Here is a 57,671-nt window from a genome sequence, read left to right as displayed (position 1 = left end):
ATCAATTACATCAGTGGTCAAGATGTACGTCATTCAGACTACGCCATGGTCGAAAAAGCAGTACAAGAAGCCAATGATCGTCTGGCTGCTCGTCAAGTCAGTACCATGTCAGTCGACGACTATGAGTCGTTGGAAAGTAATGATGACTGATAACGCAGTCAGCACAGTCTACTCATAATAAGAAACGCGCTATAGTTAGCGCGTTTTTTTGTGGTTATTACCAATACATAGTAAGACAAGATTAGCTTTCTGGTGTCCAGCCTTGGGCGCGTTCGTAGTCTTCATTGTCCAAGAACTTATCACGTTGCTCGGTCAGAAATTTTTTGGCTTCAGGGTCCATCATGCTCAAATGATTTTCGTTAATGAGCATGGTTTGATGTTCAAGCCACTCTTTCCATGCTTTTTCAGATACCGTCTCTTGTAGCTCTTGACCTTTTTTGTTTGGAAAAGGCGGATGCGGCATTTTTGGCAGTTCTTGCTTGTATTTGCGACAAAAGACGGTATTGGCTTGAGGGTTAAAAGTCTCAGTCATAAGGTACTCCTTATTTATTATATTGGGTGAAATCACATAATCTTATGAGACCATGATAACGGTCTTGGTAGATTTAGCAAAGGATATCTGGTGTAACGTTTGCAATTGTCAGTTTAGTAGCATAAGTCTCAGTGTCTTAAATTTTAGTGTCATAAGTTTCAGGATCATAAATTTCAGCATCACAAACTTTAGTACGATAAATAAAAACACCCGCTACAGATGCGGGTGTTGGGTATCGATATCACGAATATTGATCGTCAGCCATAGCTTAGCCACTATTTTGGATCAGCTAGCTCAATCGACTGATTAGGCAAAGGCTTTTAAGCGAGCGCGGCCATTGACCACAGCCTTCTTAACTTGGTTTGGCGCAGTACCGCCCAGATGGTCACGGGCTGCTAGTGAGCCTTCTAGCGTGAGGTAATCAAAAACATCATCACCGATGGCATCGCTGAATTGCTGTAGTTGCGCCAATGACAAGTCACTGAGATCCACGCCTTCTTTAATACCTAGTGCGACAGCGTTGCCCACGACTTCATGAGCATCACGAAACGCAACGCCCTGGCGTACCAGATAATCTGCCAAATCAGTTGCCGTAGCATAGCCTTTCATTGTCGCCGCGCGCATACTTTCTTTATTCGGGACGATGTTTGGTAGCATATCAGCGAATGCCAAAAGCGACCCTGTCAGGGTGTCGACACAATCAAACAAAGGCTCTTTGTCTTCTTGATTGTCTTTATTGTAGGCAAGCGGTTGGCTTTTCATCAAGCTGAGCAATGTCATGAGCTGACCAAAAACACGTGCTGCCTTGCCGCGTACCAGCTCAGGCACGTCAGGGTTTTTCTTTTGTGGCATGATCGATGAGCCAGTACAGAAGCGATCTGGTATCTGTACAAAGTTGAACTGCGCTGACATCCAAAGAATAATCTCTTCGCTCATACGCGACATGTGCATCATCAGGATAGAGGCAGCTGAGGTAAACTCAATCGCAAAGTCACGATCTGAGACCGCATCTAATGAATTTTGACAAATACCTTCAAAACCTAGCAGCTCGGCGGTAATGGTGCGATCGATAGGGAAAGTCGTGCCAGCGAGGGCTGCGCTACCAAGTGGCATCTGGTTGATACGGCGGCGGGCATCAACCAAGCGTTCAGTATCACGATATAGCATCTCAAACCAGGCCATGACGTGATGACCAAAGCTGACAGGTTGGGCAGTTTGTAGATGCGTAAAACCAGGCATAATAGTATCGGTATGTTGATCTGCTAGATCAAGCAGTCCGCTTTGCAAACGCACGAGTAGAGCAATGATATTATCAGTCTCTTCACGTAACCATAAACGAATGTCGGTAGCGACCTGATCATTACGGCTACGACCAGTATGTAGTTTTTTGCCGACTGCGCCTATAATGTCAGTTAAGCGTGATTCGACATTCATGTGGACATCTTCAAGAGCGATTGACCAGTTAAACTCGCCTGCTTCGATCTCGCGTAATACCTGATGCAATCCATCAATAATCGTGGCCGTTTCGTCAGCGGTTAGAATATCGCATTCTTTGAGCATCGTTGCGTGGGCAATTGAGCCTTGAATATCGTGACGAGCAAAACGTTGATCAAAGCCGACAGAAGCAGTAAAAGCGGCAACGAAGCTGTCCGTCGCTTCGCTAAATCGTCCGCCCCACATTTGCTGGCCCTGACTGTTTTGTGTCGCATCAGTTGTTGTAGAGACATCTGTGCTAAAATCAGAGACAGATGAACTTTTACTTGATTCGGGATTACTAAGGTTTGAAGAATTGGCGTTCATATCGGTACAAGACAAGTCAAGAGAATAAGAACTCGAGTATAGCAAATGATGAGGTTACCTTACTAGCCGAACGCTTAGAGTTTTTTATTCCCAAACTCATGAAGCTCATGAGACCTTGGCAGTGGCTGACATATATCGTTTTTTGGTCACTGTTTCTGACAGTGATTGAGCGTCATGGTCTGTCTGGTTGGTCTGATTTTATTATTAAATTCTTTTCTCGAGTGATACAGAATTCACTAACTGTCATTCCAGCACTATATTTAGTCGATTATCTGCGTCCTGCCTTCAAAAACGCGAGCATTCCTAGCGTGAGCGTACGTATTATCATGCTCATGATGTTTTCTGCTACGGTATCTATGGCGTTAGTGGTTTTAGTCATGATCAATCTAGGGTTTATGGCGTATGACCGTCAAGCTTTTATGATTAATCTGCTGTTCAATACCGTGCTTACCGGTGGTTTTACCGCTGTATTTTTATTGTATTTTTTGCGTAGTCACCGTGAGCTCAACGCACTTAAAATATCTTTTGAATATAAGTTAACCGCACAAAATGATTTGATCAAAGCCCGTACTGCCCCGCATTTCTTCTTTAATACGATCAACACACTTGTATCACTTATTGAATCCAATCCGCCAAGAGCTGCTGCCTTACTACAGCATGTCTCTGCTTTATTCCGTGCCAGTTTTAGCGGTGCGCGTGAGATCAGTTTTGAAGAGGAAGTCGCGCTTTGTGAGCATTACTTAGCGATTGAGTCTAGTCGCTTAGCAGATAAGCTCGAGGTAAGCTGGCAGCTGCCTGATGAAGACATCATGTACGATATGGTCATCACGGCTTTAACCTTACAAAGTGTTTTAGAAAAGATGCTGCTCAATGTTGTAGAGATGACCACCGAAACGATTCATATTGATATCAAAGTCACTTGGCAGCAGCACCGTGTGGCAATTCAGATTGAGGTAGAACTGCCCAAAAAAACCTTAATCATCAATCATGATTTGCGTCAGCACATGAATTTTTATATTCAGACGGATCGTTTACGTGCCCATTTTGGTCAAAGTGCTGATATCCAAAGTCTCGTAACCAGTAACCAAGTTACCACCATTATTGACTATCCCTTACAAGATGTCAGTTTATAATATTTGCACCTTTTAGGTGCTTTTGAGTGCTACTGTTTACGTATCGTGAAGTGTGGCATATTTATTGCATCATCTTCTATATCTATATGGTTATTGCGATTTATATCTGGTGAATAATGGTTAATATAAAATAGGATGCGACGAAACGTCATCATATCGAACCGATCAATATATTCGTAATACCATCAAAAACATTAAGTATGTCTTTAGGTGGGAGTTTTCATGCGTATCGTAGTTTGTGATGATGAGCCTTTGGCACGTGAGCGCTTAGTCAGAATCGTACAGGAGTCAGGTCACGAGGTCGTCGCTCAAGCCACAACAGGTGGAGAGGCCATCGTCGCTGTAAAAATTCAGCAGCCTGATATTATATTATTAGACATTCGGATGCCTGAGATGGATGGGGTACGCTGTGCTCAAGAGCTTGCCAAACTTGAGCATCCACCTGCTATTATTTTTGTTACCGCTTATGATCATTACGCGATAGCGGCACTAAAAGCCAATGCAATCGGCTATCTGTTAAAGCCTGCAAACAAAGATGAGCTGTTAGAGGCACTGAACAAAGCAAAAAACCTAAACGCGGCGCAGCTCAATGAAATTCGTAAGCTGGAAGATCCAACCGCGCGTCCAGTACGCGAGCATATTGCTGCCCGTACTCACCGCGGTGTAGAACTGATTAAACTAAAAGACATTTATTACTTTGCAGCAGACCAAAAGTACGTCAAGGTACGTCACAAAGATGGCATGGTACTGATTGATGAAACGCTAAAAGAACTAGAGCAAGAGTTTGATGACCGTTTATTTCGCGTGCATCGCAATGCGATCATTAACCTTAATTTCTTGGATTATTTAGAAACCTTAGATGCGGGTCAATATCAGATACGATTTAAAGACATTGATGAGACGCTAGCCGTGAGTCGGCGGCACCTGCCAGCCTTACGTGACAAAATTCAAAGCATGTAATGAGGTGTTCCCATTTCGACATAATCCTGCCATATCATCCAACCCTTATTTATGCTTAAATAGGGGTATTTTTTTGCGTCAGCCTCTACTATTAATGATTTGATTCACCATTTTTCTGTGGCAAGATTGCCCTATTATTTGGCAATGACATCATGGTAGTGAGCTGATAGCATCGAGTTTATTGAGGCCTTTTATGAGCAACCAACAGCAACCTGCTTTGACTACACTAACTATCGCTACGCGGCAGAGTCCTTTGGCTCTATGGCAAGCGGAACATATTCGCGATCGTTTATTGGCGCTTTATCCTGAGCTGACAATCGAGTTACTAAAAATTGTCACTAAGGGTGACAAGATTTTGGACACCCCTTTAGCCAAAATCGGCGGTAAAGGTTTGTTCGTAAAAGAGCTGGAACAGGCACTGTATGACAAACAAGCAGATATTGCCGTACATTCACTAAAAGACGTACCGATGCAGCTTCCTGAAGGTTTGATGCTAGGCGTTTATTGCAAACGTGCTTCACCAACGGATGCTTTTGTCTCAAACACTTATAATAGTATTGACGAGTTGCCGCAAGGTGCCGTCGTTGGGACGTCGAGTCTGCGCCGTCAATGCCAGATCAAAGCGTACCGCCCAGACCTACAAATCAAAACCCTGCGCGGCAACGTAGGTACGCGTTTGGGTAAACTAGATGCTGGTGAGTATGATGCCATTATTTTAGCGACCAGCGGATTACAGCGTATTGAATTAGATGCGCGTATACGCGGAGAGTTAGATATTGCTGCTTGTTTACCTGCAGTTGGTCAAGGTGCTTTAGCTATCGAATGCCGTGAGGGTGACGATGAAGTACTACAGCTGCTGGCACCGCTAAACGATGACAAAGCTCGCATTCGTCTCATCGCTGAGCGTGCACTAAACCGTCATCTAGAAGGCGGCTGTCAGGTGCCGATTGCTGCTTATGCTGTGTTGCAAATGGCGGACGAGACCAGTGCCAACAATGATGACAATGGCGAAAATGGCAATAACGATGATGGTAATGTGCTGTGGTTACGAGGCCGAGTGGGTCAAGCTGATGGTAGCGAGCTGTTAAAGGCAGAAAAGCGAGCGACGTTGGTCGGTACGCAAGATGAGCAAGAAATGCAGGCAAATCAGCTGGGTATCGATGTCGCAGACATGCTACTCGCTGATGGAGCTGGAGATATATTATCAGCCATTTATGAGCCTGAGTAACCGATAGATTGCATTGTGATTTTGTTATAGACCAGCACTTCAAGTGGCTGGTCTATAGCGAAGTCGACTTTATAGGTCTTTTGCCGTGGTACAGCTATGTCATCAACGTCAACCCAAGTAACATTCAGTCGTGATAGTCACAATAGTCACCCGGAGGACTCATCATCAGTGCCGCAAATTGTTATCAATACGCGTCCAGTAGAACGTGCTGCGCCGCTGACACATCACTTGCAAGCAGCTGGGTTTACAGTGGTTGAGATACCTCTGTTGGCGCTACAATCGCGTCCAACAACTGGTGGTGATATGGCACTGATGCGTGCATGGCTAACTGGTCAATATAAGGCCCTTGTGGTTATCAGCCCAACTGCTGCTACGTTAGGATTGGATGTTTGGCGTGCACTTGCGCGCAATGAGTATGACGACTGTAATCCTGCGGGAGAAGAGCTCAAGCGGCTAGAGACTGAGCGTACACCGTCCACGCAAGCTGAAATACTCTCTGAACCTCTTATCGCACCGAATCAAATCATCGCAGTCGGTCAGGCCACTGCTACGGTGCTGAATCAGGCAAAAATAGAGCCGACAAGCTACCAAGTATTGCAGCCTGAGGTTGCCAATAACGAAGGTATGCTGGCAATGCCTGAAATCGAAAGTTTGCAGTCAGGTGATAAGCTGCTGATATGGCGTGGTCTTGGTGGGCGACGATTATTGGTCGACACATTACAGGCCCGCGGTGTACATATCGATAGTATTGCGTGGTACGAGCGTACAATGCCTATTGATGCACGGTCTCAATATCAGCAATATCAACAAGATTTTTTCGCACACAACAAAGAAAAGAACGCGCAATCCAATCAGTCAAAACCAATCGTAGTTGTGAGTAGTGGAGTGGCCTTTGAGCACTGGAAGCATATCGTTGAAGGTGCACAAGTAGAGACTTTGGTACCGAAGCCAGATACAGATGCGATTGAATATGCCGAGGAAAGTTTGCCGCTCGCACTATCAGATTTTGTTTATGTCGTACTGGGTGAGCGCTTAGTAAAGATGGTGGCAGCAGAACACTTGAGCTATTGGCGTGTAGAAGACTTAGCACCAGATACGATTCTCTCAGCCATCAACGCTACCAATTAGCTTTATAATTTTTTATTTGCTCTAAACATGGTCACACCTATCAATAGTGGTACAGCCTTATGTCAATGAATCCTGAGTCTTTACCCGAAGGTCCTTCTGCTGTACAGCAGCGCCGCCAAGCAAATATTTTGCTGTTACGGATGCAGTGGCTGGTTATTCTGCTACTTGTTGCAGCGCTGCTTTGGCTATATATCAGCCAGCAACGCTTTCAACATAGTGTCAACGAGCGCTTACAAAGTAACGAACAGGTCGTCAGCCGTTTAAATGAAATGGACGATCGTTTATTTGCAGTGAGCCAACAGACATTGCCTGAACCAAGAGTGGAAGCCAGCAGTCAAGCGCAGAACCAGCTGGATTTATTACGTATCCAAATAAAGGCTGCCGATAGACTACTAGCAGATAATAATGACAGTGCAGCGATAGAGCTACTGCGAGGGTTGCATTGGCAGTTGGCACAAAGCAGTAATGAGATTGCACCTGCGTTGACTGTGGTCATTAAGCAAAGCTTGCTCCAAGATATTGAACGCCTGCAAGCGCAAAGCTCACAACCGAGTCCATGGCAAATACAAAACCTTGCGATTCAAAACATCCAAGAGTTTTTGCACAGTCATGAGCGTCTTGGAAACTACGAGCGTACGGATATTCAGCGCCGAGAGCTTGTCGATGCTGCAACAAACAAGCCTGCTAACAGACCGGTGAACAATGAGGCAAATCTCTCTCGCAGACAGCTCGTCATTCACGAAGTCATCATGACCTTAAATCTTGCGAGCCAATCTAGCAATATGCGTGAGCAGGACCAATTGAGTAGTTATTTGACCCAAGCGCGCAAACAGCTAAAAACGTTAATCCCTAAGTCATCAGCGAGCAAAAAGTCCACTCAAGATAATGCGATTGGTATTGTGCCCGCGGACAAAAAACCGATAAGCGCACAAGCTAATTCGAACACGGCTTTAGACACCAATTTAAAAACCAACGTAGACACTAATTTAGAAATTATGAAAGCTCCTAGTGATATACCAGAAGTCATTGCTTGGTTGGATCAACTGATTGCTAATACTCCCAAACCAACCCCGTTATTGACCACACAAATCTTAGACAAACCTTAGAGCCAATAGAGGGTGTTTAGAAATGCGACATATATTGAATATAAAGAAAAAGGTAAGTTATGACTGATTTTAATGAAAAATCTGATTTTTTGGCTGAAGTGATTACCGAGCGTCCTGATGTATTGGCTAATTATCCAATTATTCACCATCAGCCAATCCATTGGGGTGAAATGGATGCATTTAATCACCTAAATAATGTGGTTTACTATCGTTACTCTGAGTCAGCGCGTATTGGTTATTTACATGCACTAGATATGTTTGATGGCAGCATGGTTACCGTACTGGCGCAATCAAGCTGCCAATACTTACGTCCAGTGACGTATCCTGACACCTTGCTACTAGGTGTTCGCTGCCAGCGTTTGGGTAATACCAGTATAACAATGGAATACAGCTATTATAGTACAGCGCAAAACATCATCGTGGCGACGGCCGAGGCAGTGGTGGTACGTCTCGATAGTGATGGTAAAGGTAAGTTGCCATGGACAGCGGAAGAGCGCGCGCGGCTGTTAGCATTAGAAGCGAAATTTGATCACACTCCCGAGCTTTAGAGTGATATTAACCTGACGCTTTTTTGAGAGGTCTCGCTGGTTAAAGGTGAACGGTATCGTCGGTTAAACGTTGGTTATTAAAAATAAAAAAAGGGCACGCTAACATGATATTAGCGTACCCTTTTCGCGATTTATGTTTCAGTCCACTTTCAAACAGTCTTTAGCTTTGTTGCGGTGCACTCACAAAATCAACCACATTTAAGTCAAAACCTGATAAGGCATAAAACTTCATCGGCGATGACAGTAAACGCATATCACGCACACCTAAGTGACGCAGTATTTGTGCACCAACGCCGATACTACGATAAGGCTGCTGGGCGATGGTTGATAGTGACTGATTGTCTGAAGCTTTATCTAGCGCATCTCCTAGATCGACTGGCTGATGGTTACCGACCCAAACCATGACGCCACGATCTGAAGCACTGATTTCTTCTAGTGCTGACTGCACGCTCCAGCCGCTACGACCCGTCGTATCATTTTTGGCCGCAAATAGGTCACGTAGTGGATGGAAGCCATGGACACGTACGGTACTCACGCCTTCGCTCACATCACCTTTTACCAATGCCAAATGCGTTTCTTCAGCACCAAACTCGCGGAAACGATGCAAGGTAAAAGTGCCGTGTTCAGTTTCAAAAGGACGCGACTCGATTTCTTCTACCGTTTGTTCATTGGCGATGCGGTAATTGATGAGGTCGGCGATTGTACCCATTTTGATGTCATGTTCTTTTGCAAATATCTCAAGATCATCTCGACGTGCCATTGTACCATCAGCATTGATGATCTCTACAATGACTGCTGCAGGCTCTAGTCCTGCTAATCTTGATAAGTCGCAACCGGCTTCTGTATGGCCTGCACGGTGTAGAACACCGCCGTTTTGCGCCATAATTGGGAAGATGTGCCCAGGTTGGACGATGTCTTCTGGTTTGGCAGCAGACGAGACCGCAGCTTGAATCGTGCGAGCGCGATCTGCTGCAGAGATACCAGTGGTAACCCCTTCAGAGGCCTCAATAGAGACCGTAAAGTTTGTGCTGAACTTTGCCTCATTGCGATCAGACATGAGTGGTAGGGCTAATTGCTGGCAACGCGCCTGTGATAGGGTTAAGCATACCAAGCCGCGCGCGTGCGTAATCATAAAGTTGATATCTTCAGGGCGAACGTGCGTCGCTGCCATGATGATATCACCTTCATTTTCGCGGTCTTCATCATCCATCAAGATGACCATTTTTCCGGCACGAATATCTTCGATAATCTCAGGAATCGTATGTAAACTCATAGTAAGTCTCAATATTTTATTATTAATAAATATGTGTGGTTTGGAATATAAAGCGTTATCTGCCTATTGTAGCAGTAGATGGTACAACGCGCTGTTGCTGTTGAGCAAAGCGCGTGATAATCATAGTAATCAAATAACAGTAATCAAATATAGAAGTAACTCATGACTCTTATATATCATTATGGATACATTTTAACGGTTTTTGACCACGCGTGCTGCCTCAAAGCTGAACTATCACGCTTAGTCTTTTAAAAATGGGGTTAAATATTACTAATGGCTCATACGTATAATGACTAATCCCTAAACCAACGATAGCTCAAAATTTCCGACACATCAGATGGTATTCTCAATCATTACTCGCTGCTTGGGTTTTTAGCCATTCTATAAACTGTTTACTATGCTGTTCACGTTGGTTATCAGCAAACTCGTAAAAACTGGTACCCAACAAGTTTTCTGGTAAATAGCTCTGAGGATAGTAGTGATTAGGATAGTCGTGAGGGTAAGCGTAACCTTGTCCGTAGCCCTGATTGCGCATTAGTTTTGTCACCCCATTACGTAGGTGTAATGGTACAAGGGAGGCATCCTTTTCTGCCAAAGCCATCGCCGCATTTATCGCTTTATAAGTGCTGTTGCTTTTGGCACTGGTCGCTAGATATACCACGACTTGCCCCAATATGATGCGTGCCTCTGGCATACCGATTGATTGCACACTGCGTAGGGCTGCATCAGCAAGGAGTAGGGCATTGGGGTTGGCATTACCGATATCCTCACTGGCGAGTATCACCAATCGACGCGCAATAAAATCTGCAGGCTCTCCGCCAACCAGCATCCGAGCCATCCAATATAGCGCTGCGTCAGGATCTGAGCCACGCACTGATTTAATCATGGCTGAGATAATATCGTAATGCTGCTCACCATCTTTATCGTAACGTACCAACGCCGTTTGCGCCACTCGGCTAACCAGCTCATCATCAATGACTGTTGGTGATTGCTTGGTGTCGGCTGTTTGGATCGCGAGCTCTAATAAGTTTAGCGCCTTTCTTGCGTCGCCATGTGCCAATTGACTGATGGTATCTTGCGCTTGCAAGTCGATAGTCAGTTTTTTAAGGACAGCGTCTTCTGCTAGTGCTCGCTGTAATACGGCACCAATCTGCTCAGGCGTCAACGGCTCTAAACGATATACTTGGCAACGTGATAATAGAGCATTATTGACGCTAAATGATGGGTTCTCTGTGGTTGCACCAATTAAGGTAATATCCCCAGACTCCACAGCGCCCAAGAGCGCGTCTTGCTGCGCTTTATTAAAACGATGTATCTCATCGATAAATACCACAGGTGACTCAAGGCTTAATGAGTCTTTATTGTCTAGTACTTCACGCAGCTGCTTGACCCCAGTATTCAAGGCAGAGAGCGCATGAAAGGGTCTACCAACGGCATCAGCCAATAGCATCGCGATGGTTGTTTTTCCGATACCTGCTTCACCATGTAAGATAATAGATGGCAAGTGTCCTTGCTCTACCAAACGTCGTAGCGGTGCACCTATAGCTAAGAGGTGCTCTTGACCAATAATGGCAGTAAGTGAAGCAGGGCGCATACGCTGGGCAAGGGGGGTGTCGGCGTGAAAGTTGGTCAGCATAAAACTCTCTATTAAAAATTAAAAAACCATCAATGGAATCATAGTGGCAGTTATCGATGGGCGTTATCGCTGAATACAGAACATTGAGTACAGAGCACTGCATTCTATTCTATATTTACTATTCTGAGTTAATCTGAATATACTCAGTTGTTTGGCATGATTCTCGCAGCAACTTTATGATGACAATCAATATTGGACATGAGCCATAAAAGTAGGCTAGGTTATAAACCTAATGTTATCTGCAAGTAGGTGTCATACACACTAGGCTAACGCAAAAATATGTTAATGAAAGCTCACTAAGCGTATAGCTTATGTCCTTGATACTTTAGTTTTCATAATTCATCTATATTAACGGTTCAATCGTTTTATTGAGAACGGACTTAGAAAAATGGACAATCAAACAGAATTCATTAGAAGCAGCCTATCAAATACAAGGGAATACGCTAACGATGTCTAAACCCACTCTCAAGCGCTTGTTTAATCGATATCTACGTAGTAGTAATTACACTCATCGGTCGCGTGGTTTAACGGCTGGAGAGATAGCGCTGGCGCGCTCCGTATTCGGTGAGAGTATCAGACTTGATGAGGTTCGGCTAAAGACCGCTTGGTGGGTACTAAAAAACTATGCCGTCAGTCCCAACGGGAATATTTATTTTAACCCAGCTGATTGGATTATAGATTTTAGTGACGCGCCTTTGGCGAAACAGAGCTGGCTAATACATGAGTTGACCCACATATGGCAATTGCAGCAAGGCTTAAAAGTCGTACGTGGTGCTCTTATCGATCGGCGCTATGATTACGTATTAGAAACGGGTAAGTCCTTTTTTAAATATGGTATAGAGCAGCAGGCACGTATGGTACAAGATTATTTTGTACGCCAGCAGCGTGGACAAGACTGCCAAGATTTGGAGGCTTGCATACCGTTTTTGACCGTAAATCCTATTACTAATGTTAAAAACTCTAGTAGCTCTTTTGTCAGCTAGGTCTTATCTGTCATGTTGTAATGGAGTTTCTGGCTGCTCGTGTTGATTAGAGACAGTACTGCGATTAGTAACGGTACGACTAGTGAATAAGATAAAAAATAATTATATACCTATCAAATTGAGTTTGTTCAATGACTGATAATTCAATGGTGGCTCGAAGAATAAGTGAATAGCGAATAACAAAAGTCAGTTATCGTCATCACTTTAGCTCTTTATATGTTTGCTTTATTAAAGGATATGTACTCTTATGCTTAGATTTTTATCAGTGAAGCCAAATACTGACACTCATTATCAATCGACATTGCTTGCAGCAGCGTTTACGAGTGTATTATTTCTGACGGGCTGCCAGCAGCAAGCAGATACGCAGCCTGTATCAGACGACACCCAGACGAGTGAAAAAACAAGCGTGGAAGACAGTCAGCCTATGCCGCAAAGCGATTCGGCTGCTGCGCGTATAGAACAGTTTCAACCTATATACGTTGCACAAGCACAAGGGTTGCAGCGTCGTCTTCAAGCAGAGTATGAGTCACTGCAAGCGGCAGATGCATCAGACAGCGATGAGTCCTTACTCGGCGGTGCAGCTGACAATGCTAACGATAATGTGACTGACAGCATCGGTGAAAACACTACTAGCAAGAACAGCAACAATGAGCCGTTAGGTAGTGCGTCAGAGGGTGCTGACGTTAATAGTGCTGAGCAGACAGTAGCATCGAATAGCTCAATGGGTAGTAATGCAGATTCGGATGCGGCGGTTGATATTAATACCAGTACCGAAGTTGGTGAGCGTGACTTGACGGTATTAAAGCGTATTAGTCTGGAGCCACGTAAACCTGTGATACTGACTGAAGCGCAGATAATAGAGCGCTATCAACAAACGATGGATACGCTATATCAGCCTGTGACGACGCCACTCAGTGCAGAGGATTCTGACACACTGATTAACATAGCGACTTTAGTGCCGCAATTGTTTGAACATGCAGAGATTGCTGGAAGGGTAAGTGCAAAAAGCCCAGCGCTGGCTCGTTTGATTATTCAGCATCAAGTATGGGAGCAGATAGAAGCGCAGCAGGTAGTCGATATGCAGCAGATGAAACAACAGCAGCAGCAAGAGTTTGAGATGCTCATGACTAAGTTTAATGATACGATCAAAGGCTATGATGAGCAGATCGCAAAGTATGAACAGACTTTGAAAGAATTTCAGTAAATAACCATAGCGTGTACATAGTATCAAATGTACATACTAGAGCTAATAGTACCTATTAAAGAGCAATAAAAAATCCCGCATAATAGCGGGATTTTTTATTGTTCAAACACAGCTCAGCTTACTTGCGATCTTCAACTTTTACAAAATCACGGCGCGTTTCACCAGTATATAACTGACGTGGGCGACCAATTTTAAATGGTGCACTGTGCATCTCTAACCAGTGGCTGATCCAGCCTGAAGTACGAGCCAATGCGAAGATAACCGTAAACATTGACGTTGGGATACCAATGGCTTTTAAGATGATACCAGAGTAAAAATCAACGTTTGGATATAGGTTACGCTCGATGAAGAACGGGTCTTCTAGTGCGATTTTCTCTAATGCCATCGCCAACTCAAGCTTAGGATCGTTGATACCTAGTGCTTCTAGTACTTCATCACAAGTCTCTTTCATTACTTGAGCGCGTGGATCGAAGTTTTTGTAAACACGGTGACCAAAGCCCATTAGCTTCACTTCACGGCTTTTCACTTTTTCCATGAATTCAGGCACATTTTCAACAGTACCGATTTCATCTAGCATCTCAAGAACAGCTTCGTTAGCGCCGCCATGTGATGGTCCCCATAACGCAGCAATACCTGCAGCGATACATGCATAAGGGTTTGCACCTGTAGAGCCAGCTAGACGTACTGTTGACGTAGAGGCGTTTTGCTCATGGTCAGCGTGCAATGTAAAGATCTTGTCCATGGCGCGAGTGATAACGTCATTGGTTTTGTAGTCTACATCAGCAGGCGTTGCAAACATCATGTACAAGAAGTTTTCAGCATAATTAAAGTCATTACGCGGATACATGAACGGTTCGCCTTGTGAGTATTTATAACTCATAGCAGCAAGCGTTGGCATCTTAGCAATTAGACGGATAGCAGTGATCTCACGATGTTCTTCATTGCTCACGTCTAGGTCTTCATGATAGAACGCTGATAAGGCACCAACGACACCAACCATGATAGCCATAGGATGTGCGTCACGGCGGAAGCCTTCAAAGAACTTGCGTAATTGATCATGAACGGCAGTATGTTCGCGGATTTTTTCGAAGAAATCTGCTTTTTGTTCGTTATTTGGTAGGTCACCATGAATCAACGCATAAGCAACTTCTAGGTATTCAGCGTTGTTTGCTAACTCGTCGATAGGGTAGCCACGGTGTAGTAACTCGCCTTTACCGCCGTCGATGTAAGTAATCTTTGATTCAACAGGAGCAGTAACTTTAAAGCCAGGGTCATAAGACCAGAAGCCCGAATCTTGTAGAGCAGCAACATCGATAACTGGGCGCCCTAAAGTACCTTTAATAATAGGAAGTTCGTATTCTTCACCATTCACGGTTAGTTTGGCATTATTATCAGCCATAAATTGCTCTCCATTGGTTTTAGCTTGTTAGAATAAAATTACTACAGACGTACACCTCACGTCATCATCGGTCAAACGGCAAAATGAATTTAACTCATTTAATACGCAGGGTATATTAGCAGCAATCACTTGTGATTTGAAAAAACTTTTATTGACTACCATCCCAATTGGCATGGGTTAGCGGTGGTTATTCGCTGTAATTTTTGTATCAAAATATGTCTGTTTGGTTATTTTGCTTAAATTTATCCATTTTTCAGCCACATTTATGATGTCAAAATCGGTACAACATTGTTCGAATATTGGCAAAAATCTAAACACATATGCATAAAAATTGAGCCTAAAATCTTCTAGGTTATGAGTAGCAAACCAATCGAATTCTACTTAAGTTTGATATAGATCAATGCTTTTCAGATTGAGTATTACATATCTCTATTTATTTGTTAAATAACTGTGTTTTACTATTGCTTCAGGGATAAGTTTGTAATTATCGCTCAGTCATTTTATAATCGTAGTAATTAACTAGCACTAGCTTGTGCAAATTGATAAGCGGTCATAACATAATGTCGTCTATAGCTTGATTTATATATGCCTATTTACGATTGTCTAGTGTTTTGATAGACCAAACCGAATTCTATGGTTTGAGTATTCCTATTAACTATTTTGTTTTTAAGTGCTGAGTACGAGTATCTATTGCTTAGTATGTGGCTCGTTCTGAAGTAGAAGACATATTAACGTTGTCTTGCGCTTCATACGACTAATAAAAATAGACTGGTTAGTCGATCTTACTCATGTTTATTCTCTTTGTTGTATAATAGATGGGTTGTTTGATAGGCCTGTCACTTCGACGAGCGACATTGAGCAGTCTATCACTACCTTTATATACATGATCCTTTCTTCATATTTAGCGCAAACTAAAAGAAGTCAGCTAGCTCTTCCTTACTTTATTCGTCTCGTGTGTTGCTCGACGCTCATCTGACACTATTCATGTCAGGCCTCGATAGCAGATACAGGAGTATAACCGCAAAAAGGATGCCCGCTGTGAAAAGCAACCGACCTATTGATCTGCCTTTAAGCCAAGTGATTAGTGTTAATCGCTCACCGATTGCGATCGCCTCTATCTTGCATCGTATCTCTGGCATTATTTTATTCTTATTAATTCCTGTCATGCTATGGTTATTACAGAACTCACTGGCGTCGCCTGAGAGTTTTGCAACTGTATTTGACAACGTACTTGTGCGCTTTTTAGCATGGATATTTGTTGCCGCTATTGCCTATCATTTCGTAATGGGTATGAAACATTTATTTGCTGATATGGGCATGAACGAAGAGCTAAAATCTGGCCGCACTGCCTCTATGGTCAGTTTTGTGATCGCCGCGATTTTGGTTGTCGCGTCATTTGTATGGGTGATGTTCTAATGATAAAAAATGATTCAGGAATCAAAAGTGCTACTGGTCTGACAGGTTCAGGCTCACGTGATTGGATTATTCAGCGTATTAGTGCTGTTGTTTTAGCCGTTTATAGCGTGATATTGCTGGGCTTCTTTTTGACCCATGGTGATGTCACTTTCATTGAATGGTCATCATTTATGACCAGTTTACCGATGCGTTTGTTCAGTTTAGTTGCAGTACTTGCACTGGCTGGTCATGCTTGGGTGGGTATGTGGACAGTATTTACTGACTATATTACGACAGGCAAGCTAGGCTCAAGCGCAGCAGGTTTACGTTTAGTACTACAGTCATTAATGATTATCGCTATTTTAGTATTTCTATTTTGGGGCATTATGATTTTTTGGGGTAACGGTTTCGGTATCGCTGCTGTTTAACCATTGAACAAATACCTCTTATATCTATATATAACAGCAGGTATATCCAACTGATAAACTGGTTGGAAAGATAATTGCAATTATCTGCTGATAGCCAAGAATAGTCATAGCATTGGACTAGCATTGATGACCAGCTAATCTGATTATAGCTGAGTAGGCTTAGTCCAGTATAACGATAGATATGCACATGAAGTGGTTACAGACTGTTTAGATTGTTATGTTACAAGTTTATGAAATAGCCAAATAGTGAGCTTTCATAAATGTGATACAAGCTTTTTAAAGAGTTTTAATTAACTTTTGAGCATTAACAGGCATTAGGAAAACCGTAATGGCAACTAGACAAGACAATACCATTAGTAATATCAAGACCTTAAACTACGATGCAGTCATCGTTGGTGGCGGCGGCTCAGGTATGCGTGCTTCATTGCATTTAGCGGAAGCGGGCATGAAGGTTGCAGTCCTTACCAAAGTATTCCCAACGCGTTCGCACACGGTTGCCGCTCAGGGTGGTATCGGTGCAAGTTTGGGTAACATGAGCAATGACAACTGGCACTTCCACTTCTATGATACCGTAAAAGGATCAGATTGGTTGGGTGACCAAGATGCTATCGAGTATATGTGCCGTGAAGCGCCAAAAGTAGTCTATGAGCTTGAGCACATGGGCATGCCATTTGACCGTAACGAAGATGGTACGATTTATCAGCGTCCGTTCGGTGGTCATACATCTAACTATGGCGAAAAAGCTGTACAACGTGCTTGTGCTGCTGCTGACCGTACAGGTCACGCGCTGCTACATACGCTATATCAAAAGAATTTAGAGCAAGGCACTGAGTTCTTTATCGAGTGGATTGCCCTTGATCTAATCAAAGACGAAGCGGGTAACATCAACGGTGTCGTTGCGCTTGAGCAAGAGACGGGTACGGTTGCGGTATTCCAGTCACCAATTACTGTCCTAGCGACAGGCGGTGCGGGTCGTATCTTTGCAGCGTCTACCAATGCTTATATCAATACTGGCGACGGTATTGGCATGGCAGTACGTGCTGGTATCCCATTGCAGGATATGGAATTCTGGCAGTTCCATCCAACTGGTGTTCATGGTGCAGGTGTACTACTGACTGAAGGTTGTCGCGGTGAAGGCGCTATCTTGCGTAATAAAGATGGTGAAGCGTTCATGGAGCGTTATGCACCAACCGTGAAAGACTTGGCACCACGTGACCTCGTATCACGTTCAATGGACCAAGAGATCAAAGAAGGCCGTGGTTGTGGTCCTAATGCTGATCATATCGTTATGGATATGACGCATCTAGGCGTTGAAACCATCATGAAGCGTTTGCCATCAGTATTTGAGATTGGTAAAAACTTCGCCAACGTCGACATCACAAAAGAACCAATTCCAGTAATCCCAACCATTCATTACATGATGGGCGGTATTCCAACCACTATTCATGGTCAGGTTGTTGTGCCAGATCTAGAAGCAGGTACTGATGAAGACGGCCTATATGCTAAAGGCAATGTGGTTAAAGGTCTTTATGCAATCGGTGAATGTGCTTGTGTGAGTGTTCATGGTGCCAACCGTTTAGGTACGAATTCACTACTTGATCTACTCGTATTCGGCCGTGCAGCGGGCAAACATATCGTTGATGAGTTCCATCACGCTGATCACAACTACAAGCCGCTTGATCCACGTGTGCTTGATTTTACAGTGAAGCGTTTAGACAAGTTGCAACAGTCTACTGAAGGCTACAATGCGCAAGACGTGGCTGATGAGATTCGGGCAACTATGCAAAAGCATGCTAGTGTATTCCGTACCCAAGCAATGATGGATGAAGGCGTTGAGAAAATCCTAGCGCTAGGCGATAAGATCGAAAAAATCCATCTTGGCGATAAATCACAAGTGTTCAACACAGCACGCATCGAAGCTTTTGAAGTAGCTAACTTATACGAAGTAGCAAAAGCCACTATGATATCAGCTGCTACACGTCACGAAAGTCGCGGCGCGCACAGTGTATCTGACTATGATCGTCCAGAAGATGATGATTACGCACCAAATGGTCGTAACGACCACGATTGGATGAAGCATACTTTATGGTATTCTGAAGGCAATCGTATTATTTATAAGCCCGTTCGCAAAGTACCGTTGACTGTTGATTACATTGAACCAAAAGTTCGCGTCTACTAACTCTAGATTGCATGCTTGGTTCATAGCCAACATGCAATAGCAGTCTCAACGTTCTATCCCTTATTAATTTATTAAAAAGGTGACCGCCAGCTACATGCTCATGCCAGCGTTACTAAGTTATTGATTGATACTCGATATTTAGTTATCAGTATCAATTAATAGCCAGCGCTAATATGTTGCAGTCTTTGTATGCCCGCCATCACCTACGTGTGGAGTTTAGCATTATGAGCCGAGGTACTCGCACCATCGAAATCTACCGCTACGATCCTGATGTGGACGCAGCGCCGCGCATGCAAACCTATACGATTGAATTACTTGATTCAGATCGTATGTTGCTTGACGTATTATTACGCCTAAAGAAAGAAGATGAGACAATTACTTTCCGTCGCTCTTGTCGCGAAGGTATTTGTGGTTCCGACGGCATGAACATCAACGGCAAAAATGGTCTAGCATGTTTAATCAACATGAATACCCTACCAGAAAAAGTAACGGTTCGCCCGTTACCTGGTTTGCCAGTGGTTCGTGATTTGGTTGTTGATATGAACCAATTCTACGAACAATATGAGAAAGTACACCCGTACTTGATTAATGATCAGCCAGCGCCGCCGACGGAACGTCTACAGTCACCTGAACAGCGTGAAAAGCTAAACGGTCTGTATGAGTGTATCTTGTGTGCGTGCTGTTCAACCAGCTGTCCATCATTCTGGTGGAACCCTGACAAGTTCCTAGGCCCATCAGCGTTACTGCACGCTTATCGCTTTGTTGCTGATAGTCGTGATGGTGATACCCAGGCACGCTTGGCTCGTTTAGACGATCCGTTTAGCTTGTTCCGTTGCCGCGGTATCATGAATTGTGTATCGGTTTGTCCTAAAGGCTTGAACCCAACCAAAGCCATCGGCCATCTACGTAATATGTTGATTGATCAAGCCGGTTAGTAGTTTACAAGCGCGTCAGTTATAATAGATACAGTACGAAAAACACCACCTATTCGTTAGGTGGTGTTTTTGTTAGTTGAACGGACTTAGATATATTTGTGTGAATACTCTACTGGCTCTATACCAAGCAGGCTTACTTATATAGTCTTAGATCACAGCAGCAACAGGAAAATTAAGCAGTAAGTTTGACTCGCAAATGGTCAATATTCAGCCATCGAGCTGGTAAAACACCATATGCAATACGTTGGTTGTGTGTAAGAAGACATAATATATAGACAATCAATCTATATAATCGGATATAGACACGAGAAAAGTTTGGTATAATTACGTTTTTGACGATATTGAATACGATTAAACGCTACTCAAGTGGTTCAGTAATACGTATCAATTAATAGAATAAAACGTTATGTATACAATTATTGTGCTTGTATAATTGATAATAGATATTCATTACGTAAATACTTAGTATTGAACAAACAAACTATGTCACAAAAAATGGTCGTGATAGGCTATACAGCAATGTATTTCTGTCTTGATGGACAACATTTCTAGTAGACATAGGATGTTTTAGCATTAACAGCCATTTTAAAGGCTAGCTAAAAGTTTAATTGATTGTTAATAACTTACAACTTACCAATCGGTTATGGCTAAAAGAAGTATATATAAATTAATGTTGTGAAACGAGTCAGTTAACAAAACTGAGCGTTCACAAATAATTTTATTTTTAATATAGGTATTGCAATAAGACTTGTTATCACTATTTAGCATCCCTTGTTTCTTTAGACAATGACGGCAATATTCTATAGTGACGGCAATACTTAGGGATAAAAGTGTTTTATCAAATAGTATTTAACGGGATATGACAAATTGTCTATATGCCTAGCATCTAGCGATTGACACCATAATAAGCACGATTCCATTCATTTATCTATCAAATAGACGATTATTATGAATAGTATAACTAAAGAAAAAGCGGACCAAGGACATACTGAACTGGCCGCTGATAATGCCAGCTATATAGAAGCTCTTTACGAGCAGTACCTAACAGACCCTGATAGTGTTGACACAGATTGGCAAACGTACTTTGAACAGTACAAATCGTCAGACGATGCCAAGCATAACGCGATTAAGGACCAATTTTTATTACTTGCTCGCAATCAGACCGCGAATAAAATAAGTGATGAAAACACTGACCAAAGCAGTGGTACCTCAAATAACTGTACTGATCCAAAGCAAATGGGTGTACAGCAACTAATCTCCGCATATCGTCGCCGTGGCCATCGCCGTGCCAAACTTGATCCTTTAGATTTGCATCCACGTGCCGAAGTAGAAGATCTAACGCTTGCTTATCATAATTTATCAGAAGCAGATCTCGATACGGTATTCCCAACCAATGATTTAGTAATCGGTAAAAATGAAGCGCCATTGCGTGAAATTATCGAAATCATGGAGCGTGTGTACTGCCGTCATATTGGTATCGAATACATGCACGTCACCACCAGCACAGAAAAGCGCTGGATGGAAGAATACTTAGAAACCAACTTGGGCTATATCCAATTTGATAAAGAAAAGCGCTTATCTATTCTTGAGCGCCTGACTGCTGCCGAAGGTCTAGAAAAGTACTTAGCACGTAAATATACGGGCGTTAAACGTTTTGGTCTAGAGGGCGGTGAAAGCTTCATTCCTGCTATCAACGAAATCATCCAACGTGCTGGTGGCTATGGCACAAAAGAGATGGTCATTGGTATGGCTCACCGTGGACGCCTTAACCTCCTAGTCAATATTCTAGGTAAAAATCCTGCGGATCTGTTTGACGAATTTGATGGCAAAGTACAACCAGAAAAAGGCTCAGGTGACGTTAAATACCATAATGGTTTTTCATCAAATGTGATGACCCCAGGTGGTGAAGCGCATTTGGCACTAGCGTTTAACCCATCTCATCTTGAAATCGTTGCACCAGTGTTACAAGGCTCAGTACGTGCACGCCAAGTACGCCGTAATGATCAGCCATTGTTAGATAATACTGGTGGTAATTCAGTATTGCCAATCGTTATTCACGGTGATGCTGCGTTTGCCGGTCAAGGTGTGGTTCAAGAAACCTTCCAAATGTCACAAACCCGTGCTTATACCACTGGCGGTACTGTACATATTGTTATCAATAACCAAGTTGGCTTCACCACTAGCCGTCAAGAAGATGTTCGTTCAACCGAATACTGTACTGACGTCGCTAAGATGGTACATGCGCCCATCTTGCACGTGAACGGTGACGATCCTGAATCAGTCGTATTTGCAGCTCAGTTGGCATTAGATTATCGTCATCAGTTTGATAAAGACATCATCATTGATCTTTTCTGCTATCGCCGTAACGGACATAATGAAGCAGATGAGCCTTCAGCTACGCAGCCATTGATGTATGCAGTTATTAAGAAATTGCCTACGACACGTACCATCTATGCACAGAAGCTTATCGCTGATGGGCTTTTAAATAGCGAAGAAGAAAAGCAATACGAAGACGACTATCGTGAATCTTTAGACCGTGGTGATTATGTTGCAAGCTCACTAGTACAAGAACCTAACGAGCAGTTATTTGTAGACTGGAAGCCTTATTTAGGTCACGAATTGGTCGACGACTGGGACACTAGTGTCGATATCGAAAAGCTAAAAGCTTACGGACGCCGTATGGCTGAAATGCCAGAGGGCTACAAGCTACAGCGCCAAGTTCAAAAAGTAGTTGAACAGCGTCTAGCTATGCAGACCGGTGAAGAGCCTCTTAACTGGGGTGCAGCTGAGACATTGGCTTATGCATCATTGGTCGATAACGATGATGTATTGGTACGCATTACGGGCGAAGACGTAGGACGTGGTACGTTCTCGCATCGTCACAGTGAAATCTATAATGTCAATGACGGCAGCATGTACGTGCCACTCGCTCACATGAGTGAAACGCAAGCACGCTTTGCTACCTACAATTCATTGCTATCAGAGGAAGCAGTATTAGCCTTTGAATATGGTTACGCTACGACAGTACCGAATGCATTGATTGTTTGGGAAGCGCAGTTTGGTGACTTCGTGAACGGTGCGCAGGTCGTTATTGATCAGTTCATCTCAAGCGGCGAGACCAAGTGGCAGCGTGTTTGTGGTTTGACGATGCTATTGCCACATGGTTTTGAAGGTCAAGGTCCAGAGCATTCTTCTGCGCGTCTTGAGCGCTTCTTACAGCTATGTGCTGAAGACAATATGCAAGTTATTACGCCAACGACGCCTGCGCAAATTTATCATGCCTTGCGTCGTCAAGCAGTACGCCCGATTCGTAAGCCTTTGATCGTTATGTCACCAAAGAGTTTGCTACGTCATAAGTTGGCAACGTCTAATCTAGAAGAGCTTGCTGATGGTAAGTTTGAAACTGTAATTTCAGAGATGGACGACCACAACGCAGACAAAGTTACTCGCATGGTGTTATGTGGCGGTAAGGTCTATTACGATCTACTAGAGCAGCGCCGCGCATTGGGTCTTGATCATGTTGCTATCGTACGTATTGAGCAGCTTTATCCATTACCAGAGCAACGTTTGGTTGCTGAGATTGAGAAATATAGCAATCTGACTGAGATTGTGTGGACGCAAGAAGAACCACTGAACCAAGGCGCTTGGTACTATCTGGCTCCGCACATGTTCCGTATTGTTGTACCGCATCCAACTAAGGCAAAAGTCATGGAGCCGGTGGCACGTCCTCCTAGTGCAGCACCTGCAACAGGCTCGCCAAAACTGCATGCTCAGCAGCAGCAAGCATTGATTGCTGGCGGTCTTGGTATCAGTGTCGATGAGCTATCTAAGTAACAGGTTATCTAATCGAAAGACTATAGCAGATAAATGAATCAGGCGATGACAGTTAGTATCCGTTAATACAATCTAAGCGTTACTTTTAACGAATACTGACTGCCTATCACGACTTAATAATAAGTATGAATATCCACATCTAAGGAGTATATCGATGGCTGACATCAAAGCCCCCGTTTTTCCAGAATCGGTTGCCGATGGCACAATCGTTGAATGGCATGTCACTGAAGGTCAACAAGTTAATCGTGATGACCTACTAGCTGAGATCGAGACTGACAAAGTAGTACTAGAAGTTGTTGCACCTGATGATGGTGTAGTAACTAAAATCGTCAAGCAAGTTGATGACACAGTATTGTCTGATGAGTTGATTGCACAGTTCGAAGCCGGTGCAAGTGCAGGCGAAGCACCAGCGGTAGAGACAGATCAACCTGCTGCGCCAGTACAAGAAAAGCAAGCTGCAGATGGCGGTGAGCCAGTACAAGCGACTGACAAAAAAGACGAAGCAGATCACAAAGATCAAAGCCCAGCAGTTCGCAAAGCGGCAAAAGAGTCTGGCGTTGATCCTAAAGAAGTTGAAGGTAGTGGTCGCGGCGGTCGTGTCACCAAAACGGACATGGCAAACCCAACGCTAAAATCGGACAGTAGCATTAAATCTGATAGTGGTCGTCCTGTTGCTGAGTCAATGGGTGAACGTACAGAAAAACGCGTTCCAATGACTCGTCTGCGCAAGCGTGTTGCTGAGCGTCTATTGTCAGCATCACAAGACACAGCGATGTTGACGACGTTTAACGAAGTGAACATGAAGCCATTGATGGACATGCGCGCTAAGTACAAAGAAAAATTTGAGAAGCGTCATGGCGTACGTCTAGGCTTTATGTCATTGTTTATCAAAGCAGCGACAGAAGCACTTAAACGCTTCCCAGCAGTAAATGCGTCACTAGATGGCGATGACATTGTTTATCATGGTTTTTATGATATCGGTGTGGCCGTATCATCAGACCGTGGTCTAGTAGTACCAGTATTACGTGACACTGACCGTATGAGCATGGCTGATGTTGAAAGTACCATCCGTGAGTTTGGTAGTAAAGCACAGCAAGGTAAGCTTGGTCTAGAAGATATGACTGGTGGTACTTTTACCATCTCTAACGGCGGTGTGTTCGGTTCATTGATGTCAACGCCTATCTTGAATCCACCACAAACCGCTATCTTGGGTATGCACGCTATCAATGACCGCCCAATGGCTGTTGATGGTAAGGTTGAAATTCTACCGATGATGTACCTAGCGCTATCTTATGACCATCGTATGATTGATGGTAAAGAGGCCGTACAGTTCCTAGTAACTATCAAAGAGTTGGTCGAAGACCCAGCCATGTTGTTACTAGACTTGTAAGCTTCTAAGCTTGTATTGGCAATAGCCGATACAAGCTTTTTCACTTTAGTACAGATTATAGTTTTGCTCAGTCAGCAATCAGTTAATCCGCTGACATACATGAAAATGATTTTAAAAACGGTGACTTACTATCGACTAACGATAAGTGAGTCTTTCTCACTGATATGGTGTATTAACCATAGAGTGTAGACCGTACTGATTTATCATTAAGATAACAATCTATTTAAATGACACATACAATTAAAAATAGGAACGTACTATGAAAGACAATTATGATTTAGTCGTCATCGGCGGCGGTCCTGGTGGTTACGAAGCGGCTATTCGTGCAGGTCAACTCGGTATGAGCGTTGCCTGTATCGAAAAGCGCGTTTATAAAGGTGAGCCAGCACTTGGTGGCACTTGCTTAAACGTTGGTTGTATCCCATCAAAAGCCTTGCTTGACAGCTCACATCGTTATGAAGCCACTAAGCATGATCTTGACGAGCACGGTATCAGTACTGGTGACGTTGCTATCAATATCGAAAAAATGATAGAACGTAAAGAAGGTATCGTCAAGCAATTGACTGGCGGTGTTGCAGCGTTGCTAAAAGGCAATGGTGTTGACTGGCTACAAGGCTGGGGTACGCTAGTTGATGGTACGGGCACTGACAAAAAAGTCAAATTTACTGCTCTAGAAGACGACAGCGAAACGACGATCACTGCTAAGAACGTTATTCTTGCGGCAGGTTCTGTGCCTATCGAGATTCCTGTTGCCAAAACTGATGGTGACCGTATTGTTGATTCAACTGGCGCACTTGACTTCACTGAAGTACCTAAGCGTCTAGGCGTTATTGGTGCTGGTGTTATCGGTCTTGAGCTTGGTTCAGTATGGCGTCGCCTAGGTGCAGAAGTAGTAGTTTACGAAGCGCTTCCTAGCTTCTTAGCTGCTGCTGACAAAGATATCTCAAAAGAAGCTGGCAAAATGCTGAAGAAGCAAGGTCTGGATATCCGTGTTGATACCAAAGTAACCAACGCTGAAGTTCAAGGTGACCAAGTTATCGTCACTAGTGAAAACAAAGGCGAATCGAGCGAGGAAAGCTTTGATAAGCTGATCGTTTGTGTTGGTCGCCGTGCTTATTCTGAAAAACTGCTTGGCGATGATAGCGGTATCACGTTGACTGAACGTGGCCTTATCGATGTCAATGACCAGTGTAAAACCAATCTTGATGGTGTTTATGCTATCGGTGATTTGGTCCGTGGTCCTATGCTTGCGCATAAAGCTATGGAAGAGGGCATGATGGCTGTTGAGCGTATTCATGGCGAAAAACCTCAAGTTAACTATGACACTATCATCAATGTCATTTATACTCACCCAGAAATTGCTTGGGTAGGTTTGACTGAGCAAGAAGCTGAAGAAGCTGGCTATGAAGTCAAAACAGGCTCGTTCAACTTAGCGGCTAACGGCCGTGCACTTGCTCAAAGTGAAGCTCAAGGCTCTGTGAAAGTAGTCGCTGATGCGAAAACAGATCGTCTATTAGGTATGCATGCTATCTCTGCTGGTGCTGGTGATATTGTCCATCAAGGTATGATTGCGATGGAATTTGTCTCTAGTGTTGAAGATTTGCAGCTAATGACATTTGCGCATCCAACTATCTCAGAAGCAGTACATGAAGCTGCTTTATCTGCAGACGGCCGTGCTATCCATGCTATCCAGCGCAAAAAACGTAAAAAATAAGTAGTTAATTTAGTTATTGTCGATTTACAACCTGATTGTGGTATCGCTATGTTGGCGATAGCCACGATCATGAGTGCGTTATATGTATGCTTAATATATGTGCGTACTTGATTTCACTTTTTATTAATTGTAAAAAATAAAGGATACAATCAATGAATTTACATGAGTATCAAGCAAAAGAGCTATTAAAAAGCTACGGTTTGCCAATTCAAGAAGGCATCATCGCCCATAACGGCGAAGAAGCTGCTGCAGCTTTTGATAAAACCCCAACTGACATTGCGGTAATCAAAGCGCAAGTACATGCTGGTGGTCGCGGTAAAGCTGGCGGCGTAAAGCTGGTTAAAACTCGTGAAGAAGCGAAGCAAGTTGCTGAAGAGCTAATCGGTACTAACCTAGTGACGTTCCAAACTGATGCTGACGGTCAGCCAGTAAACTTCGTATTGGTTGCAGAAGATATGTATCCAGTACAAACTGAGCTATATCTTGGCGCAGTCGTTGATCGTGCAACTCGTCGTGTGACGTTCATGGCATCTACCGAAGGCGGCGTAGATATTGAAGAAGTAGCACACAGCACTCCAGAAAAAATCTTTAAAGTAAATGTTGATCCTTTAGTTGGTTTAATGCCTTTCCAAGCGCGTGACGTTGCGTTCAAACTTGGTCTAGAGGGCAAGCAAATCAACCAGTTCGTTAAATTGATGACTGGCGCTTATAAAGCATTCGTTGAAAATGACTTTGCCCTAATGGAAATCAACCCATTAGCTGTTCGCGAAAACGGCGAAATCGTTTGTGTTGATGGCAAAATCGGTATCGACTCAAACGCACTATATCGTCTGCCTAAAATTGCAGCGCTACAAGACAAGACGCAAGAAAATGAGCGTGAGCTGAAAGCCGCTGAGTTTGACCTAAACTATGTTGCACTAGAAGGTAACATCGGTTGTATGGTTAATGGTGCTGGTCTTGCAATGGCGACCATGGATATCATCAAGTTGTATGGCGGCAAGCCTGCTAACTTCTTGGACGTTGGCGGCGGCGCAACCAAAGATCGCGTTGTTGAAGCGTTCAAAATCATTCTAGAAGACAGCAGTGTTGAAGGGGTTCTAATCAACATCTTTGGCGGTATCGTACGTTGTGACATGATTGCAGAAGCTATCATCGCTGCTATCAAAGAAGTTGATGTGCAAGTACCAGTTGTTGTTCGTTTAGAAGGTAACAACGCTGAGAAAGGCGCACAGATCCTAGAAGAGTCTGGTCTAAAACTGATTTCAGCTCAAGGTCTATCTGACGCGGCTCAAAAAATTGTCGATGCTGTTAAAGCCTAAGTCTTTAAGCATAGTAGTCAAATCGTAATAGTGGTTTTTATAACAAAGATTGGTTATCAATATCTGATAATAAGAGTTATAAAGACCACTATTGCAAGACAACCGAATACAAGGAAAATATAATGAGTGTATTAATCGATAAAGATACCAAAGTATTGGTACAGGGTTTTACTGGTAAAAATGGTACGTTCCATTCTGAGCAAGCCATCGAATATGGTACCAAAGTTGTTGGTGGTGTGACTCCAGGTAAAGGCGGTCAAACGCACCTAGGCCTACCAGTATTTAACACTATGGCGGAGGCTATGGAAGCGACTCAAGCTGACGCTTCTGTCATCTACGTACCAGCACCATTTGTACTAGACTCTATCGTTGAAGCAATCGATGCTGGCGTTAAGTTGATCGTTGTGATCACTGAAGGCGTACCGACTATCGATATGCTAAAAGCAAAACGCTATCTTGAAGAAGCGGGCGACGTACGTTTGGTTGGTCCTAACTGCCCAGGCGTTATCACTCCAGGTCAGTGCAAAATTGGCATCATGCCAGGCCATATCCATCAGCCAGGTAAAGTGGGCATCATCTCACGCTCTGGTACGCTGACTTATGAAGCGGTTGCTCAAACAACTAAGCTTGGTTTTGGTCAGTCAACGTGTATCGGTATCGGTGGCGATCCTATCCCTGGTATGAACCAGATTGATGCTCTAAAACTATTCGAAGCTGATCCACAAACTGAAGCGATTATCCTAATCGGTGAGATTGGTGGTACTGCTGAAGAAGAAGCTGCTGCTTACATCAAAGACCATGTAACCAAGCCAGTTGTTGGTTATATCGCTGGTGTTACCGCTCCAGAAGGCAAGCGCATGGGTCATGCTGGCGCTATCATTTCTGGTGGTCAAGGTACTGCTGAAGAGAAATTCAAAGCGTTTGAAGATGCTGGTATCGCGTATACGCGTGACCCATCTAAGCTTGGTGACAAGCTAAAAGAAGTTACTGGTTGGTAAGATAGGCAAAAGCCTACTAACTACCAAAACTTTGTTGAAATGTTGAGAGGGCACCCCTACAATGGGGTGTCTTTTTTATGTCTGAAAACTTTATGAAAAACAAAATATTAGTCACTGGCGGTGCTGGATATATCGGTTCGCACACTTGTATAGCTTTACATGAAGCTGGTTATGATATTGTCGTGTACGATAACTTATCTAATAGTAGCCGTGAAGCAATTAACCGTGTCTCTACTCTTATTGGAGAGACGATTGAGTTTGTCGAAGGTGATATTCGAGATCATGAGTTGCTTAGAGAAGTTTTTGCTTTGCATGAGTTCTTTGGGGTGATTCACTTTGCTGGGTTAAAAGCTGTTGGCGAATCAGTCGTCAAACCATTGTTGTACTATAATAACAATGTTAGCGGTACCATTACTTTGCTAGAGGTCATGTCAGAGTATAATGTGAAAAACTTAGTTTTCTCATCATCTGCAACTGTATATGGAGAACCCGATACCTTACCTATCGAGGAGAGCTCGAAACGTTCCTGTACCAATCCATACGGACAAAGTAAGCTTGCTGTAGAGTACATACTAGAAGACCTCGCGGTATCAGATGACAGTTGGAATCTTATTTCTTTACGGTATTTTAATCCTGTAGGGGCACACACATCAGGACAGATTGGTGAAGATCCAAATGATATTCCAAACAACCTCATGCCTTATGTTTCGCAGGTTGCTATCGGTAAGCTCGAAAAGCTAAGCATTTTCGGTAATGATTACTCTACTATTGATGGGACTGGTGTACGTGACTTTATACATGTGAGCGACTTGGCTCAAGGTCATGTAGCAGCGCTTGACTATTTAGAGCAGCAAACTAGTTCAGAAATCTATTCAAATACAGCCAGTCCAATTGGGTTTTTACCTATCAACTTAGGAACTGGTAAAGGTACTTCTGTATTAGAGCTAATATCCACATTCTCTGACGTGTCTGGACAAGCTATACCTTACCAGTTTGCGTCTCGACGTGCAGGCGATATTGCCAGTTGCTATGCCAGTTCGGAGAAAGCGAAGAATTTATTAGGTTGGCAAGCAGAACTATCAATTGCCGATATGTGTAAAGATACATGGCACTGGCAGAGTATGAATCCAAATGGATATACTATGTCTTAAGATTTATGAAATCCTATTACTCATTTAACATTCTTCTCTAAACTCATCTTTTTAATATAGCTAAAAAACTATGAATAAAATAACGCATGCTGTTATCCCCGTCGCAGGCTTTGGTACTCGTATGTTGCCTCTGTCTAAATCTGTACCTAAAGAGTTGTTGCCTTTAGGTAATCGTCCAGCTATTCATTACGTGATCGAGGAGGCCATCGCTGCGGGTATTAAGCATATCGTCTTGGTCGGTCATGCACAAAAAAGCGCAATTGAAAACTACTTTGATATCAATTCTGAGCTCGATAACCAACTGCGCCATAAAGGTAAAGATGAGCTGGCTGACAGCTTGAACTGGCTACCAGAAGACGTCACAGTATCGATGATACGTCAAGGTAAAGCTTTGGGTCTAGGGCATGCGGTATTGTCAGCACGTCCAATCATCGGTGAGCATGATTTTGCGGTATTGCTTCCAGATGTTGTGCTTGATCCGTTTACTAATGACATGTCGGCTGATAATTTGGCTTTTATGATCGATGCATTTGCTAAAGATGGTCATTCACAGATATTGGTTGATCAAGTGGCAGATGAGGATGTGCATAAATATGGTATCGCTAAACTGAGTAATAATAGTGAAGTGAACGACCACGTAGATGCTAATACTAGCTTTAAAGTTGCAGGTTTTGTGGAAAAGCCAAACTTAGCAGAAGCGCCTTCGAAACTGGCGGTTGTAGGCCGTTATATCTTTAGCAATCATATTTTTGACTATCTGGCCAATACCAAAGCCTCAGTCGGTGGTGAAATTCAACTAACGGATGCGATTGATGCTTTGATTAGTAAGTACGGCGTGCATGTCACCACTATGCTCGGTAATAGTTATGACGCAGGTGATATGCGCTCATATATGCAGGCGTTTATCTACTTTGCCGAGCAGCAACTAGCGGACGATAAGTGAACGATGGAAGAGATAAAAGGCAATAAAAAGTATAAGCGTGCTCGTGACTCTGAGCATTGGGGTCACTTACAATCGCTTGCATTGCGCTCATGGTCGCTGGCAGATTTATTTGTGCAAGATGATAGCCGTACGACACGCTTTAGTACCCAAGCGGGTGCATTGTATATGGACTATAGCAAACAGTGCATAGATGAGCAGGTAGTAGACAGTTTATTACAGCTAGCAGACAGCTGTGAGTTGCACTCTCGAATTGATGCGCTTATGCAAGGTGCGATGGTCAATAACAGTGAAGAGCGTGCGGCGTTACATACAGCATTGCGTCTACCTGAGACGGCAAAGCTACAAGCAGGTGAGCAAAATATTGTTGCTGATGTACATCACAGCCTAGGGCAGGTGGCGAGACTATCCGAGCGTGTTCGTAGCGGAACGTGGCGTGGGTTCTCGGGAAAAGCCATCACCGATGTTGTCAATATTGGAGTCGGTGGTTCCGACCTTGGACCACTGATGGCAACTACTGCGCTTGATGAGTGGGCAGATACTAGTATCGAGGTACATTTCGTCTCCAATATGGATGGTACTCAGCTCGATAATTTGCTCAAGCACTTAAATCCTGAAACCACTTTATTTATTATTTCTTCTAAATCTTTTGGCACAGTTGATACGCTATCCAATGCTAGAACAGCACTATCATGGTTACTTGCCACAGCGAAACGGCGTGCCGGTACAGAAGATAGTGTGCTACGCCGACACTTTATTGGCATCTCGGCCAACAGTGCAAAGATGGATACATGGGGGATTCACCCTGAGCATCAGCTAGAGCTTTGGGAGTGGGTAGGCGGGCGCTTTTCGTTATGGTCGGCGATTGGGCTTGCCATCGCTATCCGTATTGGTATGGCTGGGTTCAAAGAGCTGTTAAGCGGTGCACATAGTATGGATGAGCACTTTGCACAAGCTGATTTTGCGGACAACCTACCAGTATTGTTAGGATTACTAGCAGTATGGAACAGTACTTTTTTGAAAGTAAGTGCCCATACGGTATTGCCTTATGATGGCAGGCTAGGTTATTTACCGAGCTATCTTACCCAGCTTGAGATGGAAAGCAATGGTAAGTCGGTCACTCAGTATGGCAATCATATTGATTATGATACTTGTCCGATTCTGTGGGGAGAAATTGGTTCAAACGCCCAGCATGCCTTTTATCAACTCTTGCATCAAGGAACGCAGCAAGTCTCTTGTGATTTTATCGCTTGCGTACGTCGTTATAGTGATCAGGCGCAAAACACTTCATTACAGCAGCAGCATGAACTATCTTTAGCCAATTGTCTGGCGCAAAGTCGGGTACTGGCATTTGGTAATGCTGCTGTGACCGAACTGGTCGATCAAACAACAGTATCTCGTGTAGATAAATACAAGTACTACCGTGGTAATCAACCATCAACCACATTGCTTATTGATGAGCTGACACCGCATAGTTTAGGAGCACTGATAGCGCTCTACGAACACAAAGTTTACGTGATGGCTAGTATTTGGGATATTAACCCGTTTGACCAGTGGGGCGTTGAGATGGGTAAACAAATGGCAGAGTCTGTCCATGATGCCATGCAAAAAGAGTCTCAAGGTCAATTTGATACGTCTACTGACCAATTATTACAACATATTAAAAAGTTGTCCTAATAACGGTTATGGGTCAACAATACAGGAAAGTACGCTTATGGAGACTGCCACAAATGACAGTTATATGCCTAAATATGAAAACATATCTGAAACCAATCAAATGAGTGAGCCTGCAGTCAGTGTGCTCATTGGTCATAGTATAGAAGCGATTACCAGTGCGGTCGTGCTGGCAAGCCTTGGACAGCGTGTGCATCTTTATGCAGATATAGATCTATTGACTGAGCAGATACAACAGTATGGTTTTGAACATCATTTGCAAGCATTGTGGCAGATGTATGAGCAACAGCAAGTCATCATTAGTAAAGCATTGCCAGCCAATGCGGAGACAGTAATAGCACACTATGAGTCTGCAAGTCACAATGAAGCTGATACGCAGAGTCTTGCGGCATTGTATTGGTTGTTTCTTGATAGCGCTAAGTCAGTATGGATAGAGGACAGCTGGATTACCGCTTTTAATCACAGCCATCAGCAGAAGATACCGGTTATTATGAGTGGTATTGAACAGCTAGGTCATGTATCGGAACTGGCTCAGCATTTGCAGCGTGCATGGGTGTATTATATACCTTTCATATTCTTACAAGATGGGGATGCGTATAGCTCGATGTTGAACCCTTCGCTATGGCTATTGGGTGAAAAAACAGCGAGTAGTAGTCAACAACTACAGGTGTTAAAACCGTTGATGCAGCATGCGCGTGCTGCTCATTATGCTGATATCGCAACGATTGAGTTTGCTCGTAGTAGTATCATGGCGATGCTGGCAACCCGAGTGAGTTTTATGAATGAAATGTCACGCTTGGCTGATAGTCAGAACGTTGATATCAGTCAGGTCAGTCGTATAATGGGGTTAGATGAGCGTGTAGGCAGCAGCTATCTGCAGGCGGGATGGGGATTCGGTGGTAACACCCTACCTACCGAGCTGACCAAGTTGCAGCAGTCGAGCAAAATAAACAGTTTGGATATGCCTTTATTAGAGTCTGTCGTACATATCAACAAAGATCAAAAAGAATTGATATTTCGTAAGTTTTGGCAATATTTTGATGGGTTTATTGATAACAAAACCGTCATGATTTGGGGTGGTAGCTACAAGTCAGGTTCAGGACGTACTGCAGGGTCAGCCATTCATCCACTATTGGCATTGTTATGGTCTTATAATATTCGTACGTTGGTGTACGGTGATAAGGCGCAGGCCGAACTTGCCGAACGCTATCAACAGCAGCCATTACTCAAATTGATTGCTAACCCTTACGAAAGTTTGCACGATGCCAACGCTATTTTTATTATCAGTTGGTCACCGCGAGATCAGTTGGATATTGCCAAAATAAATCAGCAAGCGATACCTATATTTGATGCACAAAACGCTCTCACTCGAACGCAAATCAATGATTTGGTAGGGGACTATATGGGTATTGGCCGATCCAAATAGCTTGTTTTCATAGTTTTCACAATACATATTAATCAAAAAACGCTCACTAAATAGCATTAGTGAGCGTTTTTTGAATGTCTAATCAGCACTAAACGATGAGGCTATGCGAGCACAGCTCCTTTATCCGCTAGCCATTGCTGAATAGCTTGAGTTTTAGTGGTCAGCAGTTCTTTATCACCACGACTCTCGATATTCAATCTAATAAGTGGTTCGGTATTCGATGCACGTAAATTAAAGCGCCAGTCACCAAAGTTCAGACTTAAACCATCTAGAGTTGATTTGGTAGGATTATCCACACTAAATTTTTCTTCAATGGCATCAATAATGGTTGGTGCATCGAGGGTGGTCAGGCGAAAGTTTAATTCACCTGAGCTTGGGTAATTTTCAATATAGCCTGTGACTAATTCTGATAAGGTCTTGCCAGTGACAGACAGAAGCTCAATCGTCAATAGCCACGGAATCATACCGCTATCGCAATAGAAAAAGTCACGGAAATAGTGATGAGCAGACATCTCACCACCATACACGGCACCCGAGCTGCGCATGACTTGCTTGATAAATGAGTGTCCAGATTTACTGATGACAGCCTTGCCGTTGTGCTTTCCTATCACCGCTTCAGTATTATAAATGACACGTGGATCATAGACGATTGATTCGCTTTGTTCTTGATGTTTATTCAAAAACGCTTGGGCGAGCATGCCAACGACGTAGCTACCATCGATAAACTCACCTCGCTCATCAAATAAGAAGCAGCGATCAAAATCCCCATCAAAAGCAATACCAAGGTCGGCGTTGTTATCCAAAACCGCTTGCTGAGTGGCCACTCTATTGGCTTCAATCATTGGATTAGGGATGCCATTAGGGAAGCTACCATCAGGGGTATGGTGCAGCTTAATCACTTCAATAGGTGCACCAGCTTGGGACAATTGATCGATTAGTAAATCGACCACAGGACCTGCGCTGCCATTGCCTGAGTTGATCACCAGCTTGAGTGGCTTGAGCTTATCAGTATCGATAAAAGTCATAACATGATCGATGTACGCGCTTTTATCGGTCAATAACTGCAATTTACCTGATTGGTTGTCTGTAGTGAACTGTCCCGATTCTGCCAATGCCTGAATCTCTGCCAACCCATCATCAGCACTGATTGGTTTTGAATGCTCTTTGACCAGTTTTAGGCCATTGTAGTTGATAGGGTTGTGGCTGGCAGTGACTTCGATACCGCCAAGCGTGTCGTAATGGCTGGTAGCAAAATACACTTCTTCAGTACCGCTCATACCCAAATCAATAACGTCGACACCGGCATCCATTATTCCTTGAATGGCGGCTTGTTTTAATTGCTCACTAGAATGACGAATATCGCTACCAATAGTGATAGCTGGCTTCAGAGCTGTCATATCATTATTCTGAGCCTTCACTGCTGCCTGATAACGCTGATACAAAATCTGTGCGAATGCTCGTCCGATACGATAGGCTATGTCTTCATCTAAACTGACGCCCAGCTCGCCGCGAATATCGTATGCTTTAAACGAACCAATAGTAATAGGAGTAAATTCCGTTGCAGGTTGATAGCTGGTGGCAGCAGAAGTTGACATAATGATAAAATTCCTTGGGAATGAGCGGTGATAGAGTTAAAACGCGCGTAGCACGATTATAAATCAAGTTGTGTTCAATGATACACTAACTACTAAAGGTGTGAGGCGTGTGTCGATAGGTAGGGTCAAAATATATGCCCATCAACCATGCAAATCAAATATACGCCACATTGAGTTATAAAATAATAAGCGACACGTTCTGTTAAGTAGATAATTAACCCATAAAATTATAAGAGTTACCATCATGAGTATTGTGAATACTACTACCGAGCCGAAGCCGGTACAAGGAACACCAGCCCCTAGCGGATCGCTCGATGATCTTTTAGCGTTGATGGCACGATTAAGAGCAGACTGTCCGTGGGACAAAAAGCAAACCAATCATAGCCTTATTCCTTATGCTATCGAAGAGGCTTATGAGCTAGGCGAAGCCGTACAAAGCGACGATGACGAAGATATCAAGGGCGAGCTTGGCGATGTGCTACTGCAAGTGGTGTTTCATTGTCAGATGTATGCTGAGCAAAGACGCTTTGATATGAGCGATGTCATCAGTACTTTGCAAGAGAAGTTAGTTCGTCGTCATCCACATGTGTTTGAGGCTGAAACGCTACAAGACGACGCTGCGGTAAAAGAGCGCTGGGATGAAATCAAGTTGGAAGAACAGCAAGCACGCGAAGCACGTGGTAAATCAAAACGTCGCTTAGATCAAGTGAAAGCGGGTAGTGCCTTAATGCAGGCACAAGATGTGCAAAAACAAGCGTCAATGCTGGGTTTTGATTGGGATGGTGTTGCTGGTGCAGTCGAAAAGCTAGACGAAGAGATTGCCGAGCTAAAGCATGAGCTAACAGATAAACCCACAGCTGAGGTCAAGGCCAATATCAGAGAGGTCGAAAAAGAATTGGGTGACTGCATGTTTGCGCTCGTCAATGTCGCACGTAAACTAAACCTCGATGCAGAAGCAGCGACTTTAACCTGCGTGCACAAATTCAAATCTCGCTTTGGCTATATCGAAGAGCAATTGGCAGCGAGTGGCAAGCGTGTCGAGGACAGCGATATAACAGAAATGGATTCACTATGGGAAGCGGCGAAACAACATGAACGCTCAGCATAAAGCGTCATTTACCAGAATGATTATGATAGCGGTCTTTAGTCTCGTATCGACTGTCGGTATAACTATTGAGGCTAATGCCTCTGAGCCCTGTTTTAATGATCCTAAACGCGCCTATGAGTACTTGATCGCAAAAGAGCAATCTGTGATACAAGCGCGTGAGCAAAAATTAATCAATATTAATAGAGCCAGTGAAGGTGAGCTGGTGTCACTAGATGGCATTGGCAGTAGTAAGGCGCAGGCGATAATTTTATATCGTGACATGTTTGGTGGTTTTAGGACTGTTGACGAGTTAGAAAAAGTAAAAGGGATTGGGGCGAAAACAGTTGAGAAAAATCAAAAGCGTTTAAGCGTAGTGGATTAATAGCTGCGTTTTGCATTAATTAATCCTAATATTGACAAAATAGCATGTAAGTAAATGTCATAACACCCCCAGTACGTCCAAAATTTGTTAAACTAGCGGGTACATCCGCCTGATAAACGCTGTGTTATTCAGGGGTAGTTAAAGAATACCGGCGAGGAGTAGATGCATGGCCGAGCGTGCCGCCAAGCAGTTAGAACTGAACAAATCTGAATTACCCAATTCCATTACTGAAGTGATTGCCACATTGACCCGAGCTGGGTTTGATGCCTATATCGTCGGTGGTGGTGTGCGCGATACTTTACTGGGTCTGCGCCCGAAAGACTTTGACGCTGTTACTGATGCCAAACCACATGAGATCAAAGATGTCTTTGGTAAGCGTTGCCGTATTATCGGTCGTCGCTTTCAGCTAGCGCATGTATATTCCGGTCGCGAGTTGATTGAAGTGGCTACTTTTCGCGGTCCGCCAACCAGCGATGCCAATACCAATCGTGATGGTATGATCCTGCGCGACAATGTTTGGGGCGATATTCAACAAGATTTTTCTCGCCGTGACTTTTCTATCAATGCGCTCTATTATCAACCGCTCAAAGGCGTCGTCCATGACTTTTGCGGTGCGCTGGAAGACATCGATAATAGAGTCATTCGCCTGTTAGGTAATGCGCCAGTGCGTATTGAAGAAGATCCTGTGCGCTTGCTCCGTGCCCTGCGTTTTAAGGCAAAATTAGGCTTTGAGTTTGATGACGCATTGGCTGAGCAATTCCATGATGGTAATTGGGCACTGCTTGAGCAGATATCACCGCATCGACTCTATGATGAAACGCAAAAAATGTTTACTGGTGGTTATTTAGTGCCACTGTTGCCGTTACTTTTTGAGTCAGGTGCCATTGATAGTCTTATCATTTATCCACCAGCCGAGCCAAGCGCCTTGGTCAACCAAGTAGCGATCAATACTGATAAGCGTATTGCTGCTGGCAAAAGTATTAATCCAGCATTTTTCTATGCTGCGCTGCTGTGGGAAAACTATTTACATCAACTGGCAAAAGCCAAAAAGCGCAACATGCCGTTTGCGGAAGCACAAATGCATGCGGCTGGCAAAGTCATTGACCGTCAACGTATCAAGACAGCAATTCCAAAATTCGCTGAGCAGTTTATTCGTGATATTTGGATATTGCAGCCAAAACTTGCCGCTCCTCGTAGCAAACAAATTGTTCAGCTCTCTGAGCATCCACGCTTTCGTGCAGGTTTTGACTTTTTGTTATTGCGCGAACAGTGCGGTGATGCTGAGCACCCGCTATCAGAGTCGACCAATGATATGGGTGACTGGTGGCAGACATATCAGACATTGTCTGAGCGCGAGCAACAACAGGCGATTGATGATTTTGACGAAAACATTCGCCGCGGTGCCTACAAAAAAGGACAACGTGGTCGCGGACGCAATCGTCAAAAGCCAGAAGCCAATACCATTGATAATGCATCATCTAATCAAAACAGCGCTAAACAAAGCAAAGCCAGTAATAGTGCTGAGCAGGGAAGGAATGATCAGACAATGGTAAACGATCCATCGAATATTCCAGCACGTCGTCGCCGCGCTACCAGCCAAGCTAAAACAGGTCAAAATGGTAGTAAGCATAACGACACGCAGCAAGTGAAACAAGATAGCAGCGAGCTTGCACAGCTACAACAGTTATCGCTCAGTAGCAACGATCAATCAGCAAAAAAACGCCATCAGTCTAAACCTGCGCCGCTGTTTGTAATAGAGCACGATAATGTCGTGCCGCCATTACGGAAGCAGCTATCAGATGATAAAGCGTCAAAGCGCAGTAAGACGCCTGTAAACAAGCAAGAAGCGACGCAGAAGCGAGCATCTATTGATAGCGATGCACCGCAGCAAACAGCCAAAGCTGATCGTCAGAATAGGAATCAGCCTAATAAAACTGATCTGCCAGAGACTAATTCATTGTCTAGTCAGGCAAAACCAACGCGCTCGATCGCAAGGTCACCTGCATTGGTGAGTATGAATAACGAGCCAATTCCGCATAAGCGTCGTCGCCGCGAGCCTACTGTAGATAGTGCAAATATTATCGAGATGAAAGGCAGTAACGATAAAGCAAAGCCAACAGCAAAGTATGCGAAAAAAGCACCTAAACAAGTTGCTCAGTCGACTGGTAAAGCTGATGTCAAAGAAGCGACAAATACCGAAGCAAAGAAAGTCGTTACACCTGCAAGAGCTAAAGGACCAGCTAAAACGACTACTGATAAACCTGCTCAACCCAGTCAAATGGCGAGTGACCAACTCTCTGCTATCAAAGTGACTGAGAGTAAAGGCCCTGTACCATCAAAGCGTCGCCGTCGTCAGCCTAGTACCGATAACGCTTAATGTTCTCAGGATGATTTGTAAATGGTGGTAGGATGAGTAAAAGTAGTTTTGATAGTGGCAACGTATCGGGTAGCAACACATCTATATCAGCAACTAATAGCATTGACGAGACCATTTGGTTCACCTGCTATGTGGGCTTAGGTAGCAACTTGTCTAACGAGCTAGGGTCACCTATAGAGCATTTGCAGCAAGCGCTTAAAAATATGCAGAATCATGAGAAGATACGTAAAGTGACGGTATCTTCTTTTTATGCATCAGTGCCAATGGGACCACAGGATCAGCCAGACTTTGTTAACGCAGTTGCTGGTTTTGAGACAATGATGAGTCCTTTCGATTTGCTTGGCTTTTGTCAGCAGTTAGAAATGTCGGCCAAGCGAGCACGCTTACGTCATTGGGGTGAACGCAGCCTGGATGTCGATATTTTGTTGTATGGAGATATACAAGTCGCTGAACCGCAGCTAACGATTCCACATGCAGGCCTAGGCGAGCGTAATTTTGTCCTGATACCACTACGAGAGCTGGCACCACATTTGACTATACTAGACAAACCAATAGGTGACTATCCACAAAGCTGCGATTGGACAGGCTTAAAGCTACTATCAGATGCTTGATATCAAATAAACCATAGTCAATGTTCAAAGTTATGCGATGAGAGCGTAATCAATTGCCAGCAAAATTACAGCTAGCAATATCAATAATTAAAGGTGTTACAAGTTAATTGAGGGTCATATGACAACGTTATCTACTTTAAATAAATTTAAAAAAGACGGCACCAAGTTTACGTGTTTGACGTGCTATGACTCAATGTTTGCACGGATGATGGATAACGCGCAGATCGATACGATTTTGATTGGTGATAGCTTAGGGATGGTCGTGCAAGGCCATGACTCGACAATACCTGTGACAATCAACGATATGGCTTATCATACCGCCAATATTGCCCGTAGCAACAAACATGCTCTGATACTGGCTGATCTACCGTTCATGAGCTATGCGACATTGCCAGAAGCCATTGCCAATAGTCGTCAACTGATGCAGGCAGGCGCGCATGTAATCAAAATTGAAGGCGGCAATGAGCTTTGTGAACTGGTTACTACCTTAGCGCAAGCAGGGACACCAACTTGTGTACATCTCGGTCTGACACCGCAATCAGTTAATGTTTTTGGGGGTTATAAAATTCAAGGTCGTGGTGATGAAGCGGCTGAAAAATTACTCGCTGATGCTAAAGCGGTCGTTGATGCAGGTGCGGCGCTATTAGTGTTGGAATGTGTTCCAGCAGCACTGGCAAAGGCAGTCACAGAAGCGGTCGAGGTACCTGTTATCGGTATCGGAGCAGGCGCAGATACCGACGGTCAGGTACTCGTTATGCATGACATGCTTGGTATGGTATATGGGCGTGTGCCACGCTTTGTACATGATTTTCTGACGGATGAACGCAATGACGCACACAGTATCGAGGGCGCTTTTGCTTTGTATCAACAGTCAGTACGTGAAGGCAGCTTTCCGACTGAACAACATCAATTCGATTAATCTCGTTGACGCTTTTACATAACAGAACGCTTTAATAAAAGAAAAAATTACCATGTCTCCTATCATTCATCATCATATCTCGTCGTTACGTGAGGTTTTGCAGTCTTGCCGTGGTCAGCAGCATACCAAGGAAAAAGGTGTGCAGCGTATTGCTCTAGTACCAACGATGGGCAATCTGCATGACGGTCATCTTGAGCTGGTAAAAATTGCCAAGCAGCATGCGGATGTGGTTGTCGTGAGCATTTTTGTGAATCCTACTCAGTTTGGCGTGGGTGAAGATTTTGACAGTTATCCGCGTACGTTAGACGAAGACGTGGCTAAGCTTGCGACAGTGGATACAGATTACGTGTTTGCCCCTAGTATCGAAGAGATGTATCCCGTATTACCACCACCCACCAGCGTGTTGGCTGGTGAGATTGCCAATCAATTATGCGGTCAATCACGTCCCGGTCATTTTGATGGTGTAGGTATTGTGGTCTCCAAGCTATTCAATATTGTACAACCAGATATCGCCGTCTTTGGACAAAAAGATTACCAGCAGCTGGCTATCATTAAGCAGTTAGTGCGTGATTTGAGCTATCCCATCGAGATCATCGACGCCCCTATTGTTCGTTCTGATGATGGGCTAGCACTGTCATCGCGCAATCAGTACTTAAGCACATCTGAAAGAAATACGGCGCCTATATTGCATCAAGCATTACAAGATTTAGCCGAAAAATTAACAGATAGTGGGATTAGTCAGCAGGCGTTTCAAACATTGCTAACAAACACGCACAAGCGTATTAGCGACGCAGGTTTTGTGATTGATTATCTAGAAGTAAAAACTGAAGATCTAGGCGCTACGACTAATGATTCAGTAGTCTTCAATGCAGAAAATAAAAATCTCGTTATTTTGGTCGCAGCTTGGTTAGGGCGTGCACGGTTATTGGACAATCAGTTAGTGGCTATTAATCAGTTAATAGCAATGGGTTAGCTTTTTTATACCGTAATGTATTAGATGGGATGAATAGAGCATGGATACACGTCAGGATCAAAGCGATAATAATACAGCATCGACAACGCCTCAAGTATCAACCGATAAGCTCAGCATCTTGGTGGTATCAGGTCGTTCAGGATCGGGGAAAACCTCGGTGCTGAATATCCTAGAAGATCTGGGATATTATTCTATTGATAATCTACCCTTGTCATTGTTACCTAATGCGGCACACAAGCTGATTGGTGAGAGCGGTATCAATCGTATTGCCCTTGGGGTTGATATTCGCACGCCGCGCGCTGATCTGTCTAACTTTGCAGCGACACATGAGTTATTACGAAAAACTTATGGGGCGCAGGCAGTACAAGTCCTATATGTGACAGCGCAAGAGAGTACGCTAATTGCACGTTTTAATTCGACGCGCCGCGTCCATCCACTAATGTCTCAAGATGTCGATAGCGACAACGCCAGACATATTGCATTTAATTTGCCTGCTGCACTCAAAAAAGAAGTGGAGCTGTTAGAGCCAATTTCTGCTCATGCAGATATCACCATTGATACTAGTAGTTTAAATATCCATCAGCTAAAAGATAGCTTGCGCGAACATGTTGGTGTAGACAATCAAATCGTCATCAACTTGCTGTCTTTTGGTTTTAAATACGGCAGTCCCATTGATGCGGACTTTGTATTTGACGTTAGGATTTTACCCAATCCGCACTGGAATCCCAAGCTGCGCGCATCGACTGGTCTCGACATTGAAGTAGATGCCTTTTTTAGCGACTATCCTGAAGTGACAGAGATGCTCAATGACATTGATAAGTTTTTGACGCGCTGGCTGCCCGAGTTCTTGCACAATAATCGTCATACGGTAACCGTTGCCATTGGCTGTACAGGCGGTAAACATCGTTCAGTATTTATTACTGATCACCTGCAGCGCCGCCTCACTGATACCATGCCACAAGGCGTCAAAGTATTGGCAAAGCACCGCGAAAAAAGCCGTTGGTAATCCATTTAGACCCTATTCATTTTATTACTTATTATTTTGGAACGCTTTTATGATCGACTGGAAAGAACAGGACATGCGCGTCTCGCGCACAGAACTCAAAAAAGCCCATGAGCGTTTACAGCAATTGTCTATACCGCTCGCAAGCTTATCAAAAAAGCAACTAAAGACTCTACCCGCCAGTGATTACTTTATGGCTGAGCTCATGGCATTGGCTGACATTACCAGTGCTAATGCCCGCAACCGCCAGACTAAGCGCGTCGGCAAACTTATCAGTGAAGAAAACCGCCACGAACTTGTCAAAGCATTGTTTGATGCATTCTTTCCAAAAGAGCAAGTCTCTAAAATAGAAAGCTGGTACGATCGTCTAAATATCAATGATGAAGGAACGCTCAAACAGTTCGTCAAGCAATATAAGGCTTCTGAGCACAACAGTATGTATCAATTACTGCTATGGATTGAGTATGCCAAGCATATGCAAGACGATGAGCTACTGGCAGAATCGAAAGAAGATTTGGCAAGCTATATACGCGAAGTGGCGATTTTGTCGCAGTTGAAAAAATAGACACACATAATAATATCGATTAGATTTTAAAGCATAAAAAAAGCCAATCAATTATGATTGGCTTTTTTGTATCACCTAGTGATTCACATTGTATGTATCACTAGGTTCACTAGGCTGTTTCGATTTGCACTTGCTTCAATTATTTTTTCTCAGCACGCGCTTTATCGATTAAATATTCAACAACTTTAGGTACTTTAGCATCTTCACCAGTTACCACATATTTGCCTTGTACAACGACGGCTGGTACGCCAGACAGTTGATAACGTTTAGCACCTGCTTGTGAGCGACCAATTTTTGTACCCACTGCAAATGAGTTATAAAGACTGTTGAATTTCTTCTCGTTCACCCCTTTTGATGCATACCATTTGCTCAATGACGATTGATCAAACAGTTTTTTGCCATCTTTATGGATGGCATCAAATAATGCAGCATGAGTTTTGTCTTCAAAGCCCAAAAGCTGAGCGGAGTAAAAACCACGTGCATTGGCTTCCCAAACAGGGTTGAGCGCTGCGGGTGTTCTAAAAAACACGACATCTTTGTCTTTGGTTTTTGCCCATTTTTCCATATGCGGATCAAGAACATTACAATGCGGGCAGCCATACCAGAAAAACTCACGAACAATGATAGCATCACCGCTGATGGTTTCTGGATTGTCTAGTACGCGATAATCTTTTCCAGCGACATAGTCCGCAGCTTGTGCGCCCATAGAAGCAAGCCCAATGGCCATCGCTAGACCAGTCAGTGTCATGACACGTTTCATACTTTATCCTTGAGGTGTAGGGATTTGGAGTTCGTTAAGAGGTTTGTGCACTGGTGGTATTCAAACGCATGATATTTGCAATATGCAGTTTTCACCGTGTTTGAATGATGCAGCGCCAGGTATAGTCGAACGATACAGCAGTATTAAGGTATCGACTATGATAACGCAAAATGCATACACTTGTGAATCGGATTCTTAACCGACAGTTGTAAAGCTGTTAGCTATTATTGAAGACATATTGCTTAGCGCTTTTCAGTCTTAGCTTGTTTGGCCTTGTCTCGCCAACACTGATCATGATCCTTGCTCCGTGATGATTACGAATAATGCGAGCAAATAATGCCTGCGACAAGGTGATAACTCATAAAAAATGTGTATTTACCAAACCTATTCACAATCAGTGACGATGTACTTACGACAAATTTGCAGCTGCCATGCTAATATTGAACACATAATCGTGCACTGCATACGATAACAACTATAATAGTAATCAAGGACAATCCTATGAGCTCAGCCTTACCTGTTTCGTCATCTTCAAACGACGAAAACTTAAATAATAGATCGGCTAATACTGTCAATGTTGATCCTAGCGAAGTCGAGAAATTCAATAATTTGGCAAGCGAATGGTGGAGCAATACAGGTGCCTTTGCCACTCTGCATGAGATCAATCCATTACGCTTGAACTGGATAGAAGAAAACATCAAACGTGGCTATCAGGGCGATACTAGTAATAATGGCACGTCTGCCGAAACAGCTGAACAAGGACTTGTTGGCAAAAAGGTACTTGATGTTGGCTGCGGCGGTGGCATATTGGCAGAGTCTATGGCACGTCGCAATGCTGATGTGACAGGAATTGACCTAGGTACCGAAAATTTAAAAGCGGCGGCGCTGCACGCAGAACAAAGCGGATTAGAAAATACTTTACGCTACCAGCATATCCCAATTGAAGAGCTGGCAAAGACGCATGCGGGTCAGTTCGATGTCGTAACCTGTATGGAAATGCTTGAGCACGTTCCTGATCCTAGCTCGATTGTGCAGGCTTGTTATGAGCTGCTAGCCCCTGGCGGTGTCTGTGTGCTGTCGACAATTAACCGAAACCCCAAGTCGTATCTGTTTGCTATCGTGGGAGCAGAATACGTACTACGATTGCTCGATCGCGGTACCCATGACTATGCCAAGTTCATCACGCCAGCTGAATTAGACAAGATGGCAATAGACACGGGGTTTGTCCGTCAGGATATTATTGGCTTACATTACAATCCATTGACTAAGCGCTATTGGCTTGCCCAAAATGTCGATGTTAATTATATGATGGCAGTCCAAAAGCCATTGGCTTGATACTGGTATCAATTACCTACATTCACCGTAATTCATTAAATATATGATCAATCTCAAGAGCATTCACTATGACCCAATTCGTAAAAGCTGTTTTATTCGACCTTGATGGGACGTTAATCGATACTGCTGCTGATTTTGTTCGTATCATTGGCAAAATGAGTTTGGAGAATAACTGGCAAGCGCCGCCTGAGGCAGCAATCCGTGAGCAAGTCTCGGCGGGTGCGTCAGCTATGGTGCAATTGATGCTCAGACACAATGATCAACTTGAGGTTAGCGATGACGCATTGCTTGATTTTCGTCAGCAGTTTTTAGACGACTATGAAGCCGATATTTGTGTGGACAGCTGTGTGTTCCATGAGCTCGAAGCGGTACTGACTGATTTAGAAGAAAAAGGTGTCCCATGGGGAATTGTCACTAACAAGCCCCGTTATCTGGCAGAAAAGCTATTAAGCGAAATGCAACTAGATGATCGCTGTGCCGCTCTGGTATGCCCTGATGATGTGTCCCGATCAAAGCCTGATCCAGAGCCGATGTATATGGCATTAGAGAAGCTAGGGATTCCTCGCGGCGCAGCTGGTTGTGTCCTATATGTCGGTGACCATATACGTGATATAGAAGCAGGCAATGCGGCTGGTATGCCAACGATTTTAGCCGCTTACGGTTATATTCCGCCTGAAGATCAGAAGTCTTTGAAAAAGTGGGGTGCTGATTATATTGCTGATACCCCTGAGCAATTAAACAAACTGCTGTTGTCTTCTGGCAAATTCGATTATCTATAAGTTTTTAGTTTTTAGTTTTTAGTTTTTAGTTTTTAGTTTTTAGTTTTTAGTTTTTAGTTTTTAGTTTTTAGTTTTTAGTTTTATAGCTATCAGCTATTGGTATATTTCAGTCTCTAAAGACAAGCACGTATTTTAACGATTCCATGATAATAAATGATAAGTAGTGAGCAACGCTATGAGTGACCATATTGACCAGCCAGCCAATCAACAAAACAGTCAGCAAGACAACCAAAGAACCGTCCAAAGTCGCCTCCAGCCTTTGACTCATGATGATATTCGTAGTTTTGTGCCACCTAATGATTGCCTAGATGGTAAGACTATCTTGGTGACTGGCGCAGGTGATGGTATCGGCCGTGTTGCCGCTTTGACCTACGCTCGCTATGGTGCCACAGTCCTATTGCTAGGACGGACCAGTAGCAAGCTTGAATATGTCTATGATGAGATTGAAAGTCTGGGTGGTAAGCAGCCTGCAATGTTGCCTATGAATTTAGAAGGGGCGACTTATGCTGAGATGCAGCAGTTAGAAGGATTGATCGACAAAGAAGTGGGTCAACTGGATGGCATATTGCATAATGCTGGTGTGCTTGGACAATTGACCCCGCTTGAGATGTACGACGTCGATACGTTTGCTGAAGTGATGAAGGTTAATTTTATGGCGACCTTTATGCTCACCCAAGCACTGCTTCCCTTATTGAAAGATGCTGATCACGGCTCTATCGTCTTTACCTCTAGTACAGTAGGTACGCATCCCCGCGCATTTTGGGGCGCTTATGCGCTCTCAAAACAAGCAGTAGAGGGTATGAGCAATATCTTTACACAAGAGACGCAAAACACCACAAACTTACGTTTTAATTGCGTGAATCCTGGCGGTACGCGCACCAATATGCGTGCTCATGCTTATCCAGGTGAAAACCCTATGAGTTTAAAAACACCTGAGGATATTATGGCAGGTTATGTCTGTCTGATGAGTGATGACAGCATTGGCGTGCGCGGGCAAGTTGTTGAGCTACAGCCAAAAGATTAAGAGGTGTTACTTAAACTTGCATGAATACAAAGCGTAAAAGTAATTTGGGTAGCTATAGTTGATACTAAATGAAATAGATGCGTCGTACTAGGATGCGAAACTGGTATAAATTTTCTTTAGTTGCTTGATGTGCTAATAGAAGCTACAAAAAATATATACCAACAGCAAGATATCTGTTTTATAGTAAATACGACTCTGTTTTTTGTCAAAACTACCAATGATTTTTACTTAGGATAATACTTATGAATAAGTCCATTGCTGCTGCATGTGTGCTGCTAAGTTGTACTTCAGCTTTTGCGCAAACCACGCTTTTTGATCCTTCCATCGAGCACAATCCTCAGGATGGTGTCATAAAGCTGTATGGAGCAGGTGGCCCACATACCGCTTTAAGAAAAGTGGCAGATGTCTGGGAAAAGCAAGGTGGTACCAAGGTAGAATTAATAGCAGGACCTGAAGACAAATGGTCGGCTGACGCTCAAGCTGATGCCGATGCTCTGTGGGGAACTTCTGAGCAATCAATGACTGCATTTCTTGAGACATACGAAACTTTTGATCATGAAAAAGTTGAACCCATTTATATCCGACCAGCAATCATAGCTGTACAAAAAGGAAATCCTAAAAATATACGTAGCTTTGATGATTTATTAGCTAAGGGGATTAAAATAGTTGTGACCGAAGGTAAAGGAACATATAACACTTCGGGTACTGGAGTTTGGGAGGATCTCGCAGGACGCAAAGGAAGCTTAAACGATATTGCTCGTTTTCGAGATAATATAGTAGCGTATTCTTTAGGATCTGGAGCCAGTTTTAAAGCATTTAAAGATGAAAAAGCAGATGCTTGGATAACTTGGCCGAATTGGCCGCTTAATAATTCCAAAGATATGGACATGGTTAGTATAGATAAGGATCGAGCTATCTGGCGTGATTTAAACATCGTTGTATCACCAAAAGCTGATCCTCAAACAAAAGATTTTCTTAACTTTTTAATCACTAAAAAAGGACAAAAAATCATGAAAACAGAAGGGTGGCAACGCTGAGTAGAAGGTTTTAGGCATACACTCTTAAAAAGTAAATACCCTAAATATAATTCTCACTAATCGTTCAAACACATTTGTTATTTGCATATTGTAATTAGCAATAACCACCCCATCTATTTGTTATTAAAGAATTTATCTATAAAGCAATGATCATTAAAAAATAAATAGGATGGGATTATGGCAGGTGGTTGGTCAAGAGATGGTGCTGAGCACGAGCAGATGGACGCAACGGTCAACGATGCGTTAGAGCGAGCACGACGTTCGCTGCCTACAGGTATCAGTGCTGAGCTATGTGATGAATGTGGTAACCCTATTCCAGAAGCGCGGCGATTAGCGGTTCCTGGTATTCAACACTGTGTCAGCTGTCAGACCGAGCTTGAACAAGAAGCAAAGGCTGCGGAACTGTTCAATCGCCGTGGTAGTAAAGACAGTCAATTGCGTTAATTGAATGATTTTAGCAAGAGCTAAGCAACTTTGAGTAAGAAAATTCAGAATTAGCACAAAAGAACGACCCCTGTTCTACATAGCAGAGGTCGCTTTTTTATGTTCATTTTTTTGTGTTAATGCTTTTATTCTAGAGCGATTGTATGACCATCGCCATTAATTCTCGATCAAAAGCCTCCCAATCTATAGAGTTGGATGACGATTCAGCATGGTATGCGGTCTCTATTTTTTCTATATTTGTATCGACAGTATTGCCTAACTGTAAGATAACTTCCAATCGACTATCATTCTGTGCACCAACTGTCTTGGTAGTTATACTGCCAGGATTGAAGTTGAGTTGCAGCCAGCCATCTGAAGTATGTACCACGCCTTTGATACGCTGCCAGTTTGGCAGTGCTAATAGCCAGTTTTGTAATTCATCAGCGTCTAGCACGTAGTGTGTAGGCAATCGCCATCCAGCCAGCTGAAAACCTTGCTGCTCTTCATGATATCGACAGGGTAATTCGGTATCAGTATTAGCTTGATTCTCAGCCTCATCCCCAAGACCGTTCGAGGATGACGAAACTCCCAAAGCGCTGGGCTGTGACAGTGAGCCAAGCATAGATTTCTGATTATGAGCGATGTTGACTTTGCGTTGGTTTGAAATGATAGCGCTGGGCTTCTGCAGTTGCTCGTTTAGCGTTGCTAAGTAGTTATGTGCTAAAGGGGTATTTGACGAGCCTGCTATATCAGGCATCACTTGTTCAGATACTGCCCAAACAATTTTCACTTGCGAATTGAGCTTGGCTACCCACTCTACCAAGGATTGTTTTTCGTTACTACTCAACTGAGTATAGCGATTGATGATCAGTACATCGGCATCACGGATATGCGCTTGAAAGCCATCATGATGACGGTATTTAGTCTGTTTCCACTGCTCAGCGCTCAGTACAGTGATCACGGCGCTCATTTTCAAAGCTGTCTGCCAGTGGGGGGCACTGAGCTGTAATATAAGCTCGCGCGGATGAGCTAACCCTGTAGGCTCGATAAGGAGTCGCTGTGGATGATGGTCACTGAGTAGACGACTGATCGCTATTTGTAAGGGCAACTGGCTGGTACAGCAAATACAGCCGCCACTGACTTCACGAATGGCAATGTTCTTTTGCTCAAACGTGCTGTCTTGTGAGCTTGCTAAGAGTGCACCATCAATACCGATATGACCAAACTCATTGATCAGTAAAGCCCAGCGTTCGTTATCAGGCTTTGCGGCAAGCAACTGATTGATCACTGTGGTTTTGCCAGCACCTAAAAACCCTGTCACTAACGTGCAGGGTATATTTTGAAAAATAACAGAGTTTTTCACAGAAATGCTCATTATATAGGTCGTATTTGTGAGTTACCGAACACGACCCATACTAAAAGGAAATGATAGTAGTCAAAAGCTACTCGCTTTTGACGGTGTCTGCCTCAGCCTCGTCAGGGACGAACACATAGCCGACACCCCATACCGTTTGGATATAACGCGCTTGCGACGGGTTATCCTCAATCAGACGACGTAGACGTGATACCTGTACGTCGATAGATCGTTCCATCGCGCCCCATTCGCGCCCGCGAGCAAGATTCATCAGCTTATCACGAGTCAGTGGCTCACGTGGATGTTGTACCAAGGCTTTGAGCACTGAGAACTCACCTGTGGTAAGCGTCACCACATTGCCGTCGCGCTTGAGCGTACGAGTTGATAAGTCTAGGGTCCATGGACCAAACTCAACCACTTCTAATTGATGACTTGGTGCGCCTGGGAGCTCACGATTCTGACGACGTAATACGGCTTTGATACGCGCCAATAGCTCTTTTGGATTAAAAGGTTTTGGCAGATAGTCATCTGCACCTGCTTCTAGACCTGCGATGCGATCTGCATCGCCACCTTTGGCGGTCAGCATGATAATTGGGATGTCAGCATTGTCTTCGCGTAAGCGTTTACAGATACTGATACCGTCTTCACCTGGCAACATCAAATCTAGTACGACCAGAGAGAAAAGCTCGCGCTGCATGAGTTTGTCCATTTGACTGCCGTCGTGAGCAGTACGAACCACAAACCCGTCGTCTTCTAGAAAGCGCTGCAGCAAAGAGCGCAGACGGGCATCGTCATCGACGACTAAAATACGCTGAGTCAAAGTATCTGGGCTGTTATTATCAGTCATACAGGCATCCTTTTATAAAAATTATTGTTAGCAGAAACTACGAGTCAAAAGCGATGAATAAAACATTGCTATTGGTTGCCATTATTTAATTATTGGTCAAGACAAATACGTCACAAAATCAAAAACTATTGTTCAATATGTCAACGCATATCGATATTTGTGCCATTGATACTTTAGTGTATAAGATTGCACCGTTAATTGCATCACTCATAAGGACAAATGCTGTATGCGTTTGTTTAACGAAGCCATGGAACGTTTGATACAAAACGATTTGCGCCACAAAATAGACGATAAATAACGAAAAGATAAAAAGGATTTTTATTCATGCAGCTTTTGCTATAATGCAAAACTACATTTCTCAACGATTGATACGTATATGAGTAGCACTGATACCTTAACGTCATCTCAAGCCTCGACAAATGCACAGGTTTTGGATGCAACCACACACGCGAATATTCACGACAAGCTTGCTCGCGCGCTTGGCATTAAGACTGCTCAAGTCAATGCGTTTGTGAAACTTTATGATGAAGGCGCGACTGTCCCTTTTATTGCGCGTTACCGCAAAGAAAAGACGCAAAATCTGGACGATGCACAGCTGCGTGCACTAGAGAAGTCTTTGAACTATGAGCGTGATATGGCTACACGTCGCCTCAAGATCTTGGAGCTACTCAGTACACAGGGCAATCTGACTGATGAGCTACAGGCACGTATTGATAATGCGACCTCTAAGCTTGAGCTTGAAGATATCTATCTGCCATATCGTCCACGTCGTCGTTCACCTGCTGCCAAAGCGCGTGCCGCAGGTCTCGATGTTGCTGCACAAGCAGTATTGACGCAAGAAATCACTCCGACTGACGCATTGGCTGATTATCAAGTCCAATCAAGTATTACTGATGATAGTGGTAATGAGATTGAAGTTGATTTTAGTGATATTGAAAAACAGCTCGCGGGCGTACAGGCAATTATCGTTGATGAATGGACACAGGCACTAGGCTTGCTAGATAACTTGCGTAGTGGTTTTGCCAAAACTGCCAGTATCGTATCGAGTGTTGCGAGCGAAGAAAAGCGCGAAGTGGGCGAGAAGTTCAAAGACTATTTTGAACATAGCGAAAGCCTAGCTCGTCTCCCAAATCATCGTCTATTAGCAATGTTACGTGGTCGTCAAGAGAACGTCTTGGGTCTAAAGATTGAAGGCGAAGATGCCCCCTTTATCGAAAAAATCATTAGCAATTTTGATATTGATGCCAAAGCACCGGCTGCACGTCGTGAATTTTTGACGGAAGCGGCCAGTAGCTTGTGGAAAGACAAATGGCGTCCGCATATCGAGCATCGCTTGTTGACTGAAAAGCGTCTAGCCGCAGAAGCGGATGCGATTGATGTATTCGCTAGCAACTTACAGCATCTACTCATGTCTGCACCAGCAGGCCCCAAAGTGATTTTGGGCGTTGATCCTGGTATCCGTCATGGCGTAAAGATGGCTATCGTGGACGCTCAAGGTCACGTGATGCTAGACAGCGAAGAAAAGCCTGTCATCGCGACGGTTTATCCATTTGCACCTGATAACAAAATGACTGAAGCCAAAACAGTCATTGATGAGCTGTTAGGCACTTACAACGTAGACCTAGTGGCTATCGGTAACGGTACGGCAAGCCGCGAAACCGATGCGATGATCAAAGAGATTCTAGTGGCAAATGATGCACTGAAAGCTAAAGCTGTTATCGTTAATGAGTCAGGCGCGTCTGTCTATTCAGCGAGCGAGCTTGCCAGTGATGAGCTTGCTAACTTAGATGTCTCTGTACGCGGTGCCGTTTCTATCGCACGTCGCCTGCAAGATCCGTTATCAGAGCTTGTCAAAGTCGATCCGAAAGCTATCGGTGTTGGTCAGTATCAGCATGACGTGAACCAGAACCAGCTAGCGGATAGTCTCGATAAAGTCACTCAAGACAGCGTGAATGCGGTTGGTGTGGACGTCAATACGGCGAGCCCTGCTATCTTAGCTCACATAGCAGGTCTTAACCGCAATGTGGCACAGCAAATCGTCACGTATCGCCGTGAGCATGGCGCCTTTGATAGTCGTGAAGCACTCAAAAATGTCCCACGCCTAGGTGCTAAAACTTTTGAGCAAGCAGCAGGCTTCTTGCGTATCCATAATGGTAGCAATCCACTAGATGCGACTGGCGTACATCCAGAAAGTTATGCCTTGGTCGACAGCTTATTGGCACAATCGGGTAAGCCGTTGCCAGAAGTTATTGGTAATGATGGTGTGCTAAATGCCATCGATACGACCACACTAGCGGCTAACGATGATAATGTCAGCGTAAAAGCAATCTTAGATGAACTGGCTAAACCTGCACGTGATCCACGACCTGAGTTTAAAACGGCTAACTTCCGTGATGATGTGAATGGTATCAAAGATCTTAGCGAAGGCATGGTCTTAGAAGGTGTTGTCACCAATGTGACGGCCTTTGGTTGTTTCGTTGACGTAGGGGTACATCAGGATGGTCTGGTACATATCTCACAGATGGCCAATGATTTTGTCGCAGATCCTATGAACCGCGTCAAGCCAGGTGATATCGTATCGGTACGTGTTATTTCTATCGATGAAAAACGTGGGCGTATCGGTTTTAGTATGAAACCTGAATCTGAGAAACCTGCACGTACAGCGACTACAGATACGGATGGCGAAAAAACCAGTCGTCCACGTAGCAATCCTGTAAATAGCAACCGTCCAAATAATAGTCGCCCAGCTGCTGATAAGCGCTCCGCTAAACCACGCGGCAAGCGTCCGGACAATGCAAACAGTAACCGCAGTAGTAAACCAGTCAAAAATGACAAAGCTGAATCACCGAGCAAGATGGGTACGCTTGGCGCCTTGTTACAAGAAGCTGGCGTGACTAAGACAAAGAAATAAGCACGCTACGGTATAGGTAATATACCAATCGCAATACGTAAAAAGGCAGCAATATGGCTGCCTTTTTATGTTCGGTAAATCAGTGATAAAGCATTGATTGACTCAAAAAAATTGTTAGTCTTAACGCGATACCGCAATACGGCGGTTTTCTTTGAACTGTATATTGGCTGGCTGTGTGGCTAGTAACTCACCGCGCTTGTCTTTTTTCTTTTCTTGTAAAGTACTAGCGGTATCTGCCATTTTATTATCGGAAGCCGCTTCACCTGCAATCAATGGCTGATAGTTTGCATTGCTATGCTGCATGTTAGGTGTTTGGACGCTACGTGCAGGAACTTGAGCAGTTGGCGCCGCAGTCATTGCTGCAGCATTGGTAGATACCTGGGCGTTGTTTCTCAAAGCGGCATTATTGTTGGCCTTATTACGCATCATATCATCGGCTTCGTCACCCATGTCATCGGTTTCGTCGTCCATATCGTCGGCATCAGACTCATCGATATCAACAGCGCCAGGTTGGGTAGCTAGTAGCTCACCATCAGGACCTTCTATTTCAGCTCGTAAAGTATTATCAACGGCCGTGCTGCGCATATCTGCTGGCATAATGTCACTGTTCCCCATAGGGGCAGCCATTGCTACAGCTGGTAACATAAGAGTAGTTCCTACGATTAAAGATAAAACGTTCTTTTTCATTATAAAGCTCCAAAACCTATAAATTGATAATTGAAAACCGATCTATATATCCAAGTCCTAACATCTATATCCAAATACAATCACTCAGCTGAAGTGTTTTAAAAAAAGTAACTTATATGAGGTAACTTATAATAAGTAGCTTAGACATAAACTGCTTTGAATATAAAGTGACCTATATATGAAATGAATTAAATATAAATCGACTTAGATAAGGGCATATATAAATGTGATCAGCTTTTGAGGTAGTGTTCAAAATTCTGTGTCATTCCCCTAAACTATATGAAAAACAAGGAATGACACCATGCAAAACTTTGACTTTAACGAAGCCTTAAAAGGCATTCAAGCAGGTAAACCTATCACAGGCAGTGACGGGGTACTTGCCCCACTCATCAAACAGCTCACCGAAGCTGCCTTAAATGCCGAAATACAAAGCCACCTTGAACAAAGTTCTATAAGCAACCGTCGTAACGGTTACAGCAAAAAGACCGTCAAATCAGCAGCGGGTAGCTTCGAGCTTGAAACCCCACGAGATCGTAACGGTGAATATGAGCCTGTGTTGGTCAAGAAACATCAAACTAAACTCACCGCTGAGATCGATAGCCGCATCCTATCGCTATTTTCTCATGGCATGAGTTACCGTGACATACGCCACCACATTGCTGAGATCTACCAACTTGAGGTCTCAGAGGCCACCATCAGTAGCATCACTGATGAGCTGATACCGCAGCTTAAAGCATGGCAATCTCGTCCACTCGACAGCGTTTATCCGTTTGTCTGGCTTGATGCGATTCACTACAAGGTCAAAGACGAAGGACGTTATGTCAGCAAAGCCATTTACACGCTATTGGCACTTAATACCGAAGGCAAAAAAGAACTCATTGGTCTGTACTGCTCAGAGAGCGAAGGGGCAAACTACTGGCTATCTGTACTCACAGATTTACACAATCGTGGCGTACAAGATATTCTCATCGCTTGTGTGGATGGCCTAAAGGGTTTTCCTGAAGCCATCAATGCCATTTTCCCCAATACAGAAGTACAGCTGTGTGTGATTCACCAAATCCGTAATAGTATCCGTTATGTGGCTAGTCGTGATCAAAAAGCCTTTATGCGCGATTTAAAGCCTGTTTATAAGGCAGTTAATAAGGAGTCAGCTGAATTGGCTCTTGATGATTTAGAGGCTGTTTGGGGCGATCATTATCCGGCGGTGATTAAGTCTTGGCGGGACAAGTGGCATTTGCTATCTGCCTATTTTAAGTATCCTGAAGCAGTCAGAAAGCCTATTTATACCACCAATGCGGTGGAAGCGGTACATCGTCAGTTTCGTAAACTTACTAAAACCAAAGGCGCATTCCCGAATGAAACCAGCTTGCTCAAATTGTTGTATGTTGGTATGTTAAATGCCAGTGCCAAGTGGACGATGCCGATTCGTAATTGGGGACAGACGATGATGCAGCTGTCTATCTATTTCCCTGGTCGATTAGATTCGGTGATGCGTCTTTAATTTAGTTGACACAGAGTTTTGAACGCCCTCTGCATCACCGTTTTTATTCAATAATCATGTACTCAGTATCATCAGAATTCATTGAACGTTGCTGGTTGTCACTATCAGCATCATCAGATAGGTCTATCACAGGGTAGCTCTGAGTCACTGCTATATTATTAATAACATCAGCATCTGCTTTTTTCCCAACGATAACCGTGTCATTGGCACTGTTTTCAATGGCAATAGCATCTCCTCTGGCTGTATTAATACTTTTGACTTGGTTTTCTGGCACAAGGATAACTTCTTTAACTCTGTAACTTGTAGGGCGGATGACACGGGTGGTCTCAATCATTACTGGTTCGACGCTACGTGCTTCAGCGATAGCGAGTTGTGCTTCTGGCGCTGCTACCTCACCTACGATAGGAGTAGGGAACTTGCCGCCAAAATGGTTATCACATTGTTGCATGCTCAGGCGTACAGGGTTTCCTGCACTGTCCATGTAGACGTTGACAGGCATGTCAGCTGCAATAGGGATGTACTTGCCGACCAAGTCTCCTGATACACCATAGCGACCGTTTGCTTGACCAACACCTAAGTCACAAGCACCAGCTGAATAGTTACTAGTAGGCAAATTATTGTTATTGACGACGCTCTGAGGGATCATGACTTCAGACAATCGCATCTTACCAACAGTGGCTTCACCAGCTTGGCGTTTTGGGTTTTGATACGTATATGGGGTATAGAATTTGGCTGAGCCATCTCGAACGGCAGTCACGCATTCTTCATAACTGTCGTAACCAACATTACCATGACCGTCTGTCACCATGGCGGCATTAGCCGAACTGGCAAAAAAAGCAAAACCTGAACTTAATATGGCGGCTGTTAATACATTGTATTTCATCGTTATTTCCTTTTTAGTTAATGTTAGCAATCCTGCTGTTTCTCTATCTTATAAGAAGCTAGAACTATTCTTATGTCTAGTATCACTCCTTTAAGCAATACTTAATCTTCTAATCAATATGTTTATCTATTGCTTCATACTCATTTATTTACTTTTTTCTTTTTTCTTAAATAATTAGTATAGTCAGTTCACTATAAAAGAAATACAGCCCATATCATGAAACAGTTTAGGCAGATTATTCTCCATCCAGCCTTGGCGTAGAAACTTTGCTTGTGCCCATTTTTTCTCAATGGGGTTAAGATCAG

General features: G+C 43.7%; 48 protein-coding genes (1 of these 48 running past the window's edge). 37 read left to right on the top strand and 11 right to left on the bottom strand.

What is annotated here, in order from left to right:
* Positions 1-150: the 3' portion of a phosphate signaling complex protein PhoU gene (gene phoU / locus NJD71_RS04315; protein ID WP_319050714.1), read on the top strand. It extends 633 nt beyond the left edge of the window; only the last 150 of its 783 coding nucleotides appear in the window; its start codon lies off the left edge, out of view; it ends in the stop codon at positions 148-150.
* 91 nt (positions 151-241) lie between these two features.
* Here the strand turns inward: phoU and NJD71_RS04310 are convergent, their stop codons facing one another.
* Together NJD71_RS04310 and argH are read right to left on the bottom strand one after the other, a co-directional pair.
* Complete coding sequence (locus tag NJD71_RS04310) at positions 242-532, bottom strand: oxidative damage protection protein (RefSeq protein WP_238036003.1); 291 nt, start codon at positions 530-532, stop codon at positions 242-244.
* A 306-nt stretch (positions 533-838) separates the two neighbouring features.
* Entirely contained in the window at positions 839-2,212 is a 1,374-nt protein-coding gene (gene argH / locus NJD71_RS04305; protein WP_319050870.1) for an argininosuccinate lyase, read from the bottom strand.
* 227 nt (positions 2,213-2,439) lie between these two features.
* Between argH and NJD71_RS04300 the strand changes: the two genes are divergently transcribed.
* The 6 genes from NJD71_RS04300 (at position 2,440) to NJD71_RS04275 (ending at position 8,435) form a co-directional block, all read left to right on the top strand.
* Positions 2,440-3,465, top strand: a complete 1,026-nt coding sequence (locus NJD71_RS04300; protein ID WP_319050712.1) for a histidine kinase — start codon at positions 2,440-2,442, stop codon at positions 3,463-3,465.
* A 222-nt stretch (positions 3,466-3,687) separates the two neighbouring features.
* Complete coding sequence (locus NJD71_RS04295; RefSeq protein WP_319050711.1) at positions 3,688-4,425, top strand: LytR/AlgR family response regulator transcription factor; 738 nt, start codon at positions 3,688-3,690, stop codon at positions 4,423-4,425.
* 193 nt (positions 4,426-4,618) lie between these two features.
* Positions 4,619-5,653: a hydroxymethylbilane synthase gene (gene hemC, locus NJD71_RS04290; RefSeq protein ID WP_319050710.1), complete on the top strand. Its 1,035-nt coding sequence runs from the start codon at positions 4,619-4,621 to the stop codon at positions 5,651-5,653.
* Positions 5,654-5,749: 96 nt separating this feature from the next.
* Positions 5,750-6,781, top strand: a complete 1,032-nt coding sequence (locus tag NJD71_RS04285; protein WP_319050709.1) for a uroporphyrinogen-III synthase — start codon at positions 5,750-5,752, stop codon at positions 6,779-6,781.
* A 59-nt stretch (positions 6,782-6,840) separates the two neighbouring features.
* A complete protein-coding gene (locus NJD71_RS04280) occupies positions 6,841-7,887 on the top strand; it encodes a hypothetical protein (RefSeq protein ID WP_319050708.1) in 1,047 nt (348 codons plus the stop codon).
* A gap of 59 nt (positions 7,888-7,946) precedes the next feature.
* Positions 7,947-8,435 carry an acyl-CoA thioesterase gene (locus tag NJD71_RS04275; protein WP_319050706.1) on the top strand — a complete coding sequence of 163 codons (489 nt, stop codon included), beginning with the start codon at positions 7,947-7,949 and terminating at the stop codon, positions 8,433-8,435.
* A 160-nt stretch (positions 8,436-8,595) separates the two neighbouring features.
* Here the strand turns inward: NJD71_RS04275 and ribBA are convergent, their stop codons facing one another.
* Both ribBA and NJD71_RS04265 read right to left on the bottom strand, forming a co-directional pair.
* A complete protein-coding gene (gene ribBA, locus NJD71_RS04270; RefSeq protein ID WP_319050705.1) occupies positions 8,596-9,708 on the bottom strand; it encodes a bifunctional 3,4-dihydroxy-2-butanone-4-phosphate synthase/GTP cyclohydrolase II in 1,113 nt (370 codons plus the stop codon).
* Between the two features lie 346 nt (positions 9,709-10,054).
* Positions 10,055-11,344: a replication-associated recombination protein A gene (locus NJD71_RS04265; RefSeq protein ID WP_319050704.1), complete on the bottom strand. Its 1,290-nt coding sequence runs from the start codon at positions 11,342-11,344 to the stop codon at positions 10,055-10,057.
* 449 nt (positions 11,345-11,793) lie between these two features.
* Here NJD71_RS04265 and NJD71_RS04260 point away from each other — a divergent pair, with 449 nt between their 5' ends.
* Positions 11,794-12,327 (top strand): type IV secretion protein Rhs, encoded by a 534-nt coding sequence (locus tag NJD71_RS04260; RefSeq protein WP_319050703.1) that lies wholly within the window; start codon positions 11,794-11,796, stop codon positions 12,325-12,327.
* A gap of 247 nt (positions 12,328-12,574) precedes the next feature.
* On the top strand, positions 12,575-13,531 hold the full coding sequence (locus tag NJD71_RS04255; protein WP_319050702.1) for a hypothetical protein: 957 nt from the start codon (positions 12,575-12,577) through the stop codon (positions 13,529-13,531).
* A 118-nt stretch (positions 13,532-13,649) separates the two neighbouring features.
* On the opposite strand, the gene gltA is transcribed toward NJD71_RS04255, so the two are convergent.
* Complete coding sequence (gene gltA / locus NJD71_RS04250) at positions 13,650-14,930, bottom strand: citrate synthase (RefSeq protein WP_319050701.1); 1,281 nt, start codon at positions 14,928-14,930, stop codon at positions 13,650-13,652.
* Positions 14,931-15,959: 1,029 nt separating this feature from the next.
* Here gltA and sdhC point away from each other — a divergent pair.
* The 13 genes from sdhC (at position 15,960) to NJD71_RS04185 (ending at position 34,313) form a co-directional block, all read left to right on the top strand.
* Positions 15,960-16,346 carry a succinate dehydrogenase, cytochrome b556 subunit gene (gene sdhC, locus NJD71_RS04245; RefSeq protein ID WP_319050700.1) on the top strand — a complete coding sequence of 129 codons (387 nt, stop codon included), beginning with the start codon at positions 15,960-15,962 and terminating at the stop codon, positions 16,344-16,346.
* Positions 16,347-16,348: 2 nt separating this feature from the next.
* Positions 16,349-16,753 (top strand): succinate dehydrogenase, hydrophobic membrane anchor protein, encoded by a 405-nt coding sequence (sdhD, locus tag NJD71_RS04240; RefSeq protein ID WP_319050869.1) that lies wholly within the window; start codon positions 16,349-16,351, stop codon positions 16,751-16,753.
* A gap of 328 nt (positions 16,754-17,081) precedes the next feature.
* On the top strand, positions 17,082-18,932 hold the full coding sequence (sdhA, locus tag NJD71_RS04235; protein WP_319050699.1) for a succinate dehydrogenase flavoprotein subunit: 1,851 nt from the start codon (positions 17,082-17,084) through the stop codon (positions 18,930-18,932).
* Positions 18,933-19,156: 224 nt separating this feature from the next.
* A complete protein-coding gene (locus tag NJD71_RS04230) occupies positions 19,157-19,867 on the top strand; it encodes a succinate dehydrogenase iron-sulfur subunit (protein ID WP_192518379.1) in 711 nt (236 codons plus the stop codon).
* Positions 19,868-20,815: 948 nt separating this feature from the next.
* Complete coding sequence (locus tag NJD71_RS04225) at positions 20,816-23,701, top strand: 2-oxoglutarate dehydrogenase E1 component (protein WP_319050698.1); 2,886 nt, start codon at positions 20,816-20,818, stop codon at positions 23,699-23,701.
* Between the two features lie 154 nt (positions 23,702-23,855).
* A complete protein-coding gene (gene odhB / locus NJD71_RS04220; protein WP_319050697.1) occupies positions 23,856-25,091 on the top strand; it encodes a 2-oxoglutarate dehydrogenase complex dihydrolipoyllysine-residue succinyltransferase in 1,236 nt (411 codons plus the stop codon).
* 259 nt (positions 25,092-25,350) lie between these two features.
* Positions 25,351-26,805, top strand: coding sequence for a dihydrolipoyl dehydrogenase (gene lpdA / locus NJD71_RS04215; protein WP_319050696.1), 1,455 nt, complete (start codon positions 25,351-25,353; stop codon positions 26,803-26,805).
* A gap of 152 nt (positions 26,806-26,957) precedes the next feature.
* Positions 26,958-28,124: an ADP-forming succinate--CoA ligase subunit beta gene (gene sucC / locus NJD71_RS04210; RefSeq protein WP_201579290.1), complete on the top strand. Its 1,167-nt coding sequence runs from the start codon at positions 26,958-26,960 to the stop codon at positions 28,122-28,124.
* Positions 28,125-28,246: 122 nt separating this feature from the next.
* Entirely contained in the window at positions 28,247-29,122 is an 876-nt protein-coding gene (gene sucD, locus NJD71_RS04205) for a succinate--CoA ligase subunit alpha (protein WP_101204626.1), read from the top strand.
* A 77-nt stretch (positions 29,123-29,199) separates the two neighbouring features.
* Positions 29,200-30,273, top strand: coding sequence for a UDP-glucose 4-epimerase GalE (galE, locus tag NJD71_RS04200; protein WP_319050695.1), 1,074 nt, complete (start codon positions 29,200-29,202; stop codon positions 30,271-30,273).
* A 70-nt stretch (positions 30,274-30,343) separates the two neighbouring features.
* Entirely contained in the window at positions 30,344-31,216 is an 873-nt protein-coding gene (locus NJD71_RS04195; RefSeq protein ID WP_319050694.1) for a UTP--glucose-1-phosphate uridylyltransferase, read from the top strand.
* 3 nt (positions 31,217-31,219) lie between these two features.
* Positions 31,220-32,890: a glucose-6-phosphate isomerase gene (pgi, locus tag NJD71_RS04190; protein ID WP_319050693.1), complete on the top strand. Its 1,671-nt coding sequence runs from the start codon at positions 31,220-31,222 to the stop codon at positions 32,888-32,890.
* 37 nt (positions 32,891-32,927) lie between these two features.
* Entirely contained in the window at positions 32,928-34,313 is a 1,386-nt protein-coding gene (locus NJD71_RS04185) for a UDP-glucose/GDP-mannose dehydrogenase family protein (RefSeq protein WP_319050692.1), read from the top strand.
* 101 nt (positions 34,314-34,414) lie between these two features.
* Here NJD71_RS04185 and NJD71_RS04180 read toward each other — a convergent pair whose 3' ends face one another.
* Positions 34,415-35,908, bottom strand: a complete 1,494-nt coding sequence (locus NJD71_RS04180) for a phosphomannomutase CpsG (RefSeq protein WP_319050691.1) — start codon at positions 35,906-35,908, stop codon at positions 34,415-34,417.
* A 244-nt stretch (positions 35,909-36,152) separates the two neighbouring features.
* Here NJD71_RS04180 and mazG point away from each other — a divergent pair, with 244 nt between their 5' ends.
* The 8 genes from mazG to yjgA all read left to right on the top strand — a co-directional run bounded on the left by mazG (position 36,153) and on the right by yjgA (position 43,825).
* On the top strand, positions 36,153-37,016 hold the full coding sequence (mazG, locus tag NJD71_RS04175) for a nucleoside triphosphate pyrophosphohydrolase (protein WP_319050690.1): 864 nt from the start codon (positions 36,153-36,155) through the stop codon (positions 37,014-37,016).
* Entirely contained in the window at positions 37,000-37,377 is a 378-nt protein-coding gene (locus tag NJD71_RS04170) for a ComEA family DNA-binding protein (RefSeq protein WP_319050689.1), read from the top strand. Before mazG ends, NJD71_RS04170 begins: the two co-directional genes overlap by 17 nt.
* Before the next feature lie 166 nt (positions 37,378-37,543).
* A complete protein-coding gene (gene pcnB / locus NJD71_RS04165) occupies positions 37,544-39,754 on the top strand; it encodes a polynucleotide adenylyltransferase PcnB (RefSeq protein ID WP_319050688.1) in 2,211 nt (736 codons plus the stop codon).
* A gap of 32 nt (positions 39,755-39,786) precedes the next feature.
* Positions 39,787-40,365 carry a 2-amino-4-hydroxy-6-hydroxymethyldihydropteridine diphosphokinase gene (folK, locus tag NJD71_RS04160; RefSeq protein WP_319050687.1) on the top strand — a complete coding sequence of 193 codons (579 nt, stop codon included), beginning with the start codon at positions 39,787-39,789 and terminating at the stop codon, positions 40,363-40,365.
* A 118-nt stretch (positions 40,366-40,483) separates the two neighbouring features.
* Complete coding sequence (panB, locus tag NJD71_RS04155; protein WP_319050686.1) at positions 40,484-41,284, top strand: 3-methyl-2-oxobutanoate hydroxymethyltransferase; 801 nt, start codon at positions 40,484-40,486, stop codon at positions 41,282-41,284.
* Positions 41,285-41,336: 52 nt separating this feature from the next.
* On the top strand, positions 41,337-42,257 hold the full coding sequence (panC, locus tag NJD71_RS04150; RefSeq protein WP_319050685.1) for a pantoate--beta-alanine ligase: 921 nt from the start codon (positions 41,337-41,339) through the stop codon (positions 42,255-42,257).
* A gap of 40 nt (positions 42,258-42,297) precedes the next feature.
* Entirely contained in the window at positions 42,298-43,263 is a 966-nt protein-coding gene (rapZ, locus tag NJD71_RS04145; RefSeq protein WP_319050684.1) for an RNase adapter RapZ, read from the top strand.
* A 49-nt stretch (positions 43,264-43,312) separates the two neighbouring features.
* Positions 43,313-43,825 carry a ribosome biogenesis factor YjgA gene (gene yjgA / locus NJD71_RS04140; protein WP_319050683.1) on the top strand — a complete coding sequence of 171 codons (513 nt, stop codon included), beginning with the start codon at positions 43,313-43,315 and terminating at the stop codon, positions 43,823-43,825.
* Positions 43,826-43,964: 139 nt separating this feature from the next.
* Here yjgA and NJD71_RS04135 read toward each other — a convergent pair whose 3' ends face one another.
* Positions 43,965-44,585, bottom strand: coding sequence for a thiol:disulfide interchange protein DsbA/DsbL (locus tag NJD71_RS04135; protein WP_319050682.1), 621 nt, complete (start codon positions 44,583-44,585; stop codon positions 43,965-43,967).
* A gap of 501 nt (positions 44,586-45,086) precedes the next feature.
* Here NJD71_RS04135 and ubiG point away from each other — a divergent pair.
* From ubiG to NJD71_RS04110, 5 genes are all read left to right on the top strand, one after another.
* A complete protein-coding gene (ubiG, locus tag NJD71_RS04130; protein ID WP_319050681.1) occupies positions 45,087-45,920 on the top strand; it encodes a bifunctional 2-polyprenyl-6-hydroxyphenol methylase/3-demethylubiquinol 3-O-methyltransferase UbiG in 834 nt (277 codons plus the stop codon).
* Positions 45,921-45,988: 68 nt separating this feature from the next.
* The gene (locus tag NJD71_RS04125; protein ID WP_319050680.1) at positions 45,989-46,699 is read left to right on the top strand and encodes an HAD family hydrolase; all 711 of its coding nucleotides are present in this window, start codon (positions 45,989-45,991) and stop codon (positions 46,697-46,699) included.
* Positions 46,700-46,874: 175 nt separating this feature from the next.
* Complete coding sequence (locus NJD71_RS04120) at positions 46,875-47,723, top strand: YciK family oxidoreductase (RefSeq protein WP_319050679.1); 849 nt, start codon at positions 46,875-46,877, stop codon at positions 47,721-47,723.
* A gap of 242 nt (positions 47,724-47,965) precedes the next feature.
* Positions 47,966-48,760, top strand: a complete 795-nt coding sequence (locus tag NJD71_RS04115) for a substrate-binding domain-containing protein (protein ID WP_025651116.1) — start codon at positions 47,966-47,968, stop codon at positions 48,758-48,760.
* Between the two features lie 177 nt (positions 48,761-48,937).
* Complete coding sequence (locus tag NJD71_RS04110) at positions 48,938-49,204, top strand: DksA/TraR family C4-type zinc finger protein (RefSeq protein ID WP_201600864.1); 267 nt, start codon at positions 48,938-48,940, stop codon at positions 49,202-49,204.
* A 130-nt stretch (positions 49,205-49,334) separates the two neighbouring features.
* Here the strand turns inward: NJD71_RS04110 and NJD71_RS04105 are convergent, their stop codons facing one another.
* A complete protein-coding gene (locus tag NJD71_RS04105) occupies positions 49,335-50,558 on the bottom strand; it encodes a CobW family GTP-binding protein (RefSeq protein WP_442967647.1) in 1,224 nt (407 codons plus the stop codon).
* 67 nt (positions 50,559-50,625) lie between these two features.
* A complete protein-coding gene (ompR, locus tag NJD71_RS04100) occupies positions 50,626-51,384 on the bottom strand; it encodes an osmolarity response regulator transcription factor OmpR (RefSeq protein ID WP_319050677.1) in 759 nt (252 codons plus the stop codon).
* A 376-nt stretch (positions 51,385-51,760) separates the two neighbouring features.
* On the opposite strand from ompR, the gene NJD71_RS04095 reads away from it, so the two are divergent.
* Positions 51,761-54,295 (top strand): Tex family protein, encoded by a 2,535-nt coding sequence (locus NJD71_RS04095; protein WP_319050676.1) that lies wholly within the window; start codon positions 51,761-51,763, stop codon positions 54,293-54,295.
* 120 nt (positions 54,296-54,415) lie between these two features.
* Here NJD71_RS04095 and NJD71_RS04090 read toward each other — a convergent pair whose 3' ends face one another.
* Positions 54,416-54,940 carry a hypothetical protein gene (locus NJD71_RS04090; RefSeq protein ID WP_319050675.1) on the bottom strand — a complete coding sequence of 175 codons (525 nt, stop codon included), beginning with the start codon at positions 54,938-54,940 and terminating at the stop codon, positions 54,416-54,418.
* Between the two features lie 343 nt (positions 54,941-55,283).
* Here NJD71_RS04090 and NJD71_RS04085 point away from each other — a divergent pair, with 343 nt between their 5' ends.
* Positions 55,284-56,483 carry an IS256 family transposase gene (locus NJD71_RS04085; protein WP_319050674.1) on the top strand — a complete coding sequence of 400 codons (1,200 nt, stop codon included), beginning with the start codon at positions 55,284-55,286 and terminating at the stop codon, positions 56,481-56,483.
* Between the two features lie 43 nt (positions 56,484-56,526).
* On the opposite strand, the gene NJD71_RS04080 is transcribed toward NJD71_RS04085, so the two are convergent.
* The gene (locus NJD71_RS04080; RefSeq protein WP_319050673.1) at positions 56,527-57,366 is read right to left on the bottom strand and encodes a hypothetical protein; all 840 of its coding nucleotides are present in this window, start codon (positions 57,364-57,366) and stop codon (positions 56,527-56,529) included.
* Between the last annotated feature and the right edge of the window lie 305 nt (positions 57,367-57,671).

The sequence above is a fragment of the Psychrobacter sp. PP-21 genome, from assembly GCF_033790785.1.
Lineage (GTDB): Bacteria > Pseudomonadota > Gammaproteobacteria > Pseudomonadales > Moraxellaceae > Psychrobacter.
This window is presented reverse-complemented; position numbering and strand designations above follow the sequence as displayed.

Bases quoted from the DNA above. Each gene is read 5' to 3' on its own strand.
- NJD71_RS04310 (WP_238036003.1), bottom strand. From the start codon at position 532: ATGACTGAGACTTTTAACCCTCAAGCCAATACCGTCTTTTGTCGCAAA.
- argH (WP_319050870.1), bottom strand. From the start codon at position 2,212: ATGTGGGGCGGACGATTTAGCGAAGCGACGGACAGCTTCGTTGCCGCT.
- NJD71_RS04300 (WP_319050712.1), top strand. From the start codon at position 2,440: ATGAGACCTTGGCAGTGGCTGACATATATCGTTTTTTGGTCACTGTTT.
- NJD71_RS04295 (WP_319050711.1), top strand. From the start codon at position 3,688: ATGCGTATCGTAGTTTGTGATGATGAGCCTTTGGCACGTGAGCGCTTA.
- hemC (WP_319050710.1), top strand. From the start codon at position 4,619: ATGAGCAACCAACAGCAACCTGCTTTGACTACACTAACTATCGCTACG.
- NJD71_RS04285 (WP_319050709.1), top strand. From the start codon at position 5,750: ATGTCATCAACGTCAACCCAAGTAACATTCAGTCGTGATAGTCACAAT.
- NJD71_RS04280 (WP_319050708.1), top strand. From the start codon at position 6,841: ATGTCAATGAATCCTGAGTCTTTACCCGAAGGTCCTTCTGCTGTACAG.
- NJD71_RS04275 (WP_319050706.1), top strand. From the start codon at position 7,947: ATGACTGATTTTAATGAAAAATCTGATTTTTTGGCTGAAGTGATTACC.
- ribBA (WP_319050705.1), bottom strand. From the start codon at position 9,708: ATGAGTTTACATACGATTCCTGAGATTATCGAAGATATTCGTGCCGGA.
- NJD71_RS04265 (WP_319050704.1), bottom strand. From the start codon at position 11,344: ATGCTGACCAACTTTCACGCCGACACCCCCCTTGCCCAGCGTATGCGC.
- NJD71_RS04260 (WP_319050703.1), top strand. From the start codon at position 11,794: ATGTCTAAACCCACTCTCAAGCGCTTGTTTAATCGATATCTACGTAGT.
- NJD71_RS04255 (WP_319050702.1), top strand. From the start codon at position 12,575: ATGCTTAGATTTTTATCAGTGAAGCCAAATACTGACACTCATTATCAA.
- gltA (WP_319050701.1), bottom strand. From the start codon at position 14,930: ATGGCTGATAATAATGCCAAACTAACCGTGAATGGTGAAGAATACGAA.
- sdhC (WP_319050700.1), top strand. From the start codon at position 15,960: ATGCCCGCTGTGAAAAGCAACCGACCTATTGATCTGCCTTTAAGCCAA.
- sdhA (WP_319050699.1), top strand. From the start codon at position 17,082: ATGGCAACTAGACAAGACAATACCATTAGTAATATCAAGACCTTAAAC.
- NJD71_RS04230 (WP_192518379.1), top strand. From the start codon at position 19,157: ATGAGCCGAGGTACTCGCACCATCGAAATCTACCGCTACGATCCTGAT.
- NJD71_RS04225 (WP_319050698.1), top strand. From the start codon at position 20,816: ATGAATAGTATAACTAAAGAAAAAGCGGACCAAGGACATACTGAACTG.
- odhB (WP_319050697.1), top strand. From the start codon at position 23,856: ATGGCTGACATCAAAGCCCCCGTTTTTCCAGAATCGGTTGCCGATGGC.
- lpdA (WP_319050696.1), top strand. From the start codon at position 25,351: ATGAAAGACAATTATGATTTAGTCGTCATCGGCGGCGGTCCTGGTGGT.
- sucC (WP_201579290.1), top strand. From the start codon at position 26,958: ATGAATTTACATGAGTATCAAGCAAAAGAGCTATTAAAAAGCTACGGT.
- sucD (WP_101204626.1), top strand. From the start codon at position 28,247: ATGAGTGTATTAATCGATAAAGATACCAAAGTATTGGTACAGGGTTTT.
- galE (WP_319050695.1), top strand. From the start codon at position 29,200: ATGTCTGAAAACTTTATGAAAAACAAAATATTAGTCACTGGCGGTGCT.
- NJD71_RS04195 (WP_319050694.1), top strand. From the start codon at position 30,344: ATGAATAAAATAACGCATGCTGTTATCCCCGTCGCAGGCTTTGGTACT.
- pgi (WP_319050693.1), top strand. From the start codon at position 31,220: ATGGAAGAGATAAAAGGCAATAAAAAGTATAAGCGTGCTCGTGACTCT.
- NJD71_RS04185 (WP_319050692.1), top strand. From the start codon at position 32,928: ATGGAGACTGCCACAAATGACAGTTATATGCCTAAATATGAAAACATA.
- NJD71_RS04180 (WP_319050691.1), bottom strand. From the start codon at position 35,908: ATGTCAACTTCTGCTGCCACCAGCTATCAACCTGCAACGGAATTTACT.
- mazG (WP_319050690.1), top strand. From the start codon at position 36,153: ATGAGTATTGTGAATACTACTACCGAGCCGAAGCCGGTACAAGGAACA.
- NJD71_RS04170 (WP_319050689.1), top strand. From the start codon at position 37,000: ATGAACGCTCAGCATAAAGCGTCATTTACCAGAATGATTATGATAGCG.
- pcnB (WP_319050688.1), top strand. From the start codon at position 37,544: ATGGCCGAGCGTGCCGCCAAGCAGTTAGAACTGAACAAATCTGAATTA.
- folK (WP_319050687.1), top strand. From the start codon at position 39,787: ATGAGTAAAAGTAGTTTTGATAGTGGCAACGTATCGGGTAGCAACACA.
- panB (WP_319050686.1), top strand. From the start codon at position 40,484: ATGACAACGTTATCTACTTTAAATAAATTTAAAAAAGACGGCACCAAG.
- panC (WP_319050685.1), top strand. From the start codon at position 41,337: ATGTCTCCTATCATTCATCATCATATCTCGTCGTTACGTGAGGTTTTG.
- rapZ (WP_319050684.1), top strand. From the start codon at position 42,298: ATGGATACACGTCAGGATCAAAGCGATAATAATACAGCATCGACAACG.
- yjgA (WP_319050683.1), top strand. From the start codon at position 43,313: ATGATCGACTGGAAAGAACAGGACATGCGCGTCTCGCGCACAGAACTC.
- NJD71_RS04135 (WP_319050682.1), bottom strand. From the start codon at position 44,585: ATGAAACGTGTCATGACACTGACTGGTCTAGCGATGGCCATTGGGCTT.
- ubiG (WP_319050681.1), top strand. From the start codon at position 45,087: ATGAGCTCAGCCTTACCTGTTTCGTCATCTTCAAACGACGAAAACTTA.
- NJD71_RS04125 (WP_319050680.1), top strand. From the start codon at position 45,989: ATGACCCAATTCGTAAAAGCTGTTTTATTCGACCTTGATGGGACGTTA.
- NJD71_RS04120 (WP_319050679.1), top strand. From the start codon at position 46,875: ATGAGTGACCATATTGACCAGCCAGCCAATCAACAAAACAGTCAGCAA.
- NJD71_RS04115 (WP_025651116.1), top strand. From the start codon at position 47,966: ATGAATAAGTCCATTGCTGCTGCATGTGTGCTGCTAAGTTGTACTTCA.
- NJD71_RS04110 (WP_201600864.1), top strand. From the start codon at position 48,938: ATGGCAGGTGGTTGGTCAAGAGATGGTGCTGAGCACGAGCAGATGGAC.
- NJD71_RS04105 (WP_442967647.1), bottom strand. From the start codon at position 50,558: ATGAGCATTTCTGTGAAAAACTCTGTTATTTTTCAAAATATACCCTGC.
- ompR (WP_319050677.1), bottom strand. From the start codon at position 51,384: ATGACTGATAATAACAGCCCAGATACTTTGACTCAGCGTATTTTAGTC.
- NJD71_RS04095 (WP_319050676.1), top strand. From the start codon at position 51,761: ATGAGTAGCACTGATACCTTAACGTCATCTCAAGCCTCGACAAATGCA.
- NJD71_RS04090 (WP_319050675.1), bottom strand. From the start codon at position 54,940: ATGTTACCAGCTGTAGCAATGGCTGCCCCTATGGGGAACAGTGACATT.
- NJD71_RS04085 (WP_319050674.1), top strand. From the start codon at position 55,284: ATGCAAAACTTTGACTTTAACGAAGCCTTAAAAGGCATTCAAGCAGGT.
- NJD71_RS04080 (WP_319050673.1), bottom strand. From the start codon at position 57,366: ATGAAATACAATGTATTAACAGCCGCCATATTAAGTTCAGGTTTTGCT.